The sequence below is a fragment of the Bradyrhizobium cajani genome, from assembly GCF_009759665.1.
Taxonomy (GTDB): domain Bacteria; phylum Pseudomonadota; class Alphaproteobacteria; order Rhizobiales; family Xanthobacteraceae; genus Bradyrhizobium; species Bradyrhizobium cajani.
On the sequence record NZ_WQNE01000032.1, the window covers coordinates 56,048 to 96,535 of the forward strand.

40 protein-coding genes (1 of these 40 running past the window's edge) are annotated in these 40,488 nt (G+C 65.3%); 15 read left to right on the forward strand and 25 right to left on the reverse strand.

Features of this window, described 5'->3' with window-relative positions; translation table 11 throughout:
- Positions 1-584, forward strand: partial view of an NnrS family protein gene (locus GPL20_RS30090; protein ID WP_157334546.1) — the 3' end only. It extends 628 nt beyond the left edge of the window; 584 of the gene's 1,212 nt are visible here — the last part of the coding sequence; its start codon lies off the left edge, out of view; the stop codon is at positions 582-584.
- A 2-nt stretch (positions 585-586) separates the two neighbouring features.
- Here GPL20_RS30090 and GPL20_RS30095 read toward each other — a convergent pair whose 3' ends face one another.
- Positions 587-1,624, reverse strand: coding sequence for an AraC family transcriptional regulator (locus tag GPL20_RS30095; protein WP_157334548.1), 1,038 nt, complete (start codon positions 1,622-1,624; stop codon positions 587-589).
- 205 nt (positions 1,625-1,829) lie between these two features.
- On the opposite strand from GPL20_RS30095, the gene GPL20_RS30100 reads away from it, so the two are divergent.
- Together GPL20_RS30100 and GPL20_RS30110 are read left to right on the forward strand one after the other, a co-directional pair.
- Positions 1,830-2,444 (forward strand): response regulator transcription factor, encoded by a 615-nt coding sequence (locus tag GPL20_RS30100; RefSeq protein ID WP_157334550.1) that lies wholly within the window; start codon positions 1,830-1,832, stop codon positions 2,442-2,444.
- Positions 2,445-2,720: 276 nt separating this feature from the next.
- Complete coding sequence (locus tag GPL20_RS30110) at positions 2,721-4,403, forward strand: mucoidy inhibitor MuiA family protein (protein WP_157334554.1); 1,683 nt, start codon at positions 2,721-2,723, stop codon at positions 4,401-4,403.
- Between the two features lie 104 nt (positions 4,404-4,507).
- On the opposite strand, the gene GPL20_RS30115 is transcribed toward GPL20_RS30110, so the two are convergent.
- The 4 genes from GPL20_RS30115 to GPL20_RS39715 are packed head-to-tail and all read right to left on the reverse strand — an operon-like array spanning position 4,508 to position 7,592.
- Complete coding sequence (locus tag GPL20_RS30115) at positions 4,508-5,338, reverse strand: heme ABC transporter ATP-binding protein (protein WP_157334556.1); 831 nt, start codon at positions 5,336-5,338, stop codon at positions 4,508-4,510.
- A complete protein-coding gene (locus GPL20_RS30120) occupies positions 5,335-6,432 on the reverse strand; it encodes a FecCD family ABC transporter permease (RefSeq protein WP_157334558.1) in 1,098 nt (365 codons plus the stop codon). Before GPL20_RS30120 ends, GPL20_RS30115 begins: the two co-directional genes overlap by 4 nt.
- Complete coding sequence (locus tag GPL20_RS30125; protein WP_157334560.1) at positions 6,429-7,379, reverse strand: heme/hemin ABC transporter substrate-binding protein; 951 nt, start codon at positions 7,377-7,379, stop codon at positions 6,429-6,431. The genes GPL20_RS30120 and GPL20_RS30125 overlap by 4 nt, the downstream gene beginning before the upstream one ends.
- Positions 7,380-7,385: 6 nt before the next feature.
- On the reverse strand, positions 7,386-7,592 hold the full coding sequence (locus GPL20_RS39715) for a hemin uptake protein HemP (protein WP_157334562.1): 207 nt from the start codon (positions 7,590-7,592) through the stop codon (positions 7,386-7,388).
- A 263-nt stretch (positions 7,593-7,855) separates the two neighbouring features.
- Between GPL20_RS39715 and GPL20_RS30135 the strand changes: the two genes are divergently transcribed.
- The 6 genes from GPL20_RS30135 (at position 7,856) to GPL20_RS30160 (ending at position 13,423) form a co-directional block, all read left to right on the forward strand.
- Positions 7,856-10,252 carry a TonB-dependent hemoglobin/transferrin/lactoferrin family receptor gene (locus tag GPL20_RS30135; protein WP_157334564.1) on the forward strand — a complete coding sequence of 799 codons (2,397 nt, stop codon included), beginning with the start codon at positions 7,856-7,858 and terminating at the stop codon, positions 10,250-10,252.
- 228 nt (positions 10,253-10,480) lie between these two features.
- Positions 10,481-10,816, forward strand: a complete 336-nt coding sequence (gene hmuQ / locus GPL20_RS30140; RefSeq protein WP_092216822.1) for a heme-degrading protein HmuQ — start codon at positions 10,481-10,483, stop codon at positions 10,814-10,816.
- A gap of 23 nt (positions 10,817-10,839) precedes the next feature.
- Entirely contained in the window at positions 10,840-11,343 is a 504-nt protein-coding gene (gene hutX / locus GPL20_RS30145; RefSeq protein ID WP_157334566.1) for a heme utilization cystosolic carrier protein HutX, read from the forward strand.
- Positions 11,344-11,369: 26 nt separating this feature from the next.
- Positions 11,370-12,146, forward strand: coding sequence for a tonB-system energizer ExbB (gene exbB / locus GPL20_RS30150; RefSeq protein ID WP_157334568.1), 777 nt, complete (start codon positions 11,370-11,372; stop codon positions 12,144-12,146).
- Between the two features lie 3 nt (positions 12,147-12,149).
- Positions 12,150-12,596: a TonB system transport protein ExbD gene (gene exbD / locus GPL20_RS30155; RefSeq protein ID WP_157334570.1), complete on the forward strand. Its 447-nt coding sequence runs from the start codon at positions 12,150-12,152 to the stop codon at positions 12,594-12,596.
- On the forward strand, positions 12,596-13,423 hold the full coding sequence (locus GPL20_RS30160) for a TonB family protein (protein WP_157334572.1): 828 nt from the start codon (positions 12,596-12,598) through the stop codon (positions 13,421-13,423). Before exbD ends, GPL20_RS30160 begins: the two co-directional genes overlap by 1 nt.
- Before the next feature lie 220 nt (positions 13,424-13,643).
- On the opposite strand, the gene GPL20_RS30165 is transcribed toward GPL20_RS30160, so the two are convergent.
- From GPL20_RS30165 to GPL20_RS30185, 5 genes are all read right to left on the reverse strand, one after another.
- Positions 13,644-14,999 carry an esterase-like activity of phytase family protein gene (locus GPL20_RS30165; RefSeq protein WP_157334574.1) on the reverse strand — a complete coding sequence of 452 codons (1,356 nt, stop codon included), beginning with the start codon at positions 14,997-14,999 and terminating at the stop codon, positions 13,644-13,646.
- A gap of 84 nt (positions 15,000-15,083) precedes the next feature.
- Positions 15,084-15,983, reverse strand: coding sequence for a carbohydrate ABC transporter permease (locus GPL20_RS30170; RefSeq protein WP_157334576.1), 900 nt, complete (start codon positions 15,981-15,983; stop codon positions 15,084-15,086).
- The gene (locus tag GPL20_RS30175) at positions 15,976-16,932 is read right to left on the reverse strand and encodes a carbohydrate ABC transporter permease (protein ID WP_157334578.1); all 957 of its coding nucleotides are present in this window, start codon (positions 16,930-16,932) and stop codon (positions 15,976-15,978) included. The genes GPL20_RS30170 and GPL20_RS30175 overlap by 8 nt, the downstream gene beginning before the upstream one ends.
- A gap of 139 nt (positions 16,933-17,071) precedes the next feature.
- Positions 17,072-18,418: an ABC transporter substrate-binding protein gene (locus GPL20_RS30180; protein WP_157334580.1), complete on the reverse strand. Its 1,347-nt coding sequence runs from the start codon at positions 18,416-18,418 to the stop codon at positions 17,072-17,074.
- Positions 18,419-18,504: 86 nt separating this feature from the next.
- Complete coding sequence (locus tag GPL20_RS30185; RefSeq protein WP_157334582.1) at positions 18,505-19,548, reverse strand: C-terminal binding protein; 1,044 nt, start codon at positions 19,546-19,548, stop codon at positions 18,505-18,507.
- Positions 19,549-19,809: 261 nt separating this feature from the next.
- Between GPL20_RS30185 and GPL20_RS30190 the strand changes: the two genes are divergently transcribed.
- Complete coding sequence (locus GPL20_RS30190) at positions 19,810-21,495, forward strand: methyl-accepting chemotaxis protein (RefSeq protein ID WP_254124895.1); 1,686 nt, start codon at positions 19,810-19,812, stop codon at positions 21,493-21,495.
- A 249-nt stretch (positions 21,496-21,744) separates the two neighbouring features.
- Here GPL20_RS30190 and GPL20_RS30195 read toward each other — a convergent pair whose 3' ends face one another.
- The 3 genes from GPL20_RS30195 to GPL20_RS30205 all read right to left on the reverse strand — a co-directional run bounded on the left by GPL20_RS30195 (position 21,745) and on the right by GPL20_RS30205 (position 25,021).
- A complete protein-coding gene (locus GPL20_RS30195) occupies positions 21,745-22,722 on the reverse strand; it encodes a Bug family tripartite tricarboxylate transporter substrate binding protein (protein ID WP_157334584.1) in 978 nt (325 codons plus the stop codon).
- 90 nt (positions 22,723-22,812) lie between these two features.
- Positions 22,813-23,748, reverse strand: coding sequence for a DMT family transporter (locus GPL20_RS30200; protein ID WP_157334586.1), 936 nt, complete (start codon positions 23,746-23,748; stop codon positions 22,813-22,815).
- A gap of 340 nt (positions 23,749-24,088) precedes the next feature.
- The gene (locus tag GPL20_RS30205; RefSeq protein ID WP_157334588.1) at positions 24,089-25,021 is read right to left on the reverse strand and encodes a DMT family transporter; all 933 of its coding nucleotides are present in this window, start codon (positions 25,019-25,021) and stop codon (positions 24,089-24,091) included.
- Positions 25,022-25,455: 434 nt separating this feature from the next.
- On the opposite strand from GPL20_RS30205, the gene GPL20_RS30210 reads away from it, so the two are divergent.
- On the forward strand, positions 25,456-26,748 hold the full coding sequence (locus tag GPL20_RS30210) for an adenylosuccinate synthase (protein WP_157334590.1): 1,293 nt from the start codon (positions 25,456-25,458) through the stop codon (positions 26,746-26,748).
- Positions 26,749-26,785: 37 nt separating this feature from the next.
- On the forward strand, positions 26,786-28,399 hold the full coding sequence (locus GPL20_RS30215) for a hypothetical protein (protein ID WP_157334592.1): 1,614 nt from the start codon (positions 26,786-26,788) through the stop codon (positions 28,397-28,399).
- Between the two features lie 131 nt (positions 28,400-28,530).
- Here GPL20_RS30215 and GPL20_RS39045 read toward each other — a convergent pair whose 3' ends face one another.
- The 3 genes from GPL20_RS39045 to GPL20_RS30230 form a co-directional block, all read right to left on the reverse strand.
- Positions 28,531-28,794: a hypothetical protein gene (locus tag GPL20_RS39045; RefSeq protein WP_167533286.1), complete on the reverse strand. Its 264-nt coding sequence runs from the start codon at positions 28,792-28,794 to the stop codon at positions 28,531-28,533.
- A gap of 267 nt (positions 28,795-29,061) precedes the next feature.
- Positions 29,062-29,292 carry a hypothetical protein gene (locus GPL20_RS30225; RefSeq protein WP_157334594.1) on the reverse strand — a complete coding sequence of 77 codons (231 nt, stop codon included), beginning with the start codon at positions 29,290-29,292 and terminating at the stop codon, positions 29,062-29,064.
- Positions 29,293-29,329: 37 nt separating this feature from the next.
- Entirely contained in the window at positions 29,330-29,575 is a 246-nt protein-coding gene (locus GPL20_RS30230) for a hypothetical protein (RefSeq protein WP_157334596.1), read from the reverse strand.
- 146 nt (positions 29,576-29,721) lie between these two features.
- On the opposite strand from GPL20_RS30230, the gene GPL20_RS30235 reads away from it, so the two are divergent.
- Both GPL20_RS30235 and GPL20_RS30240 read left to right on the forward strand, forming a co-directional pair.
- Positions 29,722-30,147: a DUF5413 family protein gene (locus GPL20_RS30235; protein WP_157334598.1), complete on the forward strand. Its 426-nt coding sequence runs from the start codon at positions 29,722-29,724 to the stop codon at positions 30,145-30,147.
- 62 nt (positions 30,148-30,209) lie between these two features.
- A complete protein-coding gene (locus tag GPL20_RS30240; protein WP_157334600.1) occupies positions 30,210-30,758 on the forward strand; it encodes a DUF4112 domain-containing protein in 549 nt (182 codons plus the stop codon).
- Between the two features lie 224 nt (positions 30,759-30,982).
- Here the strand turns inward: GPL20_RS30240 and GPL20_RS30245 are convergent, their stop codons facing one another.
- From GPL20_RS30245 to msrA, 4 genes are all read right to left on the reverse strand, one after another.
- Positions 30,983-31,276, reverse strand: coding sequence for a hypothetical protein (locus GPL20_RS30245; RefSeq protein ID WP_157334602.1), 294 nt, complete (start codon positions 31,274-31,276; stop codon positions 30,983-30,985).
- Positions 31,277-31,491: 215 nt separating this feature from the next.
- Entirely contained in the window at positions 31,492-31,656 is a 165-nt protein-coding gene (locus GPL20_RS30250) for a DUF3309 family protein (protein WP_167533287.1), read from the reverse strand.
- Positions 31,657-31,763: 107 nt separating this feature from the next.
- Positions 31,764-32,177 carry a peptide-methionine (R)-S-oxide reductase MsrB gene (gene msrB, locus GPL20_RS30255; RefSeq protein ID WP_157334604.1) on the reverse strand — a complete coding sequence of 138 codons (414 nt, stop codon included), beginning with the start codon at positions 32,175-32,177 and terminating at the stop codon, positions 31,764-31,766.
- A 30-nt stretch (positions 32,178-32,207) separates the two neighbouring features.
- Positions 32,208-32,912 (reverse strand): peptide-methionine (S)-S-oxide reductase MsrA, encoded by a 705-nt coding sequence (gene msrA / locus GPL20_RS30260; RefSeq protein ID WP_157334606.1) that lies wholly within the window; start codon positions 32,910-32,912, stop codon positions 32,208-32,210.
- A gap of 227 nt (positions 32,913-33,139) precedes the next feature.
- Here msrA and GPL20_RS30265 point away from each other — a divergent pair, with 227 nt between their 5' ends.
- A complete protein-coding gene (locus GPL20_RS30265; RefSeq protein WP_157334608.1) occupies positions 33,140-34,831 on the forward strand; it encodes a caspase family protein in 1,692 nt (563 codons plus the stop codon).
- Between the two features lie 258 nt (positions 34,832-35,089).
- Here the strand turns inward: GPL20_RS30265 and GPL20_RS30270 are convergent, their stop codons facing one another.
- From GPL20_RS30270 to GPL20_RS30290, 5 genes are all read right to left on the reverse strand, one after another.
- Positions 35,090-36,205: an ATP-dependent DNA helicase gene (locus tag GPL20_RS30270; protein ID WP_092302857.1), complete on the reverse strand. Its 1,116-nt coding sequence runs from the start codon at positions 36,203-36,205 to the stop codon at positions 35,090-35,092.
- 276 nt (positions 36,206-36,481) lie between these two features.
- Positions 36,482-37,144, reverse strand: coding sequence for a NapC/NirT family cytochrome c (locus GPL20_RS30275; RefSeq protein WP_157334610.1), 663 nt, complete (start codon positions 37,142-37,144; stop codon positions 36,482-36,484).
- Positions 37,141-37,611: a nitrate reductase cytochrome c-type subunit gene (locus tag GPL20_RS30280; protein WP_157334612.1), complete on the reverse strand. Its 471-nt coding sequence runs from the start codon at positions 37,609-37,611 to the stop codon at positions 37,141-37,143. The genes GPL20_RS30275 and GPL20_RS30280 overlap by 4 nt, the downstream gene beginning before the upstream one ends.
- Positions 37,608-40,121, reverse strand: a complete 2,514-nt coding sequence (gene napA, locus GPL20_RS30285; RefSeq protein ID WP_157334614.1) for a nitrate reductase catalytic subunit NapA — start codon at positions 40,119-40,121, stop codon at positions 37,608-37,610. The genes GPL20_RS30280 and napA overlap by 4 nt, the downstream gene beginning before the upstream one ends.
- Positions 40,122-40,137: 16 nt before the next feature.
- Positions 40,138-40,452: a chaperone NapD gene (locus GPL20_RS30290; protein WP_157334616.1), complete on the reverse strand. Its 315-nt coding sequence runs from the start codon at positions 40,450-40,452 to the stop codon at positions 40,138-40,140.
- Between the last annotated feature and the right edge of the window lie 36 nt (positions 40,453-40,488).

Here is a 40,488-nt window from a genome sequence, read left to right on the forward strand (position 1 = left end):
TGCCGGTGCCGTTCGGTCGGTTCGACGGCGCGGTGATCGGATGCAGTGCGCTGGCGCTGATCGCGTGGATCGCGTCGCCCCTGAGCACGATCACCGGCGTTGCGATGGCTTTGGTCGGCGCGCTGCATCTGGTGCGACTCGCACGCTGGGCCGGCGACCGTACCTTCCGCGAGCGGCTGCTCCTGATCCTCCATGTCGGCTACCTCTTCGTGCCGCTCGGTTTCCTGCTGCATGCCATGGCCGTATTCGGCGCGCTGCCGCCGAGCGCGGGCCTTCACGCCTGGATGGCGGGCGCGGCCGGCACCATGACGCTCGCGGTGATGACGCGCGCGAGCCTCGGCCATACCGGACAGGCCCTGACGGCCTCACCGGCGACGCAGGGAATCTATGTCGCGGTCATCGTCGCGGCGCTGGCGCGGGTCGCTGCCGTGGTGCTGCCGGCGCATAGCGATGCGCTGCTGCACATCGCCGCCTGCGGCTGGGTCATCGCGTTCCTCGGCTTTGCGATTGCGTTCGGTCCGCTGCTCGCCGGCGCCCGCATGCGCGCACTGGCCATCATCGGCGTGCCGGCTCCGGCACGCTGACCTCAGGCGGCCGACGCCGAAGGGATTTCGGCCGGCTTCGCCAGCGGTCGCACGCCCTTGCGCCATTCGGTGATGGAGCAGCCGAAGCGGCCGCGGAACCAGCGCGCCATGGCGCTCTGGGCGGAGAAGCCGAGCTGCACGGCGATGTCGGCCAGCGGCCGGCCGGGATCGTCGATCAACTGCGTCACGAGATCGGCGCGCTGCGCATCGAGGATGGCCGAGAAGCTGGTGCCTGATGCGGCGAGGTGGCGGTGGACGGTGCGGCGGGTGCAGGCGAGATGCTCGGCCACGCGCTCGACCGTGCAGTCACCGCTGGCGAGCAGGATGCGCACGACCTCGTCGACCTTTGCCTCCCAGCTTGCGGGCCGCGTCTCGATCGCCTCGATCCGCTTGCGCAGATAGCTCGCGATCAGCGGATGCGCGCTCGGGATCCGGCGCGCCATGTCGTGCGCCGACAGCACGATCGAATCGTCGTCGGCATTGAAGGTCACGCGGCAGCCGAAGAATTCGCGATAGCGCTTGCAGTCGTGCGGCGGCGGATAATGCAGATGCACCTCCTGCGGCCGCCAATCGCTGCTGAACAGGGACTGGATGATGCGGTGGACGCTGCCGAGCGCCATGTCGATCGCCTGGCGCGGCGCGGTCGGCCGCCGGCCGCGCAGATGCAGCGCAATGGTCACGGTGTGCTTGTCATGCGAGACGCCCAGCCGCATGCCGTCGTGATGGACATGAATGAAGCGTGAGAATGCTTCGATAGCTTCGCCGACGGTCGCCTGTTCGCGCACGATCAAACCAACCGCGCCGAAATTGGTCAGCCCGCCGCGCTCGGCGAGGCGCAAGCCGAAATCTTCGGCGCCGGACGCCTCTGCCGACAATTCGAGCAGACGGCGCAGGCCCGCGACGGCGATGGGCGTGTCGGGCTTGTCGAGGCAGGCCAGCGGCAGCCTGACCTTGCGCATCATCTGCCGGGGGTCGAGCCCGACCGACCGGGCGACTTCCGGGTAATAGCTCAAGCCTGCGCTGCGAATGAGGTCGGTCATGCGAGCCGGTCCTGCCAGCCATTCCCGCAGATGTCCCGAAATGTAAAGTTTCTGTCCCGATCCGTCAAATCCGGGAACAGAGTGGAACATACATAAGGGAAACCGAAGCACTGGCGCCAATGCCGTGCTCACGACGGCGCGGCTGGGTGAAGCGGGCCCGCTGCCGTCTCGGGCCATTTGACCAAGACATTGCTGGATCGGGATTATGCCTGGGAACACGCTTTCCAAGGGTGAGGTATTCGTCATTGAAACTGACGCGACCTCGCGCGAACAACTTTCCGCCGCGCTCCAACAGAGCGCCTATGACGTGATCTGCTTTGCCGACGGCGCCTCGCTGCTGTCGGAGACGAGAGCGCGGATGCCGGCCTGCGTGCTGCTGGAGATGCCGCCGGATCGCTCCGGCCTCGACGTGCTCAGGCGGCTGCGCGAGGAAAATTGCATGGCGCCGGTGCTGGTGACCTCGGCGAACGGCAGCATCGCCATGGCAGTCGACGCCATCAAGAGCGGCGCGGCCGACTTCATCGAAAAGCCGTTCCGTAGCCATGACATCATCGGCCGGATCGATGCGGCCATCGACGAATTCGCGCAGCCCGGTTCAAACCGCCAGCGCTGGCTGCCCGGCTGCGAACCCCTGACGCCGCGCGAAGGCGACGTGCTCGAGCATCTCGCCGCCGGCCTCACCAACAAGGAGATCGCCCGGCGCATGCATTTGAGCGCACGGACGATCGAGGGTTATCGCGCCAGCGTCCTGCGGAAGGGCGGCGCCCGCAACGTAACCGATCTGCTCCGCCGCATCTTCGGTCAGGGCTCACCCGCCTAAAGCATGATCCGGAAAAGCGCGCAGCGGTTTTCCGAAAAGATCATGCTCAAACAACAACCTAAAGCGCGATGACGATTCATCGCAATCTCATCGCGCTTTAGGTCTGAGGCGCGGCTCGCCGCGCCGTGCGTTCCGCGGCCATGGTGCGGCCACCGCGCCGCCCCACGGAAACCCCAATCGAACCGGTTCCTTCCCTGCCGCGTCTCATCACGATGGCGAGGCATTTGATCGCGCGCGTCCGGTTGGCGGCGCGGCGATACCGGCAGGAGGGACTTTATGCGCATCACCGCAAGATATTTGGCAACGACGAGCCTGGTCCTGGTGACCATGGCCACGGCGGCACCATCATGGGCCGCCGATGTGGACGCGACGTCGGCCATCGACGCCGTCACCGTCTATCCCGACGGCGCCACCGTGACCCGCGTCATTTCGTTGGATCTCGCCTCCGGGGACTCGACGCTGGTCGCCAGGGATTTTCCACTCTCGCTCGATCCGTCCTCCCTTCGCGTCGAAGGCGAGGGGGGCGCCAAGCTCACCATCGGCACCATCGATGCGCGGCCGCCCCGTGCGGCGTCCCCGGTCAACCTGCCCGAGCTCGACAAGCGCATCGAGGTGCTCAAGGACGAGCGCTCAGATCTGCAAGGCGCAATCGAGGCGGCGGTGGCGCGGCGCAAATTCGCCCTGCGGTTTGCTGAAGTGTCCCCTGCGGGTCTCGGCGACAAGGGCGAGGCCCGGCCGATCACCGAATGGCGCGCGGCCTTTGGCGCGGTCGGCGAGGAGATCGCGACCGCAGACACCGCGATCCGCGAGGCCACACGAAAGCAGCGCGAGATCGACCGCCAGATCGCACAGCTCGAAGCCGAGCGCTCGGCCAAGCCGCCGAGCAAGCTGGAGGTACGGATCGACGTCGCCTCGGCCGCGGCGACCAAGGCGACGCTGCGGGTGACCTACGCCGTGCGCAACGCGCGCTGGGTGCCGCTCTATGACGCCCGGCTCGACACCGGCGCCAAGGATCGCAAGCCGCAACTCGAGCTGGTCCGCCGCGCCGAGGTCACACAGTCGACCGGCGAGGACTGGTCCAACGTCACGCTCGGCGTCTCCACGGTGCGCATCGGCCGCGGCGGTAGCGCGCCGGAGCTGAACTCGCTGGTCGCGCAATATCCGCAAGTGCCGAAGCCGCAGGCGCTTGGCGCGGCCTCGGACCTAGCGCGGCCTGCGCCAGCCATACGAGAGCGTTCCGCGCAACTTATGCCATTGTCCAAGGCCCCCGAAGCCGAGCCGCGCGAGCGCGCTGACGAGCAGCAGGCAATTGCCGAGATCGGTGATTTCCAGGCCACCTTCAGGATTCCCGGCCGCGTCAGCCTCGGCGCCGACGAGGGCGCCAAGAGCCTGCGCGTCGCTTCGATGACCGTGCTCGCCGAGCTCGCGGTGCGGGCGGCACCGGTGATGGACCCGACCGCCTACCTCGAAGCCAGCTTCAAGCAGACCGACGACACGACATTGCTGCCGGGCAAGGTCGCGATCTATCGCGACGGCGTCTTCGTCGGCCGCGGCAAGATTACGGCGTCCGCCAAGGACGACATCGTGCGGCTTGGTTTCGGCGCCGACGACAAGGTGAAGATCGAGCGCGCAGTGCTCAAGCGCAACGAAGGTTCGGCCGGTCTCCTGATCGCGACATCGAAGACCGACGAGCGTTCGTTCAAGACCACCGTCCGCAACGGACACGATTTCCCGATCAAGGTCGCGATCGAGGACCAGCTGCCGGTCAGCGAGAACGAGGACATCGTGGTCGAGATGCTGCCTGCGACCACGCCGCCCACCGCGAGCAACATCCGCGACAGGCGCGGCGTGCTGGAATGGTCGTTCGACGCCAAACCCGGTGAGATCAGGGACATCAACTTCGTCTGGCGCATCCGCTGGCCGAAGGACAAGGGCATGGTGATCGTTCCGGCGGGATAGGCGGTGTCTCTTCACCTCTCCCGTAGGGAGAGGTCGGATCGCATCGAAAGATGCGAGCCGGGTGAGGGGGTCTCGCTAAACGCCGCGGCCCCTCACCCGGATTGCTACGCAATCCGACCTCTCCCCGTTGGGGAGAGGTGTGGCATCACCGCCCGCATCGACTGCGGCAGCACGTAAGGCACGCCGTCGTCGCCCCGATGGACGACGGCGTCGATCTCGAAAATGTCGCGGATGGTCTCGCGCGTGACGACATCGGCCCGCGGGCCGTCGGCGGCGAGCTTGCCGCCGTTCAGCACGACGAGGCGGTCGGCGAAGCGGATTGCGAGATTGAGGTCGTGCAGGATGGCGATCACGGCCGTGCCGCCTGCTGCGCGGCGGCGGGCCGCTTCGACGAGGTCGATCTGGTGGCGCAGGTCGAGGCTCGAGGTCGGCTCGTCCAGCAGCAGAAGTCCCGGTCCATGCGCGGCCTCGCCGCAGGCGAGCTGCACCAATACGCGGGCGAAATGGGTGCGCTGCTGCTCGCCGCCCGATAGCGTCGGCAATTGCCGCGCGCGGAAATGCGAAAGGCCGACCTCGTCGAGCGCGGCCTCGACGAGGGGGCCGGCGTCGCGCATGCTGCGATCGCCCGCGCCCATCAGCACGATCTCCTCGACGGTGAAGGGGAAGGTGACATTGATGTGCTGGGACAGCATGGCACGGCGCGCGGCTAGCTCGCGCGGCGTGAAGCTGCTGATGTCGCGCTGATTGAGGCGCACCTCGCCTTCGCTCGGGCGGAGATCGCCGGACAGGAGCCGCAGCAGGGTCGACTTGCCGGCACCGTTCGGGCCGATGATGGCGACCATCTCGCCGGCTGCAACCGTCAGGCCGACGCCATCGAGCAGGGTCGCGCGGCCGGCGCGCTTGCCCAGGGATCGCGCCTCGATCACGGCGCTCATAGCACGGTGAGCCCGCGCTGCCGCAGTAGGATGCCGAGGAAGACCGGCGCGCCGACGGCTGCCGTCAGGATCCCGATCGGCATCTCCGCCGGCGCCACGATGGTGCGCGCCAGCGTGTCGGCGCCGACCATCAGGATCGCGCCGAGCAGCACCGAGGCCGGCAACAGCAGGCGATGCGCCGGCCCGATGATAAGGCGGAGCAGATGCGGCACCACGATGCCGACGAAGCCGATGACACCGCTGACCGACACCGCGACGCCGGTCATGGCGGAGACCATGACGATCGAGATCCGCTTCAGGCGCTCGACATCGACGCCACCATGAAAGGCGTCGGCCTCGCCGAGCACCAGCAGATCGAGGCCGCGGGCGATGAGGGTGCAGGCGGCAAGCCCGATGATGAGGATCGGCGCGAGCACGGCGGCCTTGGTCCAGGTCGCGCCGCTCATCGAGCCCAGCAGCCAGAATGTAATGTCGCGAAGCTGGCGATCGTCAGCGATAAACACCAGCAGGCCGATGCCGGCATTGGCGATGGCGGTGATGGCGACGCCGGCGAGCAGGAAGATCGCGATCGACGTCCGCCCGGCGCGGCTGGAGATGCCGTAGAGGATCGCCGTCGTTGCCAGCGAGCCGGCGAAGGCTGCGAGCGGCAACAGCTCGGTCTGGAGGAAGCGGAACGCCTCGCCGAAGCGTGAATCGGTGAAGACGATCGCGCTGGCGGCCGCGAGCGCGCCACCGCTGGAAACGCCGACCAGCGCGGGATCGGCGAGCGGATTGCGAAACAGTCCCTGCATGATCGCGCCGGCTGCGGCGAGCAGGCCACCGACCATCGCGGTCGCTGCGATCCGGGGAATACGGATCGACCACAGCACGAGCTGGTCGCGCGCCGTCACCGCATCGGTGGTCGTGTTGCCGGCAAGGCCGAGGGCGGTGGGCAGCCGGGAGAGCGGAATGCCGGCAGCGCCGACGGTCAGCGCGACGATCGCGGTCGCCGCCAGCGCTGCGAGGAGCAGGGGAATGGCAACCGATGCGGATCGCCGTCCCGTGCCGGCGTGTCGTCGCGGACTTCGCGTATCCGTCCCGATCGTCACGCTCATTGCCGGCAATTCGCCGCCGACAAGGCCGACGTGAACGTGCTGCTTTCGGCCAATGCCGGATAGAGCTTGACCGAGAGATCGCGCGCCGCCGCCGCCGTGCGCGGCCCGAAGCCAAGCAGATAGAGCCCATCCATCGTGATGAAGCTCTTGTTGGCCGCAACCGGCGTCAGTGCAAAGCCGGGATGGGTATACACCGCCTCGGCCTGGAGCGAGTCCTTGCCGCGCTCGATCGACAGCACGACGTCGGGCTTGGCCGCGACGATCGCCTCGTCGCCGATGATCTTGTAGCCGTCGTAATCGTCGACGGCATTGGCGGCGCCGGCGAGCTGGATGACCTCGTCGGCCGCGGTCTTGTGACCGGCGACCATGGCTCGCCCGTTCTGAAGCGACATCACGAACATCACGCGCACCGGCTTGGTCACCTTGGCGCGCAGTGCGCGGAGCTGTGCGAGATCGGCGCCGACCGCGGTGCTCAGGCATTCGGCGCGCGCGTCGACGCCCATGGCGTGGCCGACCAGCTTGATCTTCTCGATCAGGCCGTCCTCGGAAAAGGTCTCGGGCACCAGCACCAGCGGCACCTTTGCGGTCTCCAGGATGTCCATGGTCTCGCGCGGGCCAGATCCCTGGATCGCCAGGATCAGCGTGGGATTGAGGCCCAATACGCCCTCAGCCGAGATCTGGCGCATGTAGCCGACATTGGGTTTGTCGTGCAGCGCCGCTGCCGGATAGAGGCTCGTGGTGTCGACGCCGACCAGCCGGCTCTCGAGCCCGAGCGCATACAGGATCTCGGTGATGGCGCCGCCGATCGAGACCGTGCGCGCGAAGTCGGCAACAGTGACATCACGGTTGCGGGCGTCATGCACCGTGATGCCGGCGGCGTGCGCGGTGGACGCGAGCGCGATCGTGCCGGAAAGCAGGAGACCTGGGAGGGTGCGACAAAATGTCATTGCGGTTCACTTCGTCAGGATCAGCTTGTTTTGCGACGTCAGGCGCAGGCGATAGGCGTCCTCGCCATGCGCGATGATGATCTCGCGCTCGGCCGCGAACAGCTCGCGGCTGTCGATCCGGCTCCCTCGCATGGTGAGGGTTCTCGTTGTTGCAGAAGGGCTTCCTGCCGGCCCTGCCGCGCCGTCGCTACTGTCTCCGGACGTTGCTGACATTGTTGGTGTGATGCGCTTTCAAGATTTCAGATGCGTCCTGCTTGTATAAGCGCCGCGAAGGGCATTCCAACGGCGGCAATTTACAATCGATATAAACTGCAACCTTGTGACATTGACCGTCAGAGTGTTGCCACGTAACCAATTGTGGCAGCGGGGTGACTTGCCCGCGTGTTGAGATAATCAGCCAGCCAGTCGTTCGCGTTGCGAACGCACGCCAGCCAAACGACTCCAAGAACTGAAGTGAAGTGCAGGCTGGGGCTGATATGGCTGACGGGGCTAGGTATTCGCGCGCCCTGATTTTAGGCGCGTCGGTGGTTTCAATCGCGTCGTTGATGACGGAGAGCGGTGTTGCGCAGACCGCCGATCAAGCCGCGCAGTCGGTCAAGCCGGTACAGCCTCCCAAGCAGGCCAAGCGCAATCCGGCCAAGCCGCAGGCCAATCAACCGCAGGCCGGCGCCAGCGTGTGGGATGCGCGTGCGCAGGCGATCGTCGGCGTCCAGTCGCTCGACACCATCACGGCTGCAGCCTCCAAGACCGATGAGCGTGCGGTCGACGCGCTCGCGCCGGTCAGCGTCGTGACGTCGGCGCAAATCGAGGCTCGTCAGGCCAGCACCGTTGGCGATCTCATTTATAATGTGCCGGGCGTGTGGGTTCAGAATCGCGGCGATGAGCCGTCGACCTCGATCAATATCCGCGGCTTGCAGGATTTCGGCCGTGTCGCCGTCATCGTCGACGGAGCGCGGCAGAACTATCAGCGCACGGGTCACTTCGCCAACGGCTCGTTCTTCCTCAATCCCGAACTGATCAGCGGCATCGACATCGTCCGCGGTCCGACCGCCAATATCTACGGCTCCGGTGCGATCGGCGGCGTGGCATCGTTCCGCACCAAGGATATCGAGGACGTCGTCCGCGCGGGCGAGCGCTGGGGCGTCGACGTCAAGACCATCCTCGGCAGCAACTACGGACGCGCGCTCGGCTCGGCCTTCGGCGGCGTTCACGTCAACCCGAACGTCGACGTGTTTGCGGGCGGCACCTACTCGACGCAGGAGAACTACAAGGACGGCACCGGCTTCGAGGTCGCCAACACCGGCAACCGGCTCACCAGCGGCATCGCCAAGCTGACGGTGCGGCCGGCGGACGGGCACGAGGTCAAGCTCGGCACCATCTTCCAGGAAGACATCTACAGCGTGGGCCAGCCGCCGCGACGTGCCGGCGATCCCAATTCGACCAACGCGAACGGCACCAACAATCTGAGCGGCACGTCGATCTACGCGTCCAACGTCAAGAACTACACCACGACGCTCGGCTGGAAATATTCGCAGCCGGATGATCAATGGTTCGACTGGGATGCAAAAGTCTACTGGAACCGGACCGAGAACGACCAGATCAAGACGGCACATACCAGCACGACGCCGTCGGTCTTTTGCGGTGGAGTGCCCGGCAACGCCGTGTCCGGCTGTATCGGCAGCAATCGCGGATATCTGCTCGATACGATCGGCGTCGACGTGCACAACACGACGCGGTTCGAGACCGGAAGCTGGCGCCACGCGGTGACCTACGGTCTCGATGCCTTCCAGGACAAGGTGTCGACGCAGGACAGGACCGGCACCTCGGAAGTCACGACTCCCGGCGGAAAGCGCACCGTGTCCGGCGGCTTCGTGCAATGGAAGGCGGACTACACCTCGATGCTCGAGGTGATCGGCGCGCTCCGTTACGACAATTATCAGCTGTCCTCGGCCTCCGCGTCGTCCGGCGGCGACCGCCTGTCGCCGAAGATCACGGTCGCTCTCGTTCCCACTGCGTTCGTGACGCCCTATGCCAGCTACGCCGAAGGCTATCGGGCGCCCTCGATCACGGAGACGCTGGTCAGCGGCCCGCATTCGGGCGCGACGATCAACGACTCGTTCTTCCGCTGTCCGTCGGGTACGCCGGGGCCGGGCGCAGATTCGACGTTCTGCTTCGTGCCGAATCCGAACCTGCGGCCCGAGGTCGGCAAGAACAAGGAGATCGGCTTCAACATCAAGAAGAACGACCTCTTTACGGCGGGTGATACGCTGCGCGGCAAGATCAACTTCTTCCGCAACGACATCACCGACTTCATCGACCAGGTCGCCTACGGAAATCCGCTGGTGGTTCCGACCGGGCCGCCGCCGGCGCCCAGCATCACGGTGCTGCCGTTCCTGCAGTATCAGAACGTCGCCTCCGCGCGCATCCAGGGTTTCGAAGCCGAGACGATGTACGACGCGAACACCTGGTTCTTCGGCCTCTCCGGGACCTATCAGAACGGCAAGAACCTCCAGACCGGATTTGGCCTCTACAGCATTCCGCCGCAGAAGATCACCACGACTGCGGGCGTGCGTCTGCTCGACAGGACGCTGATCCTCTCGGTGATGTGGACCTCGGCGATCGCGAATTACGATATCCCGCGGACCTACACGCCGGCAACGTCGTTCGATCTCGTGAATTTCTACGCCCAGTATCAGCCGCGGCCGGATCTCACGCTCAACTTCTCGGTCGAGAATCTCCTCAACCAGTACTACCGCCCCTACGCCATTCCGGTCGGCAGTACGGGCGATACGCAAAACGACGTGAAATGGGCGAGCGCCGGGGCGGGGCTCGTGGTCAAGGGAGGCCTGAAGTACCACTTCGGCGGCATCTAGAGCATGATCCGGAAAAGTGTGAAGCGGTTTTCCGAAAGGATCATGCTCAAGCAATAACCTGAAGCGCGATGACGATTCATCCCAATCTCATCGCGCTTTAGGGCCGACGATCCAAGCGGGACGCCGTATTGACCGCCAGAGCCACGCTGACGTCCCAGCGTGGCTTCGGCGCGTTCTGAAACATCCGGTCGGCATGCGCCGATCGACAGTCTGACAGGAGAAGATCGAATGTTTATCGCGATGAACAGGTTCCAGGTGAAGCTCGGCTCGGAAGCCGCGTTCGAGACCGTCTGGCGCACCCGCGAATCCTATCTCGGCAGCATGGCCGGGTTCGTCGAATTCCATCTGCTCAAGGGACCGGTGCTCGAGGACCACACGCTGTATTCCTCGCACACGGTGTGGGTCGACAAGGCCGCCTTCGAGGCCTGGACGCGCTCGGAAGAATTCCGTCGCGCTCACGCACGCGCCGACAACAAGACCGGAGAAAGCCTCTATCTCGGCCATCCCAAGTTCGAAGGGTTCGAGGTCATCATGACCGAGCGCAAGGCGAACGCGGCGGCCTGACGCGGCCCGCGGAGGAGCAGGACATGCTGAGCAAGGATCTCGCCGATCTCAAAGCCTACATGGCCGACAATCCCGGCGCGGTGATCGAGGACGTCGCGCGCGAGCGCAAGGTCACCCCGCGCGCGGTGATCGAGGCGCTGCCGCCGTCCATGGTCCGCATCGGCGCCGGCGACCATTTCGCTGCCGCCATGCAGGACATCGCCGAATGGGGCGAGGTCACCCTGATCGTGCACACGGAGGATGCGATCTTCGAGTTCACCGGCGCCATTCCCGCTGGCGAGATCGGCCGTGGCTATTTCAACCTGATGCAGCCGAAGGGATTGCACGGCCATCTCCGCCATGCGCGCTGCGCGGCCGTCTCCTTCGTCGAGCGTCCCTTCATGGGCAAGATTTCGGCCTTCGTCGCCTTCGTCAATGCGGATGGCGGCATCATGTTCAAGGTCTTCGTCGGTCGTGACGAGACCCGGGCGCTGCGTGCCGACCAGCTTGCGCGGTTCCGGCAGCTTGCGGACCGGATTGCGGCGTAGCTTCCTCTATCCGTCGGGAGATCAGGATGCAGGGCATTTCCAGACTTCGGCACATGATCGTCACGATCGTGTTCGCGCTCGCGCCGACACGGGCTTTTGCGATCGACGGGGTGCTGCTGCCGCGCAATCTGTCGCCCTGGGGCATGTTCGTCAGCGCGGACATCGTCGTGAAGACGGTGATGGTCGGGCTCGCCGTCGCCTCGCTGGTGACGTGGACGGTGTGGCTCGCCAAGACCATCGAGCTCCGCCGCAAGGGCGCGCTCGCCTTGAAGCGGACGCGCGCGCTCGAAGGCAACATGACGCTGGCGCAGGCGTCGGCCCGGGCCGGCGACGCCCACGATGCCGTTGCCCAGCTCATCCAGTCCTGCGCCAAGGAGGCGGAGCTCTCCGGCGGCGTGCTCGATGACGGTCTTCAGGAGCGGGTTGCGCTGCGGCTGGAACGGGTCGAGGCCGCGATGTCCAGGCAGATCGCGCGCGGCACCGGCGTGCTCGCGACCATCGGGGCCATCGCGCCGTTCGTCGGCCTGTTCGGCACCGTCTGGGGCATCATGAATTCCTTCATCGGCATTTCCGAGAGCCACACCACGAGTCTTGCGGTGGTCGCGCCCGGCATTGCGGAAGCGCTGCTCGCGACCGCTCTCGGGCTCGTCGCTGCGATCCCGGCGGTCGTGATCTACAATCATCTGGTCCGCAGCATCGCCAATTACCGCGCGCTGCTGGGGGATGCCTCGGCGCAGCTCATGCTGCTGGTCAGCCGCCAGCGCGATCATCGCGAGTTCCGCCTGGCGCGGGCGGCGGAGTAGGCCATGGCTGCGAAGCTCGGCGCGCGGTCGGGATCGCCGCTCAAGCGCGGCGACGCCGGTGATCTCGACATTACTCATGAGATCAACGTCACGCCGTTCATCGACGTGATGCTGGTGCTGCTGATCATCTTCATGGTGGCGGCCCCGCTCGCCACCGTCGACATCGGCGTCGATCTGCCGGCGACCGCGGCCGAACCGGCGCCGCGGCCCGACAAGCCGGTCTTCGTCACCGTCAAACCGGACCTCTCGCTCGCGGTCGGCGAAGATGCCGTCGGCCGCGACGCGCTCGGCACTTCGCTCGATGTCGCCACCAAGGGCCGCAAGGAGGAGCGCATCTATCTGCGCGCCGACAAGGCCGTCTCCTACGGCGACCTGATGGAGGTGATGAACACCTTGCGCAATGCCGGCTATCTCAAGGTCGCACTCGTCGGCCTCGACGGACGCAGCTGATGACCGCGAACGCTTTTGCGTTGCACGAGCCGCTCGGCGAGCGCGAGGCCGCGCGCTGGGGCGTATCGGCGGTGCTGATTATGGCGCTGCATGTCGGTGCAGTGACGCTGGCGCTGAACTGGTTGAGCCGTCCGGCTGAGCAGGGCGTCAGCCTGCCGGCGATCATGGTCGACATGGCGCCGGTGACGTCGGCGCCGCAATCGACGCACGACGACGTCGCGCCGGGGCCGGTCATGCAGGAGGCCGACGCTTCGCCGCCCGAGCCCGTGCAGCGGCAGGCGGTCGAGGAGACCATCGCGCCGACACCGCCGCAGGAGAAGCCGGAGGTCGTGGCGCCGCCGGAGCAGAAGCCGGAGCCGACACCGGCCAGGCCTGAGCCGGCGAAGATCGTGCCGCAAGAGACGCCGGCGCCCGAAAAGCCAAAGGTGGTCCGCCGCGAGGCCAGGAAGCCGTCGGAGGCGCTGCCCGCGCCGCGCACCAGCGCACCGCCCCGCGCCGAGCGCGAGGCGCCGGCGGCGTCCGCCATGAGTGCGGGCGCGATCGCGTCGCTGGTTGCGACCTACAATCAGCGCGTCCGCGCGCATCTGATGCGCTTTCATTCCTATCCGTCCGGCGGCAACGGTCAGCGCGGGCTGGTCCGGGTGAATTTCACGATCGGCCGCAGCGGCCAGATCGTGTCCAGCCGCGTCAGCTCGTCCGGCGTTGCCGCGTTCGACGCCAAGGCGACGTCGATGATCCAGCAGGCCTCGCCGTTCCCGCCGATCCCGGCGGAAATCAAGAACGGCACGATGAGCTTTTCGGTCCCGGTGGAGTTTGTCGTGCGGTAGTGGGCTGTTGCCACAGACCCAGCTGTCGTCCCGGACAAGCGCAAGCGCAGATCCGGGACCCCCGCGCGAGCGCTTGCGCTCGTCGCGATAACCACAGGGGAGATATTTGGCGAAGGCTCGGAGTTACCCGCTCGCGCCACACTACTCCCTGTGGTTATGGGTCCCCGCGTTCGCGGGGACGACAGCAGGGGTTGTGGCGGCTGAGGATAGGCTGAAGAAACTACTTCGCCTTCAGGAAGTCCGCGACCTCGAGCAGCATGAACTCGTCGTCGTCGGCCTTGTTGGGATCGCGGCTGGACGAGAACGGCAGATTGTTGTCGTTGCCGACGATGATGTGGGTGTCGTCGACGCGATCGACGTTCTCGATGGTGAAGAACGGGAAGGTGTAGACGCCGTCATTGAGCGGCTTGCGAGCCTTCTTGTTCGGATCCTGGATCTTCATCAGGTCGATATAGCCGATCTTGCGCACGGGCTTCCCGACATTGGCGTCGGTGAGCTCGATCTTGTAGATGCGCTTGAACTTGGCGAGATCAGGAAAGCAGTTCTCGCCGCGCTGGCCTTGCGGGCAGGCCTTGTCGGCAGTGCCTTCGCCGTTGTCGCGCTCGATGATGAGACCGGTGGCCTGATCGATCATGTTGAAGTCGCCGATGGCGTTGCCGTTCTGCTCGAACACATACTGCCAGTAGCGGCCCGTGAACTTCTCGGCAGCGACGTCGAATTCGAGGATGCGGGAGGCTTCCTTGCCGTCGACCTTCTCCCAGTCCTTCTTGTCGGCGTCCCACAGCGGGCCCTCGAGCAGGCCGTAGAGGAACTTGCCGTCCTTCGAGGACGCAAAGCCCTCATAGCCTTTGGAGCGGCGGAGATTGACGTTGGTGTAGGTCGCGCCCGGCGCGCCCGGCGTCGCCACCGCCCAGTTGTCGGGTGAGCGCACCGGCTTGCCGTCGGCAACGGTGTCGAACACGGCCAGGATCTTGCCTGTCTTGTCGGCCTTGAGGATGTAGGGGCCGAACTCGTCGCCGATCCAGATGGTATCGCCGATGATCTGGAAGCCCTCGGTGTCGAAGTCCGAGCCGGTGAGGTAGCGCTTCTGGGTGTCCTCATGCACGATGCGGAACGGCACCTTCTTGTCGGGATCGTGCAGGAAGATGGTCTCCTGGCGCTCGATCTTGCCGCTGGCCCAATCCATCTTGTAGCGGTTCAAATACAGCATCGAGTCCGGCGAGTTGGCGCGCGCGCCCATGCCGTTGTCGGTGATGACCCAGAAGGTGCCGTCGCCCATCGACTTGATGCCGGAATGACCCTGAAGCGGCTGGCCCTTGAACGGCAGCGACACGCCGGTCGGGCGATCCGCGGACTTGCCCATCACGGTGCCGAGCGCGTCGACGCGCTTGCCGGTGGTGTATTTGCCGGAGGTCTTGAGATCGGCCGGCGCATCCGCCGGGGCGTCGATGAAGGACTCCGCCGGCATCACCGCGTGGCCGGCGAGCTTGGCCGGGAATTCACCTTCGTTCTGCGCGAGCGCGGTGCTTGCGGTGAGAATGATCGTTGCGACGGAGGCGAGAAAGGTCGCGCGCATGTGCGTCTCCTGTTGCGGGAGGACGTCTTATGCGGACCGCATGTTGCACTTTTGTGAAGCCGGGCCAAACGCCGCAGCAGCCGTTTACTCCTTTACCGCGCCCGTCAGCGAGGACACGTAGTAGTCCACGAACAGCGAGTAGAAGATCGCAACCGGCAGCGAGCCGAGCAGCGAGCCCGCCATCAGTGCGCCCCACTGGTAGACGTCGCCGGTGACGAGCTCGGTCAGGATCGCGACCGGCACGGTCTTGTTGGCGCCGCTCTGGATGAAGGCGAGCGCGTAGATGAACTCGTTCCAGGACAGCGTGAAGGAGAAGATGCCGGCCGAGATCAGGCCGGGCACGGCGAGTGGCAGCGTGATCCGCCGCAGGATCTGAAGCCGTGTGGCGCCGTCCACCAGTGCGCATTCCTCGAGCTCGTAGGGGATCGACTTGAAATAGCCGATCAGGAGCCAGGTGCAGAACGGCACCAGGAAGGTCGGATAGACCAGGATCAGCGCCAACGGACTGTCGAACAGGCCGAACTGCACCACGACGGTGGCGAGCGGGATGAACAGGATCGACGGCGGCACCAGATAGGCCAGATAGATGCCGAGGCCGACATAGGGGCTGCCGCGGAAGCGCAGGCGTTCGATGGCATAGGCGGCCAGCGTGCTCGCAATCAGCGACAGCGTGGTCGACCCGATGGCCACGAGCATCGTCGTCCACAGCCAGCGCGGATAGGCCGTGTTGAACAGCAGGTGATTGATGTGCGCCAGCGTCGGCGAGGAGATCCAGAACGGATTGTGCGCCTTGTAGTTCATCAGCTCCGCGTTCGGCTTGAACGAGGTGATCGCCATCCAGTAGAACGGAAACAGCAGGATCAGCACGAAGCAGCCGAGCGGCAAATAGATCATCATCAGCCGCCGCAGCCCGGAATCCCAGGCCATGGTGTCGGGTGCCGCTTTCGCGTCGGCGACGGCTTGTTGCGCGACAGTATCAGTCATTGCTCTCTCCCTGCTGCCATTTGCGGCGCGCCAGGCCGAAATAGGAGAACAGCGTCGCGAACACCAGGAACGGGATCATCGACACCGCGATCGCGGCACCTTCGCCGAGCTCGCCGCCGGCGATGCCGCGCTGGAACGCGAGCGTCGCCAGCAGATGGGTCGAGTTGCCGGGCCCGCCACGGGTGATGGCGTAGACCAGCTGGAAGTCGGTGAAGGTGAAGATGATCGAGAAGGTCATGACGATGGCGAGGATCGGCATCATCATCGGGAAGGTGATGTAGCGGAAACGCTGCCAGGCGCTGGCCCCGTCCAGCATCGCAGCCTCGTAGAGCGAGGGCGAGATGGTCTGGAGGCCCGCGAGCAGCGAGATCGCGACGAAGGGGATGCCGCGCCAGATATTGGCGGCGATCAGAGAGAAGCGCGCCGGCCAGGGCGAGCCGAGGAAGTCGACATTGCTGTCGCGCCAGTGCAGCACGTCGACCAGCAGGTAGGAGATGATCGAGAACTGCGGATCGTAGATCCACCAGAACGCCAGCGCCGACAGCACGGTCGGCACGATCCAGGGCAGCAGGATGATCGCACGCAGCACGCTCTTGAAAGGAAAATGGTTGTTGAGCAGCAGCGCGAGCCAGAAGCCGAGTGCGAATTTCCCGAACGTCGCGATGCCGGTGTAGACCACGCTGTAGAACACCGCGTTCCACCACAGGGAATCGGTGAGCAGATACTGGAAATTCTCGAAGCCGACGTAGATGCCGCGCCGGCCGATCGTGGTGTCGGTGAAGGCGAGCCAGACGCCGAGGCCGAGCGGATAGGTCAGGAAGACCGCGAGCAGCCCGATCGCAGGGGCCAGACACATCACGATCAGGAACGGCTTGTAGTCGAACAGGCGTACGATCCAGTTCGGCTGCCGCTGCGCCAGTGCGGGGGAGGAAAATGTCGTCACGGACATCAGTTCGTTGTCCTGTCTGTGAAAGTCACCACATCGTCATTGCGAGCGAAGCGAAGCAATCCAGTCTGCTTCTGAGGTGGCAGTCTGGATTGCTTCGTCGCTTCGCTCCTCGCAATGACGGCCGCTTTGTCGTCGGCCGTTACTTCTGCCGCCGGAAGTACCGCTTGCAGCGCTGCTCGGCTTCCGCGGCCGCGGCCTCCGGCGTGGCCGCGCCGGTCGCAACGGCCGAGAACATCTGGATCAGCACGTAGTCGGCGCTGACGGCACCCGTCGCCGTCGAGATCGGGCCCTTGTAGCCGTCATAATAGGTGCTGTTCATCGTGTCCTTGAACAGCTTCACCTTGGGGTCCTGCGACCACACGGCGGCCTCGGCATAGGCGGCCAGCGGCTGTGACCAATAGCCGGAGTTGGCATTGAGCCACGGCTCGTACTGATCCTTCTCCAGCATGTATTGCAGGAAGGCCTTTGCGGCGTTGGGGTACTGGCTGTGCTTGAACACCATGGCGTTCAGCGTCAGGCCCGCCATCGGCGAGACCTTGGCCAGGCCCTTCGGCAGCAACTGATGCTCGCTGTCGTCGGCGATCGCCTTGGTCGCCGGATCGTTCTTCAACGAGAAGTACAGCGAGACGCCGTTGGCGGTCAGGGAAATCTCCTGCGAGGAGTAGGCGCGGTTGTTGCTGACGTCGTTCCACGATGTCGTGCCGGCGATGAAGGTCGGGTAGATCTGCTTGACCCAGTTCAGCGCGGCGATGGTCTCCTTGCTGTTGATGGTGACGTTGCCCTCTTCGTCGAGCAGGGACCCGTTGTGCGACCACAGCGCCCAGTTCGCAAAACCGTTGCCGTCGCCCTTGGCATTGCCGAGTGCGAAGCCGGCCGGCTTGCCGGCCTTGTGCAGCTTCTGGCACAGGTCGAGAATTCCGGCGTGGTCTTCCGGCACCTTGTCGAAGCCGACCGATTGCAGGATCGATTTGCGGTAGATCAGGGGACCGGCGGTGGCGCCGAACGGCAGTCCGATCCAGGCGTCGCTCTTGTTCTTCTTGCCGTAGCGCTGCGCCAGTGGCAGCCAGCCGCCATACCGCTTGCCGACGTAGTCGGCGACGTCCGTCAGCTCGATCAGCTTGTCGATATAGATGTGCGGCGCATCGGAGAAGCCGATGATGATGTCGGGGCCGGCGCCGGAATTGGCGGTCACCGCGGTCTGTTGGTTGATATCTTCCCAGCCGACGAAGTCGACCTTGACCTCGACACCGGTCTCCTTGGTGAATTTTGCCGCATTGGCGCGGAACACGTCCTCGTCGGCCTGGACGAAGCGCACCGGGCGCAGCATGCGCAGGGATGCGCCCTTCTCGATGTCGCGCTTGGGCACCGCCACATCGGCGGCCTTGATGTTGGATGGCGATGTTTGCGCTGCAGCACCGGTGGTGGCGAGTGCCGCAGCAGACAAGCCCAGCGCCAATGCATCACGACGCGTGAGGTCGTTCCTCATCAGTTCCTCCCTTGTTGTCTCCCTTCCCGGCGTTGATCGCCGGTGAAGGGTCTTCTCGGTTTCCGGGCGCGTTCTGCGCCGGCCGCCTAGCTGTTCGGCCCGCGATCCATGCTGACCGGTTGCCAGCGGCGGAGCGCGGTGTTTTGCAGCACCGACGGATTGACACAGCTTACCGGCCACATGCCCTGAAGCACCAGTGACAATTCGTAGCCCACGCGGCGCTTGCGCGCCTCGTCGAACCGTGCCGAGGCGGAAGCGACATGGGCGGTCAGGGTCACGTTCTCCATGCCGAGCAGCGGATTGTTGTGCGAGGGCGGTTCCTTCTCCAGCACGTCGAGAGCGGCATGCGCGATCCAGCCCTCTTGCAGCGCCTTGATCAGGCTCTCCTCGTCCACCGTGGCGCCGCGCCCGGTGTTGATGAAGATCGAGCCCTTCTTCATCTGCCGGAAGTGCTTTTCGGTCAGCATGTGATGAACCTCGGGCCTTGCCGGCGCGTGCATCGAGACGAAGTCGGATTGCGAGAGCACCTCGTTCAGCGTCGCCGGAACGACGCCGTGGTCGTACATCAGCGTTTCCTGGATGAAGGGATCGTAGGCCATCATGCGCAGGCCGAAGGGCGCGGCGCGCTTCGCAACCGCGCGGGCCACGCGGCCGAACGAGATGAAGCCGAGCGTCTGACCCATCAGCCGCGGGACTTTGAGCAATGCCGGCCGGCCCTCGGCCCAGCGGCCGTCGCGCACCATGCGGTCCTGCTCGACCAGGCGGCGGAAGCCCGCGAGCAGCAGCATCATGGCGTGGTCGGCGACTTCCTCGATGAAGGTGTCGGGGATGTTGGTGACGGGAATGCCGCGCGCGGTGGCGGCCTTGACGTCGACGCTGTCGACGCCGACCGAGCCGAGCGTGATGACCTTGCAGTCCTGCAGGCTGTCGATGATGGTCTTGGTGATCGGGATGCCCTTGGCATAGATGGCGTCGGCGTGCTTCGCGGCGGCGATGAATTCGGCCTCGTTCGCGGGGGCCTCGACGATCTCGGCATCGATCGGATCGAGCGCCTCGCGCTCGTAGGAATAGTCGCTGCCCGCGACCGTGAAGCTCGCGCCCTTCGGCGTCACCACCCTGTATTTCGGCATTTTCTGCTCCCGATTTTGTTTTGTCGGTTTCTTGTCGTGACCCGCGCCTGTGAGCGGGCCTTTGCGTCTTTTACGCGAAATCGGCGCGAAGGCGTACAATTCCCGGTTGTCGGCCTGGAGATAAATTGCCGGTTTTCGCGGCGGATTCCGGGCTTCTACGGAGGCGCGTAAGTAACTTGCTAAGGGCTCTCACACTAAAAGTTGATTCGATTTTGATCGATTTGGTCGCGTGCCCGTATCCCTTATTGCCGGAGCCATCCCGTGAAGTTGAGCAATCTGAAGATCGCCCCCAAGCTTGGCATCCTTGTCGGCGTCACCTTGTTCGGCCTGTGCGTCTCCGGTGTCCTCGCCGGTTACCTGATGAAGCAGGAGATGGTGAGCGCGCGCATCGACCAGACCAAGGCGATCGTGGAAATGGCCCGCAACTACGCGGCCACGCTGATGAAGCGGGTCAATGCCGGCGAGATGACGAAGGAGGCCGCGCTGGCGGAACTCCGCCGCTACGGCAACGCCATGACCTACGACAAGGGTTCCGGCTATCTGTTCGGCACCACCTATGACGGCATCACGCAGCTCGCGCCCGATCCGAAGGTGATCGGTGCCAACCGCATGGAGGTCGAGACCAACGGGCGGAAGCTGTCCCGCGAGATCATGGACGGCGTCAAGGCGAACGGCGAGATCCTGCTGTTCTACGAATACATGAAGCCCGGCCAGGAGAAGCCGATCCGCAAGCTCGGCTACGCCGTCGCCGTCCCCGGCTTCGACATGTATCTCGGCACCGGCGCCTATCTCGAGGACATCGACCAGAAGATGGGCCCGGTCTACTGGCTGCTCGCCGTTGCCATGCTCGGCATCGTCATTGTTGCTGGCAGTGTCGCCTGGCTGATCGGCCGCAGCATCAGCCGGCCGCTCGCGCTGCTCGGCACCCGCATGAAGGAGCTTGCCGATGGCAGGCTCGAGGGTGATATCCCCGGCGTCGGCCGCGGTGACGAGATCGGCGCGATGGCTTCGACCGTCCAGATCTTCAAGGACAACGCGGTTCGCATCCGCGACCTGGAGAAGACCGAGGCCGATGCCACGGAGCGTGCCGCGGCGGAACGTCGCAGTGCGATGGAGGGCATCGCCAGCGACTTCGAACGCAGCGTCAACGGCATCGTCCGCTCGGTCTCCTCGGCTGCGGCCGGCATGCAGACCACGGCGCAGTCGATGACCGCGACCGCCAGCGACGCCAGCGCGCGCGCCGCCACCGTCGGCGCCGCCTCGCAAAAGGCTTCCGGCAATGTCGGCACGGTTGCCGCGGCCGCCGAAGAGCTGTCGAGCTCGGTTGCGGAAATCTCCCGCCAGGTGACGCGCTCGACGGAAGTCGCGAGCCGCGCCGTCAACGACGCCGAGCGCACCAATGCCACGGTGCAGGAGCTCTCCACCGGGGCCGAGAAGATCGGCGAGGTGGTCAAGCTCATTCATTCGATCGCGGCGCAGACCAACCTGCTGGCGCTCAACGCCACCATCGAGGCGGCGCGGGCCGGCGAGTCCGGCCGCGGCTTCGCCGTCGTCGCCTCCGAGGTCAAGGCACTGGCCAACCAGACCGCCAAGGCGACCGAGGAAATCTCGGCCCAGGTCGCGGCGATGCAGACCTCGACCAGCGATGCGGTCGCGGCGATCGGCGGCATCACCCAGACGATTGCGGAGATGAGCGAGATCACCGCGGGCATTTCCGCCTCGATCGAGCAGCAGGGCGAGGCCACGCGCGAGATCGCCCGCAACATCCAGTCGGTCGCGGCCGGCTCCAGCGAGATCAATGCGCACATCGGCAGCGTCACCTCCGCTGCGGAGGCAACCGGCACTGCCGCCTCGGACGTGCTCACCAATGCCCGCGAGCTGGACAACCAGTCCGGCGCACTGCGCAGCGCCGTCGACGGCTTCCTCGCCAAAGTGCGCGCGGCGTAAATTCTTGCGCTGAACTCGTAGGGTGGGCAAAGGCGCGTAAGCGCCGTGCCCACCTTTCTTCCGTATCCGTCGAGAACGTTGGTGGGCACGCTACGCTTTGCCCACCCTACGAGCTGAAATGTCGGTGGGCGCGCTCGCTTTGCCGACCCTGCGAAAGCTTGGGGCAGTCATTCCGGGGCGATGCGAAGCATCGAACCCGGAATCTCGAGATTCCGGGTTCGCGCTATGCGCGCCCCGGAATGACAGAGTTCACTGCTTCTCGATCTTCGCGTTCGTGATCAGCTTCTCCCACAGCACCAGCTGCTCGTTCACGAAGGTGCCGAGTTCCTCCGGCGTGCCGGAGAAGGCATCCATGCCGAGCGTGGCGAGCTGGGCCTTGATCTCCGGCTTCTCGACGATCTTCCGGATCTCGGCGTTGAGCCGCGTCACGATGTCCTTGGGCATGCCGGCCGGGCCGAAATAGCCCTGCCACGAGGAGATGTCGAAATCCGGCACGCCGGCCTCCTGCATCGAGGGCAGGTTGGGCATCAGTGGCGTGCGGTTCTTGGTGGTGACGGCGAGCGCGCGCAGCGCGTTGCCGTTGACATGCGGCAGGCCCGTCAGGATGTCCACGAACATCATCGAGACGCGCCCGCCCATGACATCGTTGAGCGCCGGCGGCGAGCTCTTGTAGGGCACGTGCAGGAGGTCGAGGCCCGCATTGTGCGCGAAGGTCGCACCCGACACGATCGCCGAGGACGAGCCCGAGGCGTAGCTCAGCTTGCCGGGATTGGCTTTGCCATAGGCGACGAGCTCGGCGACGGTCTTGGCCGGCACTTCGGGGTGAATGACCAGCATGAACGGCAAATCGCCGGTGCGCGCGATCGGGGTGAAATCCTTGACCGGATCGTAGGTCAGGCTCTTGAGCAGATAGGGATTGGCCGAATGCGTGGTGTTGGTGGTCACGAGCAGCGTGTAGCCGTCGGGTGCGGCGCGCGCGACATAGGTCGCGGCGATCATGCCATTGGCGCCGGCCTTGTTCTCGATCACGATGCCGACGCCGAGCGCCTGCGACAAATGCTGCGAGATCAGCCGCGTCGTGGTGTCGGTGCCGCTGCCGGCCGCGAACGGCAGTACGAGGGTGATGTTGCGGCTGGGGTAATTGTCGGCCTGTGCGGCGGTTGAGGCGGCGAGGCAGAGCGCGGCCGTGCCGATGCTGCGCAGGTTTCGAATCAACGCTGAAAGCATGTCTGGACGTTCCCTCTTTTTCGTTGGCCGGGAACCTAGCTGCTCTTCGCTAAAATCGGAAGACGGGAGTTGGTCGCCCGCTCTGCGGAATTACTTCACCGCGGAGCCCTGGCGTGATGCGATCACGACGCCGGCGAGCACCAGCGCGTAGCCGATCAGGTGAAACGGCTGGAGCTTTTCGCCGAGCAGCAGGATCGCCATCGCCGAGCCGAACACCGGCACCAGATGGAAGAACGGCGCGGCCCGGTTCGGCCCGATCAGCGCCACGCCGCGGTTGAAGAAGAGATAGGCGAGCGTGGAGGGGAAGATCAGGATGTAGCCCAGCGTCGCCAGCGTGACCGTGTCGAAGTGCAGCACGCTGCCGCTCCAGGCCTCCCAGATCGCGGTGGGCAGCAGCATCATCGCGCCGCAGCAGGTGGTGAAGGAGAGGAAGGAGAGCTGATGGATCTTCGGCCGGCGCGGAATGAAAGCCGAATAGAGCCCGAACGCCACCAGCGAGGAGGCGAACATGATGTCGCCCCTGTTGAAGCTGATGCTCGCGAGCGCGGCAAGATCGCCGCGCAGGATGATGATCAGCACGCCGAGAAGCGAGATCGCGATACCGGCGAGCTGCGCGGCCGTCAGCCGCACCCCGAACAGCACCAGCGACCACAACGCCACGAACAGCGGTCCGGCCGACTGGATCAGGAGCGCGTTGAGCGCCTCCGTGTATTGCAGCGCCCAGTACGAGATCGCGTTGTTGAAGGCAAAGCCCACCAGCGACAGGAACAGCATCAGCGGCAGGCTCCTGCGCAAGGCGGGCCAGTCGCGTTTCAGATGCGGCCAGGCGAACGGCAGGAGGATCAGGAATACGCCGAACCAGCGGATCGTGGTCACCGTCAGCGGCGGCACATGCGCGCCGACATGGCGCGCGATCACGATGTTGCCGGCCCAGAACAGCGAGCTCAGGCTCAGCAGCAGATAGGGCTGGTTGTTGAGCCAACTGGCCGGATTGGAGGCCGGTGGCGCGGGCGAAGCGATCGTCATTGGCGTCGGATACGAGCTTGCGCCGGATTCACGTTGCGGCACAAGCCACGCCGCCGCAATGCTACAATGCAGGCATGACCTGAGGAGGCGTCATTGGCGGTTAATATGTTGAACGCATTCCTCACATGTGGCGCGCTCTTCCCCTCTCCCCCTGTGGCAGAGGGTGGCTCGCCGCGTAGCGGCGAGACGGGTGAGGGGTCTCTCTCCGCGAGTTCGATTGTCATTAAGGCGTGCGGATAGATACCCCTCATCCGGCGCCATAGCCGAAGCTTCGCTTCGGCGTTCTTAAGAACGGCGGCCAAAGGCCGCCTATCCACCTTCTCCCGCAAGGGGAGAAGACCTAACTCGCCTGCTTTCTCGACGCCGCGAACACCCCTGACAGCACCAATGCAAAACCGATGAAGTGGAAGGCCTGCGGGCGCTCGCCGAGGAACGCCATCGCCATGATCGAGCCGAACACCGGCACGACGTGGAAGAACGGCGCGGCGCGGTTGGCGCCGATCAGCCGCACGCCGCGATTGAAGCAGAGATAGGCGAGTGTCGAGGGAAACACTGCCACATAGAACAGGGTCAGCAGGTTCGGCCCGTCGAGCGTCATCACGGGACGGGCGGACAATTCCCAGATCTCCAGCGGGATGAGACATGCGGCGCCGGCGCCGAAGGTGAAGGCGAGGAAGGACAGGCCGTGCATCGGCGGCCGCTTCAGCGACAGCACCGAATAGAGCGCGAAGATCAACAGCGCGACCATGAAGATGAGGTCGCCCTTGTTGAACTCGATGTTCGACAGCGTGGTGAAGTCGCCATGCAGCAGGATCGTCAGCACGCCGCACATCGACAGCAGCACGCCGAAGGCCTGTGCCGCGGTGAGTCGGATGCCGAGGATGACCAGCGACCACAGCGCCACCAGCAGCGGCGCAGCCGACTGCAGCAGCAGCGTGTTGAGCGCCTGGGTATGCTCCAGCGCCCAGTACTGCATCGTGTTGAACGCGCCGATGCCGGTGATCGAGAGCGTGATCATCAGGCCGAGCCTGCCGCGGATGGCGGGCCAGTCCTGCACGAGGTGCTTCCAGGCGAACGGCAGCACCAGCAGGAAGGCGAAGAACCAGCGCAGGAAGGACAGCGTGACTGGCGGGATGTGGCCGGCGGCGAGCCGGCCGACGATGGCGTTGCCGGCCCAGCACAGCGCGGTGATGCTGAGCAGCAGATAGGGCTGGTTGGCGATCCAGCTGTGACCGGATGTCTCGGTGCTCGTGGTCTGGCCGGTGGCGGACATCGTGATTGTTATGGCCCCGCGTCATGCGCCGCAGCCCCGGGCCCGGCGAGGTCCGGGCCGGCTCATAACCCGGCAGAGCTCAAAGACACGGAAATCGAGACTGCATCAACGGGGGGCGGACGCATCGCGACCATGCAGCGGCGGATATGGAGTCTCCTTGGGGTCTCACGCTTTGGTCGAAGCCGGTTCGCCGGCTGCGAACCTTTCAGGATTTTAAGGGGATATCAAAGGCTTGGGACGGGCTTTGGACCTCGAAAAAGCCGCGTTCTTGCTTGCCTAGAGGGGCTGCTTCCTTTATCCGGTTGGCTGCCTTGCGTGCGGGCGGCTTCGGCCGCCGATTGGGCTGGGCGCAGGCATGATCCCGGAAAAGTGGGCACCGGTTTTCCGCGAGGATCATGCCACTTAGAGACAGATTGCATAGGGATTACCCGCGAATGGCCAATGTTGTCGTCGTCGGCGCCCAGTGGGGCGACGAAGGGAAGGGCAAGATCGTCGACTGGTTGTCGGAGCAGGCGGACATCGTCGTCCGCTTCCAGGGCGGCCATAACGCCGGCCACACGCTGGTCATCAACGGCAAGACCTACAAGCTCGCGCTGCTGCCCTCCGGCGTGCTGCGCGATGGCAAGCTGTCGGTGATCGGCAATGGCGTGGTGTTCGATCCCGCCGCCTTCCTCGACGAGGTCACCAAGCTCAAGGCGCAGGGCGTCGATATCAGCCCTGACAACCTGCGCGTCGCGGAAAACGTCACCTTGATCCTGCCGCTGCACCGCGAGCTCGACGCGCACCGCGAATCCGCCAGCGCGGCGACCGCGATCGGCACGACGCGCCGCGGCATCGGCCCTGCCTATGAGGACAAGGTCGGTCGCCGCGCCATCCGCCTGATGGATCTTGCCGATCATCAGACGCTGCCGCACAAGATCGACCGCCTGCTGGCGCACCACAACGCGCTGCGCCGCGGCCTCAACCTGCCGGAATTCGACAGCGCGGTGATCCTGAAGGAGCTGATGGCGATGGCGCCGCAGCTTTTGCCCTATGCCGAAACGGTCTGGCGGCTGCTCGACATCAAGCGGCGTGAAGGCAAGCGCATGCTGTTCGAGGGCGCGCAGGGCGCGTTGCTCGATGTCGACCACGGCACTTACCCCTACGTCACCTCCTCCAACACGGTGGCGGCGCAGGCGGCGACCGGCGCGGGCCTCGGCCCCGGCGCGATCGGCTATGTGCTGGGCCTGTGCAAGGCCTATACGACCCGCGTCGGCCAGGGCCCGTTCCCGACCGAGCAGGACAACGACATCGGCCGCAAGATCGGCGAGCGCGGCCGCGAGTTCGGCACCAACACCGGCCGTCCGCGCCGCTGCGGCTGGTTCGATGCCGTCCTCGTCCGCCAGGCCGTTCGGACCTGCGGTATCAACGGGCTGGCACTCACGAAACTCGACATTCTCGACGGTTTCGATTCGATCGAGGTCTGCACCGGCTACAAGCTCGACGGCAAGGAGATCGACCATTTCCCGGCGGGCGAGGGCGCGCAAGGCCGGGTCGAGCCGATCTACGAGACCATCGAGGGCTGGAAGGAGCCGACCGCCAATGCACGGTCCTGGGCCGACCTGCCGGCCCAGGCCATCAAATATGTCCGCCGGATCGAGGAATTGGTGGGGTGCCCGGTCGCGCTGCTTTCCACCAGCCCCGAACGCGAAGATACTATCCTGGTGCAAAATCCGTTTGAGGCTTAACGATATCTTACCGGGACGCGCGTATAGTTGAGTAGAAATGGCTGATTACTATCCGCTGATCGCCCGCGCTATTGCCGCCCTGGACCCCAACGCTCCCGGCGAAAGCCGTCGCGCGCTCTATGAGCGGGCGCGCACGGCGCTGATCGCGCAGCTGCGCAGCGTGCAGCCGCCGCTCTCCGAATCCGAGATCACCCGCGAACGGCTGTCGCTGGAAGAGGCCGTCCGCAAGGTCGAATCCGAGGCCGCCCAGCGCGCCCGCGAGGCCGCGCGCCCCGGCGGGGGCGGGCGCAGCAGCGGCAGCGGCGATGCCTTCCGCCGGGCCAGCACCCGCGCCGCCGAGGGCAACGCGCCCGCATCTCAGACGGCTGCCCCGCTGCGCACGCGTCCGGCTCCGACGCCGCCGCGGGCCGACCGTCCGTCCCTTGGCGCCGAGGACCAGGGCGAGGCCCAGCGTCCGCCGCGCGCGCCGCGCTTCGACGCCCCGCGTCAGCCCGGCCCGTCCGCTCCGCCGCCCATGCCGGAGCCGCCGGCTGCACCAGCCGGACGCGCCGGCGCACGCCGTCCGCCGGATATCGGACCGCCGCCGCCGCTGCCGCCGGCGCCGGGCGTGCGCGGCTTCCGCGACATCACGGCGGATGCCAACGATCTCGGCGGCGCCGCCGCGCAGGCCAATCGTGCCGCGCGCCGCACCTATGCCAACGTGCCCTCGCCCTCGCCGGAATTCGACCGGCTGGAGCCGAGCTTGGAAAACCGCGTCGGCGAGCAGGACGCGCCCTATTCCTACGACGAGTCGATCGAGGAGGCCGAGCGTTACACGCCGCAGCCGCCCTCGCCGCGTCCGCGCATCGCGCCCGAGCGCGAGGCCAAGAAGCGCGCCCGCACCGGCTCCATGTTCCCGTTCAAGAGCGCGATCGCCGTCGGCATCGTGCTGATCCTGGTCGGCGCCGGTATTCTCTGGGGCAAGCAGCTGGTCCAGATCGTGAGCGGCCTGATCAAGTCATCGCCGACCCAGGTGGTGGAGGCGCCGAAGGATCCGGCCCAGCCGCAGAGCAAGCCGAAGATTCCCGATCGCGTCGGCCAGCCCTCGGCCAGCGACCAGCCGGTCGCGCCGGTGGCGCAGAAGGTCGTGCTCTATGACGAGGATCCGTCCGCCCCGAAGGGCAAGCAATATGTCGGCTCGGTGGTGTGGCGGCTCGAGCCGATCAAGGCGTCGGGCAACCAGAAGGCCGACGTCGCGGTGCGCGCCGACATCGAGATCCCCGACCGCAAGTTCAAGATGACGATGTCGTTCCGCCGCAACACCGAATCCTCGCTGCCGGCGAGCCACACCGCGGAGCTGACCTTCATCCTCCCGCCGGATTTTCCGGGCGGCAGCGTCTCCAACGTGCCGGGCATCCTGATGAAGTCGAACGAGCAGGCGCGCGGCACGCCGCTCGCTGGCCTCGCGGTCAAGGTCACCGACGGCTTCTTCCTGGTCGGCCTCTCCAATGTCGACGCCGACCGTGCCCGCAACGTCCAGCTCCTGAAGGAGCGCTCGTGGTTCGACGTGCCGCTGGTCTACGCCAACCAGCGCCGCGCCATCATCGCCATCGAGAAGGGCGCTCCGGGCGAGCGCGCCTTCAACGACGCGTTCGCCCAGTGGGGCGACTAAAGCCAAACGCTTCCGTCATTCCGGGGCGCGCGTAGCGCGAGCCCGGAATCCATTTCTCCTCATCACGCGTTGCGCGATGGATTCCGGGCTCGACGCTACGCGTCGCCCCGGAATGACATCCAGATGCGCCCCTACTGAGCGGCGGCTTCCCGCTTGCGCGCGGCGGCGGCCTCGCGATCCATCACCGCACGGCAGCCGGGGCTGACATGCGCCTTGTGTCGCACCATGCAGGCGGTGATCCGCGGGATGTCGGGAATCTCGCTGGAGCACAGCCGCATCGCATCGGCCGAGCACATCTGCTGTGCTTCGGACGTGAAGGCGAGGCCGGGCGATGTCTGGAATGCAATGGCGGTGGTGACGGCGAAAAGCGTTACGATGGTTTTGTAGCGTGTCATGCGGAATGGGTCCCCGAGTTCCATGGGCTTGAGCCACTTGATTTTGGGGCGCCGCACGCGGCTTGATCTGCCGCATGTCACAGCCTTCACGTCGGGAACTTTGGTCCCGCATGTGGTCGCTCGATTTCCTGATGTCCGAATCGAAAGTGCTGCGCCGCCCGAGCGAAGTATGCGCCATTGTCGAGCGGCTGCAATGGTCAGCATGAAGGAATTTGCAGGAATTTGCAGCTGTTGCGCGCACGTCACGCAAAAAGCAGGCGCGCGCGATCAGATCAGCCGATCGGAAGCTGCGCTCGCCTGTTCCTCATCGCTCGCGCCGAGCGCTGCAGCGTGTTCCTCGACGGCGGTGACGCCCTTTGCGGTGAGCTCGAACAGATCGCCGTCCTTCATCACGTAGCCTTCGGCGATCAATTGTCCCACCTTGCCTTGCCGATCGTCGGCGAAGGCCACGGACTGGCTGATGTCCCGCAGGATCGAGAGCTGTTCGTCGCGCAGCATGGCCTGGTCTCCGCTCGCCGGGGAGCCGTCCCCGTTCTCACATGCCGTGGCTTGCAAAGACCTTGCTGCAAGCCTTCGACAACTTGGCCCGGTTGGCTTGCAGGCAGCTCTGCACCGCCCCGTCATTGCCGAGTTCCTTGCGGCATAGCCGCGAGGCATCCCGCGAGCAGGCGTTCTGCTCCTGCGGCGTACCCTTGTGGCCTTGCGCGAGAGCCGGTGTGGTCGACAGGCCGCTCAGGGCTGTCAGGACCAGCGCCGCCAGAACGACGGATTTGCGGGACATCGAAACGACTCCAATCTGACTTCGGCGATCAATTTCAGGTTCAGTCAGAACTCGTCGCTGTGCCGGTTGTTCCCGTTCCGTCTTGGACCCGCTATCCAAGCTTGCTGCCGCGCTGCTATAGAAGTGGCGAAATCCGAGGGAAATTGATGAAACGCTACCTGGTGTTTGCGCTGGTCGGTCCATTCGTCGGCGGGTTCCTGCTGCTGCTGACCACGACCTACCAGTCCGGCTACTGGGCCCAGACCAGTCTTGGCGAGATCGGCAAGCTGTTCGCGGTGTTCTTCAAGACCCTGCAATACAGCTATCTCTTCGGCTTCCTGCCCGCGCTGATGATCGGCGCGGTCGACGACATCCTGCTCCATGTCAGGCGGATCGGTCCGGTGCTGCGGATGCTCCTGGTCGGCCTGTTCGCCTTCATCCTGGCCTCGCTGACCTACAGCTCGCGCGGGCCGGATTCGGGGGTGCTGCAGTTCGTCCTGTACGGCCTCGTCGGCTTCGTGCCGGCGGTGATTTCATCCTGGCTCGTGCATAGATATGTCGAGGAGCCGCGGCCGGCGGCGGCATCGACCTGAGCGCGCGACGTTCGGGCGCGGTGCGGCAACCTCCGCCGCGTTGGCGCGTTTTCCCTGAGGTCATGACCATGTCCGACGACGATATTCTTGCGCCCCATAGATCCCGTTCCGGGAGCCGTTCGCGCCCGGGCGGTGAAGCCCGTGGGCCGATCATCGACCAGGACGGACATGAGATCCGCCCGGAGACGCTCGACCAGGGCTTCCGCGAGTTTGCCTTCGAGTTCGGCAGGGACAATTCGTTCGCCGGCAACCCATTCGGCAATCTGACGCGCGAGCAGCGGATCGCGCGGATCGAGGCGATCGCCAAACTGCTCGACGTCGCCTTCATCCTGCCCGGCACCAACATCCGCTACGGCATCGACGGGCTGATCGGGCTGATCCCCGTCATCGGCGACATCATCACCACCGCGATTTCGCTATGGCTGGTGCGGGAGGCGAGGGCGCTCGGCGCGCCCTGGTACATCACCGCGCGCATGCTCGGCAACGTCGCCGTCGACGGCGTGGTCGGTCTGGTGCCGTTCGCGGGCGATGCCTTCGACGTCATGTTCCGCGCCAACATGCGCAACGTGCGCCTGCTCCGCCGCTGGCTCGACAAGCAGCCGCGGATCTGAGGCGTCTTTCTTCGCCTCTCCCCGCGTGCGGGGAGAGGCCGGCACGCGCAGCGTGGCGGGTGAGGGGGGTCTCCGCGAGACTTACTCTCACTTTGATTGCGGAGACCGACCCTCTCCCCGTAAGAACGGGGAGAGGGAGAAGAGACAGCACCCCCAAACGCAAAAAGCGCGACGGCCTTTCGGCCATCGCGCTTTCAGCGCACATCGGAGGCTTGCGCGGAAACTTATGCCGCGTCGGCGTCGGTGTTCGCGGCCGGCTCCGCCTTGCGGCGGCGAGGCAGCGGGAAGGCTTCGCTCTCATAGAGTGAGCGGATGCCGTTCTGGTCGAAGCGCGCTTCCTCGACCTGGAGATAGGCGCCGTTCAGCGAGTCCGTCGGCAACTGCTCCATCGCGAACTGCACGGCTTCGGCCGCGGTGCCGAACCGGCGATAGGTGAAGCCTGCGCGCTTCTTCTTGCGGATCGCGGCGGGAAACAGTTCGGCAGAGGTGTTGAAGTTGAACGGACGCAGTGGACGCATGGTCAAAGACCTCGTGATCTTCTCTGGGGCTTTAAGCGCGTGGGGTTTGGGGAGGGCAGAGGCCGCAATCGAGCGGGCCCGCCACACATGTCATTTTCGTCCTCTAATATAGGCCGTTTTGACAAAATTGCGACCCCCGCGATGCGAGATGATGAATCCGCGCATGGCAGCCCCGCGAGCCAAATAAACTAAGTAAAATCAATATCTTGTATGGCTTATAGCTTGCCGAGAAGCAGCAGCACGATCAGCACCACCAGCACGACGCCGCCGATCCCCATGCCGGAATGGCCCATCCCGTAGCCATAGCCGCCGATCCGGCCGGACAAGCCGCCGAGCAGATAGATGATCACCAGGATGATCAGGATGGTCCCGAGCGACATGGGCTCCTCCCTGATGGCCGCCAAATGCAACGATTGGCGCCGCCGCCAGCAGAGAAAAGCACATCGCGCCGCCGGGTTCCACGACGGAACCCGGCGGCGCCTGGCGTTTATTTAGGCTCGAGCTTCAGCGCCGCCGAGTTGATGCAGTAGCGCAGGCCCGTTGGCCCGGGGCCGTCGGGGAAGACATGGCCGAGATGGCCGCTGCACTTGGCGCAGAGCACCTCGGTGCGGACCATGCCGTGGCTGGTGTCCCGCTCCTCGTCGATATGGCTCTCGACGGCGGGCTGGGTGAAGCTCGGCCAGCCGCAGCCGGAATCGAACTTGGCGTCGGACTCGAACAGCACATTGCCGCAGCCGGCGCAGACGTAGGTGCCGGCGCGATGGTCGTGCTCATATTCGCCGGAGAAGGGACGCTCGGTCGCCTTCTCGCGCAGCACCGCGTACTGCATCGGCGTCAGTTCGCGCCGCCATTGCTCTTCGCTCTTGAGGACCTTGTCGTCGGTGGTCTTGGTATCGGGCATGGGTCTCCCGTTCTTTCGATGATCTCGCGATCAGTTGGTGGCCTTGCTGGCACTCACCAGCGTCGGCTTCTCGATGTAGTTATCCGCGAACAGTTTTTTCAGGTTCTCGACCTTCGGGATATCGTTGTAGGCGATGTAGGGCTGGTTCGGGTGCAGCGTCAGATAGTCCTGGTGATAGGCCTCCGCCGGATAGAACGCTTCCAGCGCTCCGACCTTGGTCACGATCGGCTTCTTGAAGACCTGGGCCGCGTTGAGCTGGGCGATATAGGCGTCCGCGACCTTCTTCTGCTCGTCGGAAGTGGTGAAGATCGCCGAGCGATATTGCGTGCCGACATCGGGGCCCTGGCGGTTGAGCTGGGTCGGATCGTGCACCACCGAGAAGTAGATCTGGAGGATCTTGCCGTAGGAGATCTTCTTCGGGTCGTACTTGATCTCGACGGATTCGGCGTGGCCGGTGCGGCCGCTCGAGACCGTCTGGTAGTCGGCCGTCGCCTTGGTGCCGCCGGCATAGCCGGAGACCGCATTGACGACCCCTGCGGTGTGCTGGAATACGCCCTGCACGCCCCAGAAGCAGCCGCCGGCGACGACGGCGGTCTGGATACCGCTCGCGGGCGCCGCGTCCATGGCGGGGGCGGGGATCACGACCGCGTCCTCCGCGGCCCGGGATGGCACGGCAAAGGCCAGCGACAATGCGGCGGTGGCGGCGAGCAGCGACAGGAGAGCGGGGCGGCGCATGGCGGATCCTCTTTCGGAAGGCCTGACAGTCTAGGGCGGTTGGCGCCGGGCGAACAGTCGGCCCCGCCGCGTTTTCGTATCGTCCGAGATACGGACGGAGGCGGCGATTGTTACGGCGGGACGGACACGAGTCTGTGAAAATAAGTCGCAGGACAGCCCCGCCGCCGCGCCGCTTGGCGGGATCAGGATGATCGACATAAAGTGGTGGCTGGAGCTGATCTGACAACATGCTGCGCGTCGTTTTCCCGGTCCTCGCCGCCATGCTCGCCGTCCTGGCTGTCTGCACCTCGTTCGCCGCGGCCGAGCCGCAAGCCGGCGACGACCTCGCCATTTGCCGTGATCGCCAGGCGGATGCGCAGGCTCGCGCGATCGCCTGCGACAATTTGTTGAAGGCCGACAAGGTCATCGGCAAGGACAAGGCGATCGCGCTGTCCGTGCGCGGCAACACCCTGATCACCAAGCGCGACTACGTCCACGCCATCGAGACCTTGTCCATGGCTGTCGACCTCGATCCGGACTACGTCATTGCGCTCAACCTGCGCGGCCTCGCCCATGAGCGCAGGGGCGAGGACGACCTCGCGATGGCCGACTACAACCTCGCGCTCCAGAAGCGCCCGACCTACGGTGTCCCCTACAACAATCGCGGCGTCATCCAGGCGCGCCGGGGCGCGCTGCAAAGTGCACTCGACGATTTCAACCTCTCGATCAAATACACGCCGAAATTCCTGCTCGGCTGGACCAACCGCGCCCGCCTGCGCACGCTGACGAAGGATTTCAACGGCGCGCTCGCCGACTTCGCCGAAGCCGAGAAGATCGATCCGACCGCGCCGCAGATCGCCAGCAATCGCTGCATCACCTACGGCATGATGGGCAAGTACGACCAGGCCTTTGCCGACTGCAACGGCCTGATCGAGAAGCAGCCGAAGAACGTGTACGCGATCAACAATCGCGCCGACGTCAACATGATGAAGGGCGATCTCGACGCCGCGTTGAAGGACTACAACACGGCCATCCAGATCAACCCGAACAATGTCCGCGCCCATTCCGGTCGCGGCCAGATCTACGAGCGCAGGAAGGATCTCGCCCAGGCCCGCGCCGATTATCGCGCCGCGGCCTACTCGCTGACGAAGTTCGACGAGACCGACGTCGCGCGCGCCCGCGCCATCGCGCAGGAGCGGCTCGCCGCGCTGACGCCGCAGGCGGCGGCGACCGGCCGCCGCATCGCGCTGGTGATCGGCAACGGCGCCTACAAGAACGTGCACGCTCTGCCCAATCCGCCGCGCGACTCGAAATTGATCGCCGGCGTGCTGCACGATGTCGGCTTCCAGACCGTGATATCCGTCAGCGATCTCACCCGCGACAAATTCTTCGAAGCGTTGCAGACGTTCGCGGCCGAAGCGGAGAAGGCGGACTGGGCGGTGGTCTATTACGCCGGCCACGGTTTCGAGATCGGCGGGGTGAACTATCTCGTTCCCGTCGACGCCAGGCTTGCCGCCGACCGGGATGCCGAAACTCAGGCCATCGCGCTGGAGCAGGTGATCGCCGCGGTCGGCGCCGCGCGAAAGGTGCGTCTCGTGGTCCTCGATGCCTGCCGCGACAATCCGTTCGCGCCGACCATGCAGCGCACGCTGTCGCTGAAACTGGTCGACAAGGGCTTTTCCAACATCGAGCCCGGTGCCGGTTTCATGGTGGTCTACGCCGCCAAGCACGGCGAGACCGCGATGGATGGCGACGGCAGCGCCAACAGCCCGTTCGCCACCGCGCTTGCCCGCGAGATCAAGCAGCCGCGCGTCGAGATCCGAAAGCTGTTCGACATCGTCCGCGACGACGTCTGGGCCGCCACCAAGCACGAGCAGCAGCCGTTCACATACGGCTCGCCGCCGGGACGTGAGGATTTTTATTTTGTCGCGGGGAAGTGAGGGCTGCGTGTAGGACGTGATGGCGTTGCCTCAATCTCCGCTGTCGTCGCCGCGAACGCGGGGACCCATAACCCCGGGGAGACGTGTGGGGCAAAGCTCCCACTCCGAGTCTTCGCCAAACATCTCCCTGTGGGTATGGGTTCCGGATCTGCGCTTCGCTTGTCCGGGACGACGGTGGGGTGTAGCCCGCATGAGCGAAGCGACATGCGGGGCCTAATATCCCGGATATCGCTTGCGCTCATCCGGGCTACAGCAGTCTCACACGACGATACTCAACCGTTTCGCCGCGCGCGTGATCCCCGTGTACAGCCAGCGTGCCCTGGAATCCTGAAACGCAAAGCTCTCGTCGAACAGCACGACGTCGTCCCATTGCGAGCCCTGCGATTTGTGTACGGTCAGCACGTAGCCGTAGTCGAACTCGTCATAGGGCTTGCGCTGCTCCCAGGCGATCTGCTCGACGCCGCCCTCGAAGCAGTCGGCGCGCACGGAGACCTTGGTCACCTTGTGGCCGAAATCCTCGTCCGGCGACAGCCGCATGGAGAGGATGCGCGATTTCGAGCGCGAGGTGTTGCGCGACTTCACGCGCCACAGGCCGCCGTTGAACAGGCCCTTCTTGCGGTTGTTGCGCAGGCATACCAGCTTGTCGCCGGCGACCGGAAAGGCGTCCTCGATGTTCTGGCGCTGGCGCACGCGCATGTTGTAGGCGCGTCGGGTGTTGTTGCGGCCGACCAGGACCTGGTCGGCGCCCATGACGCGGTCGGGGTCGAGCTCCTTGCGCGACACCACCTCGCTCTCGCCGTAGCGGCCGATGTCGAGCTCGCGTCCCTCGCGGACGTCCATCGACATCCGCACGATCGGGTCGTCCTGGGCCTGGCGGTGCACCTCGGTCAGCATCGCGTCGGGCTCGGTGTTGGTGAAGAAGCCGCCGCCCTGGATCGGCGGCAACTGGGCGGGGTCGCCGAGCACCAGCAGCGGGCAATCGAACGACATCAGGTCGCGGCCGAGCTCCGCGTCGACCATCGAGCATTCGTCGATCACGATCAGCTTGGCCTTGGAGGCCGGTGCGTCGTCCCACAGTTCGAAGCTCGGCTGCTCCTCGCCGGATTCGCGGGCGCGGTAGATCAGGGAATGGATGGTCGAGGCCTCGTCGCAGCCCTTGTTGCGCATGACCAGCGCGGCCTTGCCGGTAAAGGCGGCGAATTTCACCTCGCCGTCGACGCCCTCGGCGATGTGCCGCGCCAGCGTGGTCTTGCCGGTGCCGGCAAAGCCGAACAGGCGGAAGATCGGCGGCGTGCCGCCTCGTCCGGGTTTTGCTTTCAGCCAGTCGCCAACGGCCTTGAGCGCGGCGTCCTGATGCGGGGTGAACGTGGCCATGTCTGTCTTGAGAGGTGCGAAACGAAACGATTCGCCATCCCCCAAAACTAACCATTCGCCCCGCCGGTTCAAGCGCAGGGCAATCGCATTTGCAGGCCATTTCCCTGCGGCCCATCCTTCGAGACGCCCGCCTTCGGCGGGCCCTCAGGATGAGCGGAGTGCGCGGGAGCAATTTCGGCGAGCAAGGGTGCCAGTCAGCCTCATCCTGAGGAGGCTGCGAAGCAGCCGTCTCGAAGGACGAGGCGTTTGCTCAGACCCCGCCAAATGCAGGCCACCCTACTGCCAGCCGGGAACGCCGCGCATGTCGGGCAATTGGTGGGCGATGCCCTTGTGGCAGTCGATGCAGGTCTTTTCCTTGGTGAACAGGAAGCGCTGGTGCGCCACCGCGGCCCGCGGTGACTGCTTGGTGATGTCCATGGAATCGGCGCTGTGGCAGTTGCGGCATTCCAGCGAATCGTTGGCCTTGAAGCGCGCCCATTCGTGCGCCGCCAGCTCGAGCCGGTGATCGAGGAATTTCTCCCTTGTGTCGATCGTGCCGAAGATCTTGCCCCAGACCTCCTTGGAGGCCTGCATCTTGCGCGCGATCTTGTCGGTCCAGTTGTGCGGCACGTGGCAATCCGGGCAGGTGGCGCGCACGCCGGAGCGGTTGGTGAAGTGGATGGTCGACTTCAGCTCGGCGTAGACGTTGTCCTTCATCTCGTGGCAGCCGGTGCAGAATTTTTCGGTGTTGGTGATCTCCAGCGCGGTGTTGAAACCGCCCCAGAAGATCACGCCGGCTATGAAGCCAGCGAGCACCAGTGTGCCCAATGCGAACACCGAGCTCGGCCGCGTCAGCACGCCCCAAAGCTCGAGCGCGAAGTCCCAGCTTCGCGCGATGAAGCCGCGCTTGGCCTTCTTCTGCTCCAGCTTTTCATTGGGCCCGTCAGCAGTCGTCGTCATCGGCGGCCACCGGGACTTGCGCGCGAGAGCAGCGTGTCGATGTCGGTGAAGTCGTTGCTGACGGGCGGATTGGCGGTGTTCTGCGGCACGTGGCATTCCGTGCAGAAGAAGCGGCGCGGCGAGATCGAGGCCAGGAACTGGCCATCGCGGTCCATGAAGTGCGTGATCGAGACCATCGGCGCCTGCGATTCCGCGGTGCGCGCCCGCGCGTGGCAGGACAGGCATTTGTTGCCGTTGAGGTCGATCTGATAACCGTCGATCGTATGCGGGATCACCGGCGGCTGCTCCGGATAGTTGCGCACTTCCTTCTCGGAGGTGTTGCGGTTCGGCAGCATCGGCGGCGCCGGGCCCTCGTCATTGAGCGGCGCCGGGCCGCGCAGGCCCGAAGTGATCGTCTGCGCGGTCAGCGAGCTCGCACCCGCGGCGATCGCGAAGGCGAGCAGGACGATTGCGGATCGTTTCATCATGACAGGCTCACCCGCTCGATGCGCACGGCGCACTTCTTGAAGTCGGTTTGCAGCGAGATCGGATCGGTGGCGTCCAGCGTCACCTTGTTGATCAGCTTGGATTCGTCGAACCACGGCACGAACACGAGGCCGCGCGGCGGCCGGTCGCGGCCGCGCGTCTCGACGCGGGCGCGGATGAAGCCGCGGCGCGACACCACCTTCACCTCGTCGCCGCGGCGAAGCTTCGCTTCCTGCGCATCGTCCGGATGCATGAAGCAGACGGCTTCCGGAAACGCCCTGTAGAGCTCGGGGACGCGGCGCGTCATGGTGCCGGAATGCCAGTGCTCCAGCACGCGGCCGGTCGAGAGCCAGAGCGGATATTCGTTGTCGGGCGATTCCGCCGGCGGCTCGTAGGGCAGCGCGAAGATGCGCGCCTTGCCGTCGGGGTAGCCGTAGAACTGCACGTCGGTGCCCTGCTTGACGTAGGGATCGCTGCCTTCGCGGAAACGCCATTTCGTCTCCTGGCCGTTGACCACCGGCCAGCGCAGGCCGCGCTCGCGGTGATAGCTTTCGAACGGCGCGAGGTCGTGGCCATGGCCGCGGCCGAACGAGGCGTATTCCTCGAACAGCCCCTTCTGCACGTAGAAGCCGAACGCCTTGGATTCCTCGTTGGCGTAGCCTGCCTCGATCTCCGTGGTCGGGAATTTGTCGACCTGGCCATTCTTGTAGAGCACGTCGAACAGGGTCTTGCCGCGAACCTCCGGCTTCTTGGCGATCAGCTCTTCCGGCCACACCTCCTCGATCTTGAAGCGTTTTGAAAATTCCATGAGCTGCCACAGGTCGGACTTCGCTTCGCCCGGGGCAGTCACAAGCTGGTGCCAGAACTGCGTGCGCCGCTCGGCATTGCCATAGGCGCCTTCCTTCTCCACCCACATCGCGGTCGGCAGGATCAAATCGGCGGCGAGCGCCGTCACCGTCGGATAGGCATCCGAGACCACGATGAAATTGTCGGGGTTGCGGAAGCCCGGATAGGTCTCTTCGTTGACGTTCGGGCCGGCCTGGAGGTTGTTGTTGACCTGCACCCAATAGGCGTTGATCAGGCCGTCCTTCAGCATCCGGCTTTGCAGCACGGCGTGTGCGCCGTTCTTGTCGGGGATGGTGCCTTCGGGCAGCTTCCAGATGTGCTCGGCGTGGTCGCGATGCGCCTTGTTGGTCACGACCATGTCGGCGGGGAGGCGGTGCGAGAAGGTGCCGACCTCGCGCGCGGTGCCGCAGGCCGAAGGCTGGCCGGTCAGCGAGAACGGGCTGTTGCCCGGCGCGGAGATCTTCCCGGTCAGAAGATGGATGTTGTAGACGAGGTTGTTGCACCAGACGCCGCGGGTGTGCTGGTTGAAGCCCATGGTCCAGAACGAGACCACCTTGGTCTTGGGATCGGCATAGAGCTCGGCGAGCGCCTCCAGCCGGTTGAGCGGCACGCCGGACATCTCGGCCGCCTTCTCCAGCGTGTACTCCGACACGAACTTGACGAACTCGTCATAGCTCATGTCGGTGGAGTCGTTGGGCTTCGCCGCGCCCGTCGCCTTCTTCTGCAGCGGATGCTCGGGTCTGAGGCCATAACCGATGTCGGTCTGGCCGCGCTTGAACACGGTATGGGCGGCGACGAAGTCCTTGTTGACCCGGCCGGTCTTGATGATGTGGTTGGCGATGGCGTTGAGGATGTAGAGATCGGTCTGCGGCTTGAACACCATGCCGATGTCGGCAAGGTCGAAGGAGCGGTGCTCGAAGGTCGAGAGCACGGCGACGCGGACGTGCGGCGCGGACAGCCGTCGGTCGGCGAGGCGGGTCCACAGGATGGGATGCATCTCCGCCATGTTGGAGCCCCACAGCACGAAGGCATCGGTGGCCTCGATGTCGTCATAGCAGCCGGCCGGCTCGTCGATGCCGAAGGTGCGCATCATGCCGGCGACGGCGGACGCCATGCAGTGCCGCGCATTGGGATCGATGTTGTTGGTGCGGAATCCGGCCTTGAACAGCTTCGAGGCCGCATAGCCTTCCCAGATCGTCCACTGGCCGGAGCCGAACATGGCGACGCCGTTCGGCCCGCGCTTCTTCATCGCCTCCTTCCACTTCAGCTCCATGATGTCGAAGGCTTCGGTCCAGGACACCGGCGTGAAGTCGCCGTTCTTGTCGTATTTGCCGTTCGACTTGCGCAGCATCGGCTGCGTCAGGCGGTCGTGGCCGTACATGATCTTGGAGAGGAAGTAGCCCTTGACGCAGTTGAGGCCGCGATTGACCTCGGCCTTGATGTCGCCATGGGTGGCGACGACCCGATTGTCCTTGGTCGCGACCATCACCGAGCAGCCGGTGCCGCAGAAGCGGCAGGCGGCCTTGTCCCACTTCATTTCGCTGTTGTCGCGTTCGGTGACGAGATTGGCGGCGAGCGCTGGTGCCGACATGCCCGCGGCAGCCGCCGCGATGGCGGCGGCCTCGAGCTTCAGCATCTGGCGGCGGTCGAGCTTTGGCGAGGTCATGATGGCTCTTCCTGACTCAGGCGGTTTCGATGGCATGGAAGACGAGTGCTGCCGAATAGACGTCCGGCAGCGACTGGATGGTGTTGAGCATGGTGCCGAGGCTGCCGGCGTCAGGCGCTTCGGTGACGACGACGAGCTTGCCGCGCGCATCGCGGCCGTGAATCTCGCAGCCGGGCAGCGCGGTGATCTCGGCTTCGACCTCGGCAAGCCGCTCGGGGCGCGCCTGCACGATGATGCTGGCGATTTCGCAGCCCGGTGGCGGCACGATGCGGTCGGTGCTGAGCACCCGGCCGGTGATCAAGGCGCGGCGGTTGAGTGTGGCTTGAGACATGATGCCTGTCTTTCGCTGTTCGAGATCAATGCGGGG

What these genes read in the sequence shown, in the direction of transcription:
- GPL20_RS30200 (WP_157334586.1), bottom strand. Translation starts at nt 23,748, where the DNA reads ATGACGATCGCTTCGCCCGCGCCACCGGCCTCCAATCCGGCCAGTTGG.
- msrB (WP_157334604.1), bottom strand. Translation starts at nt 32,177, where the DNA reads ATGCCCGATACCAAGACCACCGACGACAAGGTCCTCAAGAGCGAAGAG.
- GPL20_RS30235 (WP_157334598.1), top strand. Translation starts at nt 29,722, where the DNA reads ATGAAACGCTACCTGGTGTTTGCGCTGGTCGGTCCATTCGTCGGCGGG.
- GPL20_RS30120 (WP_157334558.1), bottom strand. Translation starts at nt 6,432, where the DNA reads ATGAGCGTGACGATCGGGACGGATACGCGAAGTCCGCGACGACACGCC.
- GPL20_RS30210 (WP_157334590.1), top strand. Translation starts at nt 25,456, where the DNA reads ATGGCCAATGTTGTCGTCGTCGGCGCCCAGTGGGGCGACGAAGGGAAG.
- GPL20_RS30135 (WP_157334564.1), top strand. Translation starts at nt 7,856, where the DNA reads ATGGCTGACGGGGCTAGGTATTCGCGCGCCCTGATTTTAGGCGCGTCG.
- GPL20_RS30275 (WP_157334610.1), bottom strand. Translation starts at nt 37,144, where the DNA reads ATGACGACGACTGCTGACGGGCCCAATGAAAAGCTGGAGCAGAAGAAG.
- GPL20_RS30165 (WP_157334574.1), bottom strand. Translation starts at nt 14,999, where the DNA reads ATGCGCGCGACCTTTCTCGCCTCCGTCGCAACGATCATTCTCACCGCA.
- GPL20_RS30230 (WP_157334596.1), bottom strand. Translation starts at nt 29,575, where the DNA reads ATGTCCCGCAAATCCGTCGTTCTGGCGGCGCTGGTCCTGACAGCCCTG.
- GPL20_RS30180 (WP_157334580.1), bottom strand. Translation starts at nt 18,418, where the DNA reads ATGAGGAACGACCTCACGCGTCGTGATGCATTGGCGCTGGGCTTGTCT.
- GPL20_RS30125 (WP_157334560.1), bottom strand. Translation starts at nt 7,379, where the DNA reads ATGACATTTTGTCGCACCCTCCCAGGTCTCCTGCTTTCCGGCACGATC.
- GPL20_RS30250 (WP_167533287.1), bottom strand. Translation starts at nt 31,656, where the DNA reads ATGTCGCTCGGGACCATCCTGATCATCCTGGTGATCATCTATCTGCTC.
- exbD (WP_157334570.1), top strand. Translation starts at nt 12,150, where the DNA reads ATGGCTGCGAAGCTCGGCGCGCGGTCGGGATCGCCGCTCAAGCGCGGC.
- msrA (WP_157334606.1), bottom strand. Translation starts at nt 32,912, where the DNA reads ATGCGCCGCCCCGCTCTCCTGTCGCTGCTCGCCGCCACCGCCGCATTG.
- GPL20_RS30205 (WP_157334588.1), bottom strand. Translation starts at nt 25,021, where the DNA reads ATGTCCGCCACCGGCCAGACCACGAGCACCGAGACATCCGGTCACAGC.
- GPL20_RS30185 (WP_157334582.1), bottom strand. Translation starts at nt 19,548, where the DNA reads ATGCCGAAATACAGGGTGGTGACGCCGAAGGGCGCGAGCTTCACGGTC.
- GPL20_RS30280 (WP_157334612.1), bottom strand. Translation starts at nt 37,611, where the DNA reads ATGATGAAACGATCCGCAATCGTCCTGCTCGCCTTCGCGATCGCCGCG.
- napA (WP_157334614.1), bottom strand. Translation starts at nt 40,121, where the DNA reads ATGACCTCGCCAAAGCTCGACCGCCGCCAGATGCTGAAGCTCGAGGCC.
- GPL20_RS30095 (WP_157334548.1), bottom strand. Translation starts at nt 1,624, where the DNA reads ATGACCGACCTCATTCGCAGCGCAGGCTTGAGCTATTACCCGGAAGTC.
- GPL20_RS39715 (WP_157334562.1), bottom strand. Translation starts at nt 7,592, where the DNA reads ATGTCAGCAACGTCCGGAGACAGTAGCGACGGCGCGGCAGGGCCGGCA.
- GPL20_RS30110 (WP_157334554.1), top strand. Translation starts at nt 2,721, where the DNA reads ATGCGCATCACCGCAAGATATTTGGCAACGACGAGCCTGGTCCTGGTG.
- GPL20_RS30245 (WP_157334602.1), bottom strand. Translation starts at nt 31,276, where the DNA reads ATGCGTCCACTGCGTCCGTTCAACTTCAACACCTCTGCCGAACTGTTT.
- GPL20_RS30195 (WP_157334584.1), bottom strand. Translation starts at nt 22,722, where the DNA reads ATGCTTTCAGCGTTGATTCGAAACCTGCGCAGCATCGGCACGGCCGCG.
- exbB (WP_157334568.1), top strand. Translation starts at nt 11,370, where the DNA reads ATGCAGGGCATTTCCAGACTTCGGCACATGATCGTCACGATCGTGTTC.
- GPL20_RS30160 (WP_157334572.1), top strand. Translation starts at nt 12,596, where the DNA reads ATGACCGCGAACGCTTTTGCGTTGCACGAGCCGCTCGGCGAGCGCGAG.
- hutX (WP_157334566.1), top strand. Translation starts at nt 10,840, where the DNA reads ATGCTGAGCAAGGATCTCGCCGATCTCAAAGCCTACATGGCCGACAAT.
- GPL20_RS30265 (WP_157334608.1), top strand. Translation starts at nt 33,140, where the DNA reads ATGCTGCGCGTCGTTTTCCCGGTCCTCGCCGCCATGCTCGCCGTCCTG.
- GPL20_RS30170 (WP_157334576.1), bottom strand. Translation starts at nt 15,983, where the DNA reads ATGACTGATACTGTCGCGCAACAAGCCGTCGCCGACGCGAAAGCGGCA.
- GPL20_RS30225 (WP_157334594.1), bottom strand. Translation starts at nt 29,292, where the DNA reads ATGCTGCGCGACGAACAGCTCTCGATCCTGCGGGACATCAGCCAGTCC.
- GPL20_RS30100 (WP_157334550.1), top strand. Translation starts at nt 1,830, where the DNA reads ATGCCTGGGAACACGCTTTCCAAGGGTGAGGTATTCGTCATTGAAACT.
- GPL20_RS39045 (WP_167533286.1), bottom strand. Translation starts at nt 28,794, where the DNA reads ATGACACGCTACAAAACCATCGTAACGCTTTTCGCCGTCACCACCGCC.
- GPL20_RS30215 (WP_157334592.1), top strand. Translation starts at nt 26,786, where the DNA reads ATGGCTGATTACTATCCGCTGATCGCCCGCGCTATTGCCGCCCTGGAC.
- GPL20_RS30175 (WP_157334578.1), bottom strand. Translation starts at nt 16,932, where the DNA reads ATGTCCGTGACGACATTTTCCTCCCCCGCACTGGCGCAGCGGCAGCCG.
- GPL20_RS30270 (WP_092302857.1), bottom strand. Translation starts at nt 36,205, where the DNA reads ATGGCCACGTTCACCCCGCATCAGGACGCCGCGCTCAAGGCCGTTGGC.
- GPL20_RS30290 (WP_157334616.1), bottom strand. Translation starts at nt 40,452, where the DNA reads ATGTCTCAAGCCACACTCAACCGCCGCGCCTTGATCACCGGCCGGGTG.
- hmuQ (WP_092216822.1), top strand. Translation starts at nt 10,481, where the DNA reads ATGTTTATCGCGATGAACAGGTTCCAGGTGAAGCTCGGCTCGGAAGCC.
- GPL20_RS30115 (WP_157334556.1), bottom strand. Translation starts at nt 5,338, where the DNA reads ATGAGCGCCGTGATCGAGGCGCGATCCCTGGGCAAGCGCGCCGGCCGC.
- GPL20_RS30240 (WP_157334600.1), top strand. Translation starts at nt 30,210, where the DNA reads ATGACCATGTCCGACGACGATATTCTTGCGCCCCATAGATCCCGTTCC.